Here is a 56,953-nt window from a genome sequence, read left to right on the forward strand (position 1 = left end):
CCGCAGCACCCCGGGCCCGTCGCCGGGCCCCCACGCGAGCCGCAGCACCGCCGGGGGCAGCGCGTGCACGATCGCGTTGGTCAGCAGCTCCGACACCACCAGCAGCGCGTCCTCGGCGATCGCCGGGGCGACCTTCCAGCCTGCGAGGATCGCGGCCACCCGCCGGCGTACGGCCGAGACGGCCGCGGCGGAGGGCGGCAGCACGAAGACCTGCTCACGGGTCTCACGCGCCAGCGTATTGAGCTGTACCGCCATGTCGGTCTCCTGGGGGTGGAGCAGTGCGGGCCAGGCGCCCGGGCCCCGGCATGTGCCGGGCTTCATACGCACGCTAGGGAGGGGCGGCGGGCCGGTCAATGAACCTCGGTCGGCATTGCCGAACGGCACTGCGCGAACGGGGCCACCGTACGGCCCCGGCGCACGCGAAGCGAATCTCCCGCAACGGTAATAGGCTCGCCTCATGGCCGGTCCGGTCCAGTCGATCGAACGGGCGGCGGCGATTCTGCGTCTGCTCGCCGGTGGGCCCCGACGGCTCGGGCTGGGCGAGGTGGCCGCCTCGCTCGGGCTGGCGAAGGGAACCGCCCACGGCATCCTGCGCACCCTGCAGCACGTGGACTTCGTCGAGCAGGACGCGGCGACCGGCAAGTACCAGCTCGGGGCCGCCCTGCTGCACCTGGGCACCAGCTATCTCGACGTCAACGAACTGCGGTCGCGCTCCATCAACTGGGCCGACGCCCTCGCCGCCCGCAGCGGGGAGGCGGTGCGCCTGGGCACCCCGCTGGAGGGCAAGGTCCTCGTCGTCCACCACGTGTTCCGCCCCGACGACAGCCTCCAGACCCTGGACGTGGGCTCGCTGCTGCCGCTGCACGCCTCCTCCATGGGCAAGGTCCTGCTGGCCTTCGGCACGGCGCCGTTCGAGCAGGCACTGGAGTCCGGCCTGGAGACGTACACCCGGCACACCCTGGTCAGCCCCGACCAGCTGGGCCGGGCACTGGCCGAGGTGCGCGAGCACGGATGGGCCGCCGAGGTCCAGGAGATGAGCATGGGCGAGGCAGGCGTCTCCGTGCCGATCCGGGGACACGGCGGCCTCGTGGTCGGCGCCATCGGGCTGTCCGGGCCGGTCGAAAGGATCTGCGACAACCAGGGCCAGCCCCGGCCGAACCTGATCACCCTGATCCGGGAGGCGGCACGGGCCATCTCCAGAGACCTGGGCGCGGCCCGCTGGTAGGTCCTCCCGCCCCCGACGCGACGCACCGGAAGGTGAACCCGATCATGGTTGAGCGGTATGTGATGTCCATCGATCAGGGCACCAATTCCACCCGCTGCATCCTGTTCGACCACCGGGGGCGGCTGGTGTCCGTGGCGCAGCGCGAGCACGAGCAGCACTTCCCGAAACCCGGCTGGGTGGAGCACGACGCCGTCGAGATCTGGCAGAACCTCCGGCGCGTCGTGCCCGAGGCGCTGTCCGGCGCCGGCGTCGACCCGGGCCAGATCGCCGCCATCGGCGTGGCCAACCAGCGGGAGACGACCGTGCTCTGGGACCGGCGCACCGGCGCCCCGCTGGACCGGGCGATCGTCTGGCAGGACACCCGCACCGAGCCGCTCGTCGAGGCCCTGGGACGCGACCCCGGCAAGGAGTTCTTCCTCGACCGCTGCGGCCTGCCGCCCTCCACCTACTTCTCGGCGCTGCGCCTGCGCTGGCTCTTCGACCACGTCAAGGGACTCGAGCAGCGCGCCAGGGACGGCGAGGTGCTGTTCGGCACGATCGAGACCTGGCTGATCTGGAACCTCACCGGGGGCGCCGACGGCGGACTGCACATCACCGACGCCACCAACGCCGGCCGCACCATGCTGATGAACATCCGCACCCTGACCTGGGACGAGGAACTCCTGGCGTTCTTCGGCGTGCCCCGGGCGATGCTGCCGGAGATCAGGTCGTCCGCCGTGCCCTACGCCGAGTCCCGCGCCCTGCTGCCCGGGGTGTGGATCACGGCCGCCCTCGGGGACCAGCAGGCCGCCCTGTTCGGCCAGACCTGCTTCTCCCCGGGCGAGGCCAAGTGCACCTACGGCACGGGCAGCTTTTTGCTCCTGAACACCGGTACCGAGCCCGTGCGGTCCCGGCACGGGCTCCTCACCACCGTCGCCTACCAGATCGGCGACCGGCCGCCGGTCTACGCCCTGGAGGGCTCGATCGCCGTCACCGGCTCACTGGTCCAGTGGTTCCGCGACCGGCTGCGGCTGATCAACAGTGCGCCGGAGATCGAGACGCTGGCGCGGACGGTGGAGGACAACGGGGGCTGCTACATCGTGCCCGCCTTCTCCGGGCTGTTCGCACCCCGCTGGCGCAGCGACGCGCGCGGGGTCATCGTCGGCCTCACCTCCTACATCACCAGCGGCCACCTGGCCCGGGCCGTCCTGGAGGCCACCGGCTGGCAGACCCGCGAGGTCGTCGACGCCATGAACGCCGACTCCTCGGTGCCGCTGCGGGAGCTGAAGGTGGACGGCGGCATGACCGCCAACAACCTGCTGATGCAGTTCGTCGCCGACGTCCTCGACGTCCCGGTGGTGCGGCCCATGGTCGCCGAGACCGTCTCCCTCGGCGCCGCCTACGCCGCCGGACTCGCCGCCGGGTACTGGCCCGACCTGGAGGTCCTGCGCCGCAACTGGCACCGGGCCGGCCAGTGGCTGCCCGACATGGATCCCGCGCTGCGCGACACGGAGTACGAGGACTGGCAGCGGGCCGTGGAACGCTCCCTGGGCTGGGTCAGACCACCCCGCCCGTCCTGAGCGCGGGCCGCGCGGCGGCCCCGGCGGCCCGCGGCCCGGCCCGCCTCAGCGGCTCGCGCGCTGCGCCGTCACGATCGCGTCCATCGTCCGCTCCGCCCCCGCCAGCCGCTGCACCCGCTCCGCGAACCCCGGGAACTGGGAGGCGACCTTCGTCAGGAGGCGCAGTTCGAGCGGCGCCACGTTGACCTCCGCGACATCGCGCTCGATCGCCCGCACCACGCCCCTGACCACCTGCCCCGGCGCCACCGTGCGGACACCGCCTGGCGTGGGCGAGCCGGTGTCGGCGAACATCCCCAGCTCCCGGACGAAGCCGGGCTGCACGATCGAGACACCGACGCCGGTGCCGTGCAGGTCCTGGCGCAGGGCCAGCGAGAAACCGCGCAGCCCGAACTTCGTGGCGTTGTACAGGGACGACGACCTGGTCGCGGCGACGCCCGACAGCGAGCCGACGAAGCAGATGTGGCCGCGGCCGCCGGCCACCATGGCGGGGGCGAGCAGCCGGGCGAGCATCGCGGGCGCGCGCAGGTTCACCGCGAGCGCCCGGTCGATCTGGTCCGGCGTGTAGTCGAGCAGGTCGCCGCTGGACGGCAGCGCCGCGTTGGCGAGCAGGATGTCCGTGCCGGCGGCTTCCCCGGCGAGTCGCGCCACGTCCTCGGCGTCGCCGAGATCGGCCAGGATCATGCGCGCGCCGTACCGCTCCGCCAGCGGTTCCAGCGCCTCGCGCCGCCGGCCGGTGAGAACGAGCCGCGCGCCGCGCGCGGACAGCTCCGCGGCGAGCGAGCCGCCGATCCCGCCCGTGACCCCGGTCAGCAGAACTGTTGCCCCAGCGATGCGCACGGCCATCCTCCAGTGTGTTGTTCGTTCGAACGAACAATAGGCAGCAGGGGAGGCCGTGTCCACTGGTGGAACAATGCGGGGCATGCCGAACGACGCCCCCGCAGCCTCCGCCCCGACGCGCCAGCGCATCATCACCGCCGTCCTGCGGATCATCGGCGAGGACGGGGTCGCGGCCGTGACCAACCGGCGGATCGCCAAGGAGGCGGGCGTCTCGCTCGGCTCGGTCACGTACCACTTCGAGACGCAGCACGACCTGCTGCGGGAGAGCCTGCTGCACTTCGTGCGGGAGGAGGCGCGGCACTTCACCGAACTGGCCGACCAGTGCCAGACGGACGGCCTCGACATCGCGGACGCGGCCTCCCTCGCCGGCCAGGTCGCCTGCGGCGCGGCGCTCGACAGCGCCCATCTCGCGCCCTTCGAGCTGTACCTGCACGCCGGGCGGGACGAACGGCTCAGGGAGTCGGCCGCGGAGGCGTTCCGCGCCTACGACCGGCTCGCCACCCAGATCCTCACCGCGCTGGGCGTCCCGGACGCCGGACGTCTGGCGGCCACCACGGTCGCTCTGGTGATGGGCCTGCAACTGCGCCGCCTCGCCACCGGCGGACCCGCGGACGACCTCGCCGACGCCCTGCTCCTCCTCGTGCGCGGAGCCGTCGGGCCGTCGGCGGGACGCGGCTCCGAAATCTGACGTTGTAGCAGTCTCGTCGTTCCTGCGATGAGTTGAGGGGCTGCGCGGAACTCCAGCACGTCGTGCCGCGGCCATTGACGCCGCGCGTCCGTGTTGGTTGAGTGGCTCATCCACTGAGCCACTGGGAGGACGCGTGGAGGCACTGCCCCGGGAGACCATCGTCGACGTGCTGGAGGGCCGGCTGCGGGAGGACATCCTCACGGGGCGTCATCCGGCGGGCAGTTACCTGCCGCCGGAACGCACCCTCGCCGACGGCTACGGCGTCACCCGCACCACCCTCAAGCACGCCTTCGGACGCCTGACCCAGGCCGGACTGCTGGAGACCCGGCACGGCGTCGGCACCCGGGTGCGGGACTACCTGCGCCTCGGCGGCGCCGACCTGCTGCCGATGCTCGTCCGGCACAGCCCCGACTGGATCCGCGAGGTCTTCGAAGTGCGGCGCGGCGTCGGGGGGTTGATCGCCGAGCGGGCCGCCGCCCGGGCCGACCGCCGGCAGCGGGACGAACTGCGCGAACTGCTCGCCGCGGTGGGGGAGGCGGCGGACACCGACGCCGTACAGCTCGCCGACATCGAGGTCCACCGGGCCCTCGCCCGCGCCACCGGCAACCGCGTCTACGTCCTGCTGACCAACACGCTCTTCAACGCCTACCTGCCGGTCCGGTCCGCGCTCAGCGGTCCGTTCGCCGACCCGGAAGTGGCCCGCGAACGCCTGGCGCCGGTGGTCGAGGCGGTCGTGGCCGGTGACCGGGCCGGCGCCCGGAGCGCGGCCGAGCGGTATCTGACGGCGACCGAACGGATCATGCTGGAGGGCCTCGCATGAGCGACGGCACACAGGGCCGCCCCGGCGCTGCCGCGCGCGGCACCGCCTTCGCCGAGACGATGCTCGGCACGCTGCGGATCGACGGCGAGGACCGCGCCCGCCGGATCCGCCTCGACCTGACGGTCCGCGCGGACCGCCGGCTGCGGCTCCTCGGCACGACCGAGGCCCGCGCCACCGGACGGGTGCGGGTGGCCGGCTGGGCCGACGACCCGTGCGCCGACGGTGAGTTGGAGATCTCGCCGGTGGCCCGCCGCCGCATCCACTACCGCCTCGCGTTCGGCGCCGGCGGCCGCCGGTTCACCCTCGACGGCTGGAAGTCGGTCACCGCGCTGCGGCCCCTGGCCTCGATGACCGTGCTGCCGTACACCCTCCTCGAGGACGGCGAGCGGATCGGCACCGGCACCCTCCGCTTCCCGCTCGGCACCCAACTGCTGCCGTTCCTCGCGAGTTTCCGCTTCCCCCGATCCGAGGACCCGGCCGTCTTCCTCGCGCCCCGCTGGCGCGGCGAGCCCGGCCGTACCGAGGTCTGGTACACCACCCTCACGGATCCGGAGAGCGGCAGCGGCCTGTGGCTGCACCACGAACTGACCGCGCCCGCCGACGGATCCGAGCCGTACGCGCACGGCTGGGCCGCGGTGTTCCCCAAGGACGGCCCCGTGCGGCACGCCCGCTTCGGCCCCGCCGGGTGGACACCCGGAACCTCCGGCTTCCACGCCTGCGGCGTCACGGCCGCTCCCGGGCGCCTGACCGGCACGGCCGAGGACGGAGCCCTGAGCTGGGACCTCACCGAACGCGTCACGGACGAACCGCTGTTCACCTTCCCGCGCTGGTCCTGGCGCCGCTCCCGGCTGCCGGCCGCCCAGATGCTCCCCGCCGCCCGCGCCGCCTACGACGGCACCTTCACCCACGACGGCACGACACTGACGCTCACCGCGGCCCCCGGCGCCTCCGCCCGGATCTACGGTCACGGCAACGCCCGCCGCTGGGCCTGGCTGCACGCCGACCTCGGCGGCGGCGACGTCCTGGAGATCGTCGCCGCCGTCTCCACGCGCCCGGGCCTGCGCAGGCTCCCGCCGCTGGTCTTCCTGCAACTGCGCCGCTCCGGCCGCACCTGGCCCCGCCGCCCCGAACGGGCGGCCGTCGGCTGGGCCGGCGCGGGCCGGTTCCGGGCCGGCCTCGCCCTGCCCACCTGGACGGTCACCGGCCGCAGCGGCCTGCGCCGCATCCGGGTGGAGGTCACCCAGCCCCCGGAAGGCACCCTCGCCCTCGACTACACGGACCCCGACGGCCGGCACGCGACCTGCCGCAACAGCGAACGCGCCGACGCGCACGTGCTGCTGGAACGGTGGTGGTTCGGCGGCTGGCGCACCGAGGCCGAGTGGACCCTCGACGGCACGGCCCACGCGGAGGTGGGCACCCGATGAGCCTCACCGGGCTGGTGTCCGCCCTCGTCGCCGACGACGGCACCGCCGACTGGCCCCGGCGCGTCCCCGGCAGACTCCGCACGGTCCTCTCGGCGATGCCGCTGCCGGCCCGGGCCGGACTGCGGGCGGCGGCGAGCGCCGTCGACGCCTACGCCCTGGCGCGCACCGGACGCACCCTGGACACCCTCGGCGCGCCCGAGAGGCAGTCCGTCCTGGACGAACTGGGCGCACGGCCCGCCCTCCTGCCGCTCCTGGACGTCCTCAAGGTGCCCGTCCTGCTGGCGGCCGGAACCGAGCGGATGCTCCAGGACGGCCCCGCACCGCGCGGCCCCGCACCGCGCGGCCCCGCCCGCGAGGACCCGCCGCTCGACCTGACGCCCGCGGCCGACTGGCCCGCCCGCTCCCGCGCCGACGCCGTGGTCGTCGGCTCCGGCGCGGGCGGGGCGATGGCCGCCCGGACCCTGGCGCGGGCCGGCCTCGACGTCGTCGTCCTCGAAGAGGGCGAGCACCACTCCACCGGGTCCTTCGGCCGGAGCGCGCCCCTCGACCGGTTCACCCGGCTCTACCGGGACGGGGGAGCGACCGTCGCCGTGGGCCGCCCACCGCTGCTGCTCCCGGCGGGCCGGGCCGTCGGCGGTACCACGGTCGTCAACTCCGGTACGTGCTACCGGACTCCGGCCCACGTCCTCGCCCACTGGAGCCGGGACCTGGGGTTCACCCTCGCCGACGGCTTCGACCGGCACCTGGACGAGGCCGAGCGCACCCTGAGGGTGGCGGTCCAGCCCACCGGCGTCCTCGGGAACAACGGCAGGCTCACCCTCGCCGGCGCACGCCGACTGGGCTGGAGCGCCGCGCCGTTGCGCCGTAACGCGCCCGGCTGCCGGGGCTCCTGCCAGTGCGTGGTGGGCTGTCCGACCGGCGCCAAGCAGAGCGTGCAGCTCTCCGTGCTGCCCGACGCCTGCGCCGCCGGGGCCCGGATCGTCACCGGCGCCCGGGCCGAACGCGTCCTCGTCGACCCCGACCGCCCCGGCGGCCCGCGCGCGGCCGGAGTGCGCGTGCGCCGGGCGGACGGCGCGTTCGAGATCCTCGCGCCGCTGGTCGTGGTCGCCGCCGGCGCACTCCAGTCCCCGCCCCTGCTGCGCCGCTCGGGACTGGGCCGGCACCCCCGCCTCGGCCGCAACCTCAGCGTCCACCCGGCCACGAGCGTCGCGGGACGCTTCGCCGAACCGGTCACCGCGTGGGAGGGCGTGCTGCAGAGCGTCGGCGTGGAGGAGCACCACGCCGACGGCATCCTCGTCGAGGCCACCGCCACCCCGCCCGGCATGGGCTCCTTCGTCCTGCCCGGACTGGGCGGCGAACTGCGCCGCGAACTGGAGGGCGCCGACCGGCTCGCCACGCTCGGCGCGATGATCGCCGACCGGCCCTCCGGCCGGGTCCTCGGGCGGGACCGCACCCTGATCCGCTACGACCTGGACCCCCGCGACGCGGGCCGGCTGACGCGGGCCGTGCGGGCCATGGGGGAGCTGCTGTTCGCGGCGGGCGCCGACGAGGTGCTCACCGGCATCCCCGGCACACCCCGCGTCCACCGGCTCGCCGAACTGGACGAGCTGCTCGCCCGGACGACGGCCCGGCAGCTCCACCTGTCGGCCTACCACCCCACCGGCACGGTGGCGGCGGGCTCGGATCCCCGGCTGTTCCCGGTGGACCCGCACGGCCGGCTCCGCGGAGTGCACGGGGTCCTGGTCGCCGACGCCTCGGTGCTGCCGAGCTGCCCGCAGGTGAACCCCCAGCTCAGCATCATGGCGGCAGCCCTTGCGATAGCCGAGGCGCACACGGGCGCCTGACGCGCGACTCGCGGGCGCGCGGTCGTTGCCCGGGGCACCGGTGATCGTCAGCATGGTCGGGTGGTTCTCGTTCCCGGCTGGGTGTGGCAAGGGGGCCCGGTGCGCAGGGCGCTGGGCGCCGGACTGGCCGCGGGCGTCTTCTTCGGGCTGTTCGTCCTCGTCGAGTCCGGGGCCTGGGCGGCCGCCGTGGTCGTGCTCCTGGTGCTCACCCCGCTGCACGGCGTACGCGTGGCCCGGCGGATGAGCGCGGTCTGGCCCGCGGGGGCGGATCTGGACCCGGCGGACCGCGCGGCGGTGGTGCGGGCCACCCGGAGCGGCGGGACCGTACCGGACCCCCGGCTCGCGCCCGACGTCCTCCGTTACGCCGAGGCGCTGCGCTTGACCGCGGAGCGCGACCGGATCCGCCAGTGGGTGATGGTGCTGGTGGCCGTGGTGTCGCTGGTCCTCGCCGGGTACGACACCGTGGCCGGGACGGCGCGGCAGGCCCTGGTGTCGTGGCTGGTGGTCGTCCTGGTGGCGCTGGACCTGGTCTGGTGGCCGAAGCGCAGGGACCGCCTGATGGCCCGGGTGGAGCGCGCCGAGGCGGCGGCCCGCGCGCCGGAGCGACGGGACGCGCCGGGCGGGTGACGGATCCCGCCCGACGCGTCCCGGCCCGGTCAGGCCGCCGCCGAGGGGCGGATGTTCTGGTTGAGGCGGAACACATTGGTCGGGTCGTAGGCGTCCTTCACCCGCACCAGCCGCTCGTGCACCGCACCCGGGTACGAGGCCCGCACCCGGTCCTCGGCGGCGTCCCCGGTGAAGTTCACGTACATCGAGCCGTCGCCGTGCCGGGCGATGTCCTCACGGGTCGCGCGGGCCCAGGCGACATGCGCGTCGAAGTCCGCCGCGCCGGGCGACCGCGCGATCACGTTGCACAGCACGCCCGGCGTGCGCCGGCTGAACGCCGTGGCCTCGGCCGGGACCCGCGCGAAGGCGCCGCCGAGCTGGTGCAGATGCACCTCGCTGAACGGCGTGGGCGTCGTGAGATGGTGCCGCAGCACCGCGTCGAGGGCGTCGTCGGACGGCTCGATGAACGCCGAGGTGAAGTAGTTGTGGGCGCCGGACGTCCACATCGGGTCGAGCAGCGACTGCATCGCCGTGTACGGCAGCGGGCCCATGAGGTCGGCGATGGGCGTCCCCAGGGTGCGCAGCGGGCCGACGGCCGCCTCGCCGGCCGCCGGGTCGCCCGCGTAGCAGCCGGCCAGCGCCACGACGCGGGTGCCGTGCACCTCCGGGGGCAGGAACGGCGCCGGGGGCGCCGTCGTCAGGACGGCCATGGTGGTCAGCTCGTCGGGCATGCCCCGGGTCAGGTCGCGCCAGCCGGTGACCACCTGGCGCGCCTGGTCGAGGGGGTAGAAGATCAGCCCGCCCAGGACCTGGGGCCCGACCGGGTGCAGCCGGTACTCGAGCGAGGTGACGACGCCGAAGTTGCCGCCGCCCCCGCGCAGCGCCCAGAACAGCTCGGAGTTCTGCCCGGCGTCCGCGCGGACCACGCGGCCGTCGGCGGTGACGACCTCGGCCGCCGTCAGGTTGTCGGAGGCCAGCCCGTGACGGCGCACCAGCCAGCCCACCCCGCCGCCCAGCGTGAACCCGGAGACGCCGGTGGAGGAGACCAGCCCGCCGGTCACGGCGAGTCCGAACGCCTGCGTCTCGTGGTCGAGGTCGCCCCAGGTCATGCCCGCCTGGGCGACGACCCGCCGGCGTACCGGATCGACGACGGCCCCCTTCATCGGCGACAGGTCGATCACGATGCCGCCGTCGCAGGTGGAGAACCCGGCGATGCTGTGCGCGCCGCCGCGCACGGCGACGAGCAGATCCTGACTGCGGGCGAACTCGACGGCGCGGATCACGTCGGCGGCGCCGGCGCAGCGCACGACGAGCGCCGGCCGCTTGTCGTGGGCGGCGTTCCAGACCGCCCGCGCCTCGTCGTAGTCGGCGTCGCCGGGGCGGACGACGGTGCCGCGCAGGCCCGCCTGGAGTTCGGCGATGGTGGCGTCCCCCAGGACGCCCTGTGCCGTGTCGATCGACATGGTCGGCTCCTCGGTCACGAGTGCTTGTGCTGACATCCGTGACCGTAGGCGGCGCCGCTTAGCAACCACTCAGCAGCCGCTTTGCCCCTGCGGGGGCGGCGCCGGCACACCTGCCGCCCCGCCACCGCGCCGGTCCCCGAGGCGGGCGAAGTGGGCCGCGGCGCGGGCGGCCGACGCGGCGGCGGCGTCCCGCTCGCCCGCCTCCGCCGCCAGCCGCGCCAGCATCAGCTCGACCCATCCGGCGGCGGGCACCGACCCGGGGACCCGCTCCAGCCGCCGGGCGCGGGTCAGCAGCGTACGGGCCCGTGCCGGGTCGCCCGCGGCCCGGGCCACCAGCCCCAGGTGGAGCAGGGTGTTGACGGCGCCGGGCAGGTCGTCGGTCTCCTCGAACCCGGCCAGCGCGCGGGCCAGGGTGGCCCGTGCGCTCTCGGTGTCACCGGCGGCCAGGTGCAGCAGGCCCAGACAGCCGAGGCCGATGCCCTCCTCCCGGCGGTCGCCGAGCCGGCGCCTGATCGCCAGGGCGGTCTCCAGGTGCTTGCGCGCCGTGTCGTGGTCGCCGCCGCGGTGGATGTTGCCCAGTGTGTTCAGCGCCAGCGACTCCCCGTGCGGGTCGGCGAGCGTCCGGAAGCACTCGGCGCCGCGCTCGGCCGCCTCCGCGGCGGCATCCCTGTCGCCCGCGAGACGGGCGGCCCAGGCGAGGGTGGTGAGCACATGGCCCCGGGCCCGGGCCGGCCCCACCGTGCGGCCGCCCAGCACCGTCTCCTCGAAGAACACCGACACCGGGCCGGCGCCGTCGCTCTCCACCGTGTAACCCGGCGTCAGCACCGGGAGGAACGGGCCGGTCCGGGCCTCGACGCCGTCCAGCAGCCGCAGACTCTCCGCGCAGGACCGGCCGGCCGCCTCGCCCTCGCCCCGGCAGACCGCCCACACGGCGTCGAGGTGGGCGACGGCGGCGAGGACGGCCGGCTCGTCCGCGTCCAGCGCGAGCGAGCGCGCCCGGTCGAGCGCGCCGCGGGCCCGCTCCCAGGCGCCGCGCATCCACAGCAGGATGGCCTGCTGGTGGCAGGCGTACGCCAGGGCCGCCCGGTCCGGCCGCCGCTCCTGGATACCGACGATCTCGGCGGCGATGTCCTCCAGCGGGGCGCCGTCACCCAGCCGGATCGCCAGCACGGCCCGGCCCATCAGGGCCTTCGCCCGCTGAGGGGTGGGCTCCGGGGCGGCGGCCAGCGCGTCGTCCAGCCAGCGCCGGCCCTCCGCGAGCCGTCCGCGCTCGGGCCAGAACGAACGCAGCGCCACCGCCAGGCGCAGCCCGCTCTCCGGCCGGTGGCGCAGGAACGAGCGCAGGGCGGCCCGGAGATTGCCGTAGTCCGCCTCCAGCTCCAGCGAGGTCGCACCGGCCACCCCGGTGGCCGGCTCGCGGTCCCGCGCCTCGGCGAGCCGCAGGTAGAACCGCCGGTGCCGGTCCTCGACGCCTGCCGATTCCCCGCTGTCGCGCAGGAGTCCGGCGGCGTACTGCCGGATCGTCTCCAGCAGCCGGTACCGGGCCTCGTGCGGCCCCGGTTCCACGGACACCAGGGACTTGTCGGCCAGCCGGCCGAGCAGGTCCAGCACCGAGCCGGCCGGCACGCCGTCCGCGCAGACGTCCTCGGCCGCCGCGAGCGAGAACCCGCCCGCGAAGACCGCGAGCCTGCGGAACAGGCACTGCTCCTCGTCGTCGAGCAGCCGGTGGCTCCACTCCAGGGTGGCCAGCAGCGTCTCCTGCCGGGTCACGCCGTGCCGGCTGCCCCGGCTGAGCAGGGCGAGCGCGTCGTCGAGCCGCTCGGCGATCTGGTCCGGGGCGAGCAAGTGCACCCGGGCGGCCGCCAGTTCCAGGGCCAGGGGCATGCCGTCGAGCCGGAAGCAGATCTGCGCGACGGCGGCCGCGTTCCGCGCGGTCAGCCGGAAGCCCGGCGCCGCGTCGGCGGCCCGGTCCACGAACAGCCGTACGGAGGCGAAGCGCGCCAGTTCCTCGACGGGCGGCAGCCGCCGCGGATCCGGCAGTTGGAGCGAGGGCACCCGGAAGGTGCGCTCGCCGTAAGTGCGCAGCGGCTCCCGGCTGGTGGCGAGCACGGCGACCCCCGGGCAGCGGGCGGTGATCTGCGAGACCAGGGCGGCGCACGCGTCGACCAGGTGCTCGCAGTTGTCCAGCACGAGCAGCGTCCGCCGGCCGCCGAGCTGTTCCACCAGTGCTTCCCGGGCTCCGCCGGACGGCGGGAGCTGGAGCCCGAGCACAGCGGCGACGGCCTCGGGGACCAGGTCCGGCTCGGTCAGCGCGGAGAGGTCCACGAACCAGGCCCCGTCGCGGAATCCGTCGCCGCCGCGGTCCGCCACGGCGAGCGCCAGCCGGGTCTTGCCGCAGCCGCCGGCCCCGGTGAGGGTGAGCAGCCCGCTGCGCCCGAGCAGCCGCCGCGCCTCAGCGATCTCCCGTTCCCGGCCGACGAGTTCGGTGGCCGGCGTCGGCAGCCGCGCCCGCCGGCCGTCCCCGGTCCGTTCGTCCTGCTCCACCGAGCCCGCCAGCAGAGCGCGGTACAGGCGGCGGGTCTGCGGGTCGGGATCGGCCCCGGTGTCCCGGCCGAGCGTGTCGCGCAGACGCTCGTACGCCGCCAGGGCCTCCCCGCGCCGCCCGGACTCGGCGAGGGTCCGCATCAGGGCCCGCTGCCCCGGCTCGTCGAGGGGGTCCCGGGCGACCAGGGCCCGCAGCACGTCCACCGCCTCGGCGGTGCGGTGATCGCGCTCCAGCGCCTCGGCCAGCCGCAGCCGGACGGCCGTGAGCCGGGTCTCCAGCGCCCCGGCCGCCTCGGCGGCCCAGGTCTCGTAGCGGTCCTCGGGCAGCAGTCCGGCGTCGGCCAGGGCGAGCGCGGCGCGGCAGTCCGCCGCCGTCCCGCCGGACGCGGCCCGCCGGATCGCCTCGTCGAGCCGGTCCAGGTCGACGCGCACGCCGCCGTCCGGCCCGAGCAGCACCATGTCGTCGCGCAGCACGACGAACTCGTCCCGCGCCCCGGCGGAGGCCAGCGCCCGCCGCACGGCGTGCAGCACCTGGTGCAGGTTGTTCGACGCCGCCGGCACGCCGAGGTCCGGCCACAGGAGGTCGTAGAGCCGCTCCCGGTGCAGCCGGTGGCCCGGGGCCAGGCAGAGCAGCTTCAGCAGGGTCCGGGCCTTGCGCAGCCGCCACGCCCCGGTGGCGACCGGGCGGTCCTCGACCGCGACGGCGAAACCGCCGAGGAGCCGGATACGCACCTCATCGGCCATGACTGTCCTCACGAGCAGGCTACCGCCCGGTGGGCGGCCGCACCCCCGCACGAGCCCACGTTTGCGGGCTCCCTGAGGGGCAAGCCGCATCCCATGAGTGAACCGACCAAGGGCACCAGTCAGCAGACGCAGGACAAGAAGCGCACGGCCGCCTCGGCGGCCCGGCGCACCGCCGCCAAGGCGACCGCGCCGGCCTCCGGCGCGGCGAAGAAGGCCGAGGAGGCCGCCGGTGACGGAGCGTCAGCGGCGAAGGAGGCGACCGGGCGAGCCGCCGACGGCGTGGCCGGCACGGTGAGCGCGGCGGCCAAGGGCGTCGAGGCGGGGCGGCGGGCCGCCGTCGCGGCCTCGGGCCGGGTCGCCTCGGTGGCCACGACCGCGTGGACGGTCCTCGCCCACCGCAAGATCGTGGCCGCGGGCGTGAGCGCCGGCGTGACCGCGGTCGGCGTCGCGTCCTACGCCGTGGGCCGCCGTTCCGGCCGCCGCACCCAGGGGCCGATCACCCGCCTCACCGGCGGCCGGATCTGAGGTCCGGCGGCCCGCGGTGCGGCGGGACCGTCCGGCGCCGGCGGCCACCTGACCGCCGCCTTGGGCCGTGTCCGCGAAGTCGCGCCTGCGTCGCGACGCCCGGCACGCATTCTCGCCGCACCGGCCGAAAGCCCGAGTACACCCGGTACGAGGGCCGGCCGGCACTAGCCGCCTTCGGCCGGGGGAACACCGGAGCACGCACCGGACGCCGCGACGCCCGCCCTACGGGCGGCCGGCGCGACTTCGCCGACACGACCTGGGCGGGCGCTCCCGCAGCGCGCCGTACCCGATGAAGTACGCCGGGAGGCGGCCGAGCCGCGATCCGGTGACCAGCGCCGCGAGGCGCCGGGCGCGCGCCGCGCTGCCGAGCGGCGGCCGCCCCGCCAGCACCGGGGCGACGAACCGGGCGTGGGCCGCCCGCTGCAGCGCCTGCGTGGCCACCGTGGTGGGGCGGCGCCGGCGCTGCACCCTGCGGACGTCGCGCAGTCCCACGGTCCCGCGCCGCAACGGCGCGGCCAGATACCGTGCGGCGGCCACGGCGTCCTCGACGGCGAGGTTGATGCCGATGCCGAAGACCGGGGACATCGCGTGCGCGGCGTCGCCGATGCACAGCAGTCCCGGCCGGTGCCAGCGACGCAGCCGGTCCAGGCGCACGTCGAGCAGCCTGACCTCGTCCCATGAGCCGAGTTCCCCGGTGCGGTCCGCGATCCAGGGGACGGCGGCGGAGAAGTCGGACCGGAACCGGTCCAGGCCGGCCGCCCGGCGCGGGCCGTCGGTGCCCTTGCGGATGAGCGTCGCGCACTGCCAGTAGTCACCACGGTCGATCATCGCGGTGAGGAATCGCTTCCCCGCGCCGCCGACCAGTCCGCTGGGATCGCCCTCGCGGCGCGGCAGCCGGAACCACCAGGCGTCCATCGGGCAGTCGAAGCGGCGCAGGCCCAGTTCCGGCAGGTCGCGCGCCAGAGAGCCGCGGCCGTCGCAGGCGACGGTGAGCACGGCGCGCAGTTCGCCGGTGCGGCCGTCGGACGTGCGGTAGCGCACCCCGGTCACCCGGCCGCCCTCGGTCAGCAGGGCGGTCGCCTCGGTGTTCATCCGCAGCTGGAACGAGGCCTCGCGCCGGGCCTCCGCCGCCAGCAGGTCGAGCAGGTCCCACTGGGGGACCATCGCCACGTAGTTGTACGGGCCGCGCAGCACCGACAGGTCGGCGACCGTGACCGGTGAACGCCCGTCGCCCAGCGGCAGCTGGACGGTCCGCACCCTGCGCTGCGGCAGCCGGGCGAAACGCCCGGCGAGCCCCAGGTCGTCCAGCAGCGCCAGGGTCGAGGGGTGCACGGTGTCGCCGCGGAAGTCACGGAGGAAGTCGCCGTGCTTCTCCAGCACCGTCACCTCGACGCCCGCCCGCGCCAGCAGCAGGGCGAGCACCATTCCGGCGGGACCGCCTCCCACCACGCAGCACGTTGTCCGCTCCATCGTGCCCCCGCCTCTCCGGAGAACAGGAATTCATCGTCTGATGAATACTGTACTCCCCGGCGGTCGGCGAGGGCACGGGAGAAGAGGCGGCGCGTACGCCCTACCGCCTCCGGCGCCGCCCCGGCGAACGGCCGGCGGAGCCGACCTCCTCGGACGGGCCGTCCACCTGGACCCGGTCCCCGACCGAGTCGAGTATGTGTTCGCCGTACAGGTCCTGCAGCCAGTTGGTCTGGTAGATGGTGTCGAGGTAGCGCTCCCCGAGGTCGGGCGCGATGGCCACGGCGGTGAGGCCGTCGGAGCCGTGCTCGGCCAGCCAGTCGGTCGCCCCGCTGACCACCGTCCCGGTGGAGCCGCCGAACAGGAAGCCGCGCCTGGCCATGCGGTGGCAGGTGCGGATGGTGTCGGCCTCCTCCACCCGGATCACCTCGTCCACGTAGGACTCGTCCAGCAGCGGCGGACGCATGCTCATGCCCAGGCCGGGGATCATCCGGCGGCCCGGCTCCCCGCCGAAGGCCACCGAGCCCACGCTGTCCACCGCGACGATCCGCACCGGGCGGTGCCACTGCCGGAAGAAGCGCGCGCAGCCCATCAGGGTCCCGGTGGTGCCCGCACCGACGAACAGCACGTCCAGACGCGGGAAGTGACCGGCGATCTCCGGCCCGGTGGTCCGGTAGTGGGCCCGCCAGTTGCCCGCGTTGGTGTACTGGCTGAGCCACACGTACCGGTCGTCCGACTCGCACAGCGACCGGACGTACTCGAGCCGTGTGCCGAGGAAACCGCCGTTGGCGTCCAGGTCGGCCACCACGTGGACCTGGCTGCCCAGGGCCTCCATCAGCAGCCTGGTCGACAGGTTGCAGCGGGCGTCCGTGACGCACAGGAACCGGTAACCCTTGCTCGCGGCGATCATGCTGAGCGCCACGCCCAGGTTGCCCGACGAGGACTCCACGAGGATGGAGTCCGGCTTGAGGACCCCGTCCCGTTCGGCGCTCTCCACCATCTCGTTCGCGGCTTTCAGCTTGATGGAGCCGGCGAAGTTGAAGCCCTCGCATTTCAGGTAGAGGGAGCACCCGAAGATCGACTCCAGGTCGACGAAGAGGTCGCCTTCGTTGAAGGCGCTGGGGGAGGAAATGACGGGCACGGCGGGCCTCCTGGTCCCGGCTGAGGACGGCCTCAGCCGTACCGGCGCAGGTCGTGGAAGAAGTCGTCGACGAGGCGGAGGTTCCCCGCCCGGGCCACTTCGTCGTAGACGTACTTTCCGACGGCGAGATCGAGCACGCCGAGACCGAACGGCGAGAAGATCACCGGCTGGTCGGGCGGCGGCGCGGCCCGGCCGAGCATCACGTCGTACAGGGTGCCGTTCAGGAAGTCCCGGCTGCCGGTGCGCTGTTCGACCAGGTGGGGCGAGGTGTCGGCCTTCAGGCAGTGCTCGACGTCGTCGACGAAGTTGGCCGCCCCGAGCAGGATCTCGGGGGCGAGGTCGCGCAGCGACACGTGCAGCACCACCGGGTTGTGCTCGAACCAGGCCGGCGACGTGACGTGCGGCCGGCCGGCGACGGTGGCGAAGACCACGAGGTCGCTGGAGCGCACCAGCGCCTCGGCGCTGTCGTGGACCGTGACCCGCGCCGCGGTGCCGGTACCGCGCAGATAGCCGCTGAAGCCCGCAGCGCTGTCCGCGGACACGTCGTGCACGCCGATCGAGTCGAACGCCCAGCCGCTGCCCGCCAGGAAGGTGTGGATGTACCGGGCGATCAGGCCGGTGCCGAAGAAGCCCACGCGGGTGGGGCGGGCCCGGGTGCGGCTGAGCCAGTCGGCCGCCAGCGCGGCGGACGCCGCGGTCCGGGTGGCGCTGATGATGGAGCTCTCCATGCAGGCGAACGGGTAGCCCGTGTCGTGGTCGTTGAGGATGAGCACCGCGGAGGCCCGGGGCAGCCCGGAACCGACGTTATCGGGGAAGCTGGAGATCCACTTCACCCCGTCCACGTGCACCGAGCCGCCGATGGAGGCCGGCAGCGCGATGATCCGGGAGGTGGGCCGGTCCGGGAAGCGCAGGAAGTACGACGGCGGGTTCACCGAGTCCCCGGCGCCGTGCAGCCGGTAGGTCGCCTCGACCAGCTCCACGATCTGTTTCTCGCGTCCGCCGAGCGCCTGCTGCACCTGTTCGCCGGAGATCACCGCGAACGTCGGCACGGTGGCCGGGACGGGCGTGGCCGGCTGGGTCCCGGCCGGCAGAAGATGCGTCATCGCTCGCTCGCCTCCGGGGTCGGGCTGCCGTCGGCCAGGCGCTGCGGCTCGGCCATGCCGACCACCACCCGCCGCTCGCCGGTGAAGGGCTCCCTGCTGTGCGCGGTGCGGATGTTGTCCACCAGCAGCAGGTCACCGTCCTGCCAGGGCTCGCGCCTGGTGTGCTTCTCGTACGTCTCGTTGAGCAACCGCACGACGTCCTCGCCGATCGGGGTGCCGTCGCCGTAGCGGGTGTTGAACGGCAGGCCGTCGGCGCCGTACTCGTCCACCAGGTACTCGCGCACCTCCGGGGCGAGCGTCCACTCGTTGAGGAACGCGATCTGGTTGAACCAGCAGCGCCTGCCGGTCAGCGGGTGCCGCACCACGGCGCTGCGCCGCTGCTCGGTGCGCAGCGAACCGTCCGGCTGCCAGTGGAAGTCGATGGCGTGCGACCGGCAGTAGCGCTCGATCTCGCCGCGGTCCTCGGTGCCGAACGACTCCGCCAGCGAGGCCCCGATCTCGTCGTTGTAGCTGCGGGTCAGCAGCCAGCCCTCGCGCTCGAACCGGTCGGTCAGACCGGCGGGGAGCGCCCCGAGCACCTCCTCGGCGTCCGCCACCGCGGTCGCGCCGCCCTCGCCGGGCGCGGTCAGGCACGCGAACAGCATCAGGCCGGGCACCTCCAGCGTGTAACTCAGCTCGTGGTGCATGCACATCGGCTGGTTGGCCGGCCAGTCCGTCGAGGAGTACAGCCCCGGGCCGAGGGGCTCGCGGGGGGCGAAGGCCTCCCGTTCCGTCATGAGGACGCCGGCCAGCTTCGCGAAGACCGCTCCGGCCCGGTCCGCGTCCCGCAGCCCAAGGCCGCGGACGAGGAGCGCTCCGTGCTCGGTGACCTGCGCGCGCAGCGACTCACGGTGCTCGGCCGCCCAGCTCGCCGCGTCACCGGGGGAGTCGACGCGCAGGAGGGCGGGACTGCCCGGCCGGGGCTCCACGTCGAGCGGGGCGGCCAGAGGTGAGGAGGACATCTCGGATTCCTTTCGTTGCCCGGCTGCGGGCTCGGCGAGGTTCAGGAAGAGGCCAGCGGCGCCACGGCGGTCAGTACCGCCCGCGCCGCCTCGTCCGGCCGCGTGCGCGGGAAGTAGTGGCCCCCGTCGCGGAGTTCGTGCAGCTCCACCCGGTCGGCCAGCAGCAGCCAGTCCCGGTGGCGGTCGGTGTGCCCGGCGGTGTGCGGGTCGTCAGCGGCGACCACCACCGTGACCGGAGCGGCCAGCCGCGTTGCCGGCGGGCTCTGCAGCGCGTCGCGGAAGTAGCGGTGCGCGGACACGCAGTCGTGCCGGTAGGCGGCGCCGATGTGCCCGGCGTGCCGGTCGTTCAGCTCCGCGAGTTCGGTGTAGCCGCTGTCCGAGGTCAGCCGGGCGGCGATCTCGGCGTCGCTCCGGCCGGCCAGCTCCTCGGCGGCGGCCCGCCGTTCGTCCGCGGTGCCGAGCAGTTGCGCGCCGAGGAACACCCGGGTCACCTCCACCCCGCGCTCCTCCAGCCGCCTCGCCGCCTCCAGTGCCGGCGCGGCCCCCGACGAGTGGCCCCAGATCATGACCCGGGTCAGACCGCGCCCGGCGATCTCGTCCGCGACCCGCTCCGCCACCCGCGTGATCGTCGCGAACGGCTCGGGGCGGTCGGACAGGTCGTGGCCGGGCAGGTCGACCGCGAGAACCGGCAGGCCGCTGCCCGCCAGCACACTCGCCATCGGCTGGTAGTTGACGGCGTTGCCGCCCGCGTAGGGGAAGCAGACCAGGGCGCACTCCGCGGCGCCGGCCGGTGTCGACAGCGGCTGGAGCAGTTCGGTGCGCCGCCGGTCCGCGCCGTCGAGCAGGGCCGCCAGGTCGGCGAGGACCGGGTGCCGGGTGATGTCCTTCAGGGACACCGCGCGGTCGAGGGCGATGGTGAGGCGGACCGCCGTCAGGGAGGTGCCGCCGGAGTCGAAGAAGTGGTCCGTCCGGCCGATCCGGTGCTCGGGCACACCGAGCAATTCGGCCCAGGCGGCCGCCAGTTTCCGCTCGGTCGGGGTGAGCGGGCCGCCGTCCCGCTGCTCGGCGCCGTCGCCGGGAACGGGTGCCGGGGTCTGCTCGGCCAGCGCGGTGAGCGCCTTGCGGTCGGTCTTGCCGTTGGCGGTCAGCGGCAGTTCCGGCTGCCAGTGGAAGGCCGAGGGCACCATGTAGCCGGGCAGCACACCGCCCAGCGACTCCCGCAGCGTCTCCACCGGCTGTCGCTCACCCGTGTAGAAGGCGATCAGGTGCTTGCCGCCGCCGCCCTGTTCGGCGACGACCACCGCCGCGTCGCGCACCCCGGCCACGCGCAGCAGCGTGTTCTCGATCTCGCCGATCTCGATCCGGAAGCCGCGGATCTTGACCTGGTTGTCCCGGCGGCCCAGGAACTCCAGCTTGCCGTCCGGGTGCCAGCGCCCCCAGTCGCCGCCCAGGTAGAGCCGTTCACCCGGCGCGTACGGGTCCTCGCGGTACGCCTCCCGGGTCCGCTCCGGGTCGTTGACGTACCCCCGGCCCACGCAGACGCCGGAGAACGCGATCAGGCCCGGGGCGCCCATCGGGACCAGCGCCAGCCGCTCGTCCACGACGAGGACGCGGACGTTGTTCACCGCGCGGCCCAGCAGCACCCGCTCGGGCACCCGGTCCATGACGTCGTGGTTGGTGTCGTCCGAGGTCTCCGTCAGGCCGTAGGCGTTGACCAGGGCGACCCCCGGCCGGCACGCGAACCACCGCTGGACCAGCTCCCGTTTCAGCGCCTCACCGGTCACCGACACACAGCGCAGATCGGGAAGTGCGCGGGGGTGCCGCTCCAGGTACGCGACCACGACCTCCAGGTACGAGGGCACGACCTGCGCCACGTCGACCCGGCCCCCGGCCAGCGTGTCGACGAACCGCTCCACGTCCACGATCACGTCCTGCGGCACCAGCAGCGTCCGCCCGCCCACCAGCAGCGCGGACACCAGTTGCCACAGCGAGATGTCGAAGCACTGCGGAGCGGTCTGCGCCACCACCGAGCCCTCGCCGATCCCCAGGTCGTCGATCTTGGCGAAGAGGTGGTTGAGCATCCCCGCGTGCTCGCACATCGCCCCCTTCGGCTCGCCGGTGGAGCCGGAGGTGAAGTAGATGTAGGCCAGCTGTCCGGCGTCCACCCGCACCCCGGGGTCGTCGTCGGCGTGCGGCTCCGCGTACGCCTCCCCGACGAGCAGCCGCGTGGTGTCCGGGAGCGTGGCCAGCGCCTCGTCGAGGGTGCCGGTGCTGCCGGCCTCGGTCAGCACCAGCCGGCAGCCGGCCCGGGACAGGGTCGCCGCGATCCGGCCGGCGGGGAAGTGCGGCTCGATCGGCAGGTACACACCGCCCGCCTTGAACACCGCCAGGGTCGCGGCCAGCCAGTCGAGGTCGCGTTCGGTGACCACGGCGACCACGTCCTCGCGGCCGACCCCGCGGGCCAGCAGGGACCGGGCCAGCCGGTTGGCGCGCGCGTTGAGCTCGCCGTACGTCCACTCGCGGTCGCCGTGCACCGCCGCGACGGCCCCCGGGTGCTCCCTGGCCCGCCGCTCGAACAGCTCGTGCGCCCGGGCGTCCGGCAGCGGCCGCCGCCGCCCGGCGAACCCCTCGAGCTGCTCGCGCACCTCGTCGTCGCCCAGCAGGCTCTGTCCCGCGTGCCCGGCGTCCACGTCGGCCGCCATCAGCCGCAGCGCCGTCAGGTGGTAGCCGCCGATCCGGTCCGCGCAGGCGGCGTCCAGCACGTCCGTGCGGTACCGCAGCCGCAGTACCGGCCGCCCGTCCCGCTCGCACCACCGCACCTGGAGCACGCCTTCGTCGGCGAAGCCGTCCCCGGCGTCCGGCGGCCCGAGGACGACCTCGTACGGGGGCTCGGTCAGGCCCAGTTCCCGTCGCAGCCCGGCCACCGGGAACTCCCGGTGCTCCCGCACCTCCGCCTCGGCCCGCCGGGCGGCGGACACCAGGTCCCGCCAGGAGCCCTCGGGCACGGTGAGACGGCAGGGCAGCGGCTCTCCGCGCATTCCGGCGGCGTACCCCGTCACCACGTCACGCTCGCCGGAGAGGGCGGCCAGCACCTTGGCGTGCGCCGCCAGCAGCAGCGCGCCGGCCGGCGCCCCGCACCGCTCGGCGAGGCCGCGCACCGCCCCGGCCACGTCGTCCGGCACGGCGGCCTCGTGCTCCGCCGTTCCCGGCACCGGCTCCCGGGCCCACCGCGGCACCGCGGTGGAACCGCCGGCGGTCAGCACACGGCTCCAGAACTCCCGGTCCGCATCCACGCGCGCTCCCATCGAATGGCCTTCCTCAACTCACCGTCATCGAAGTGGCGCCGGCCGGGCACGAGGGCGCCGCCGGGTCGCCGTCGCCGGGCCGGCCGGCGGCCTCGGGCATGTCCACGGCGGGGTTGCCGCCCCACCGTGCGTGCGGCGGGACCTCCTCGCCCTTCATCAGGAAGGAGTCGGCGGCCAGCACCGCGCCGTCGCCCAAGGTCACGCCGTAGTGCACATGGGAGCCGACGCCCAGCGTGCAGCCGTCGCCGAGGGTGGTGCCCTCGGACTTGAACGTGCCGTCCTCCTGCGAGTGGCACTGGATCTTGCTGCCGGCGTTCAGGGTGCAGTCGTCGCCGATGACGGTGAGGGTCCGCTCCGTCAGGTAGCAGCCGTCGTCGAACACCCTGCGGCCGATGCGCACGCCCATCAGGCGCCAGGCGAGGCTCTTGTACGGGGTGCCGTTGAAGATGTTGAGGTGGCGGTCCGGGACCTTCCACAGGCGCTCGTGCCGCCAGAAGAGGGGGTCGTAGATGGAGCACAACCGGGGCCGCAGCCGGCGGAACCGCATGATCAGGCGTTCCACCAGGACGTGGTAGAGCGTGGTGAACAGGAGCGTCCCCGCCAGATAGAGGGCGATCACCACCTGCCCGGCGACGCCGTACAGGTCCACCGAGGCGAGGGCGAACAGGGTGAGCCCGAAGGTGTGCACCCATCGCGCGAACAGCATCACGGCCATCGAGCGCAGGTTGTAGCGGTTCTTCGCGGCGAGCCTGCGGCGCAGGGTCTCGCCGGTCCTGAGGTCGTCGAACCGCGCGTCCCGCTCCACCGTCCGGGGGATCTCGAAGCACGGCGAGCCGAGCAGTCCGACGCCTTCCCTGACCTCGCCGTCGAGGGGCACCATCACCTTCGTCGCCAGCAGGCAGTTCTCGCCCGTGCGGCCTCCGGCGGGATACGCGATGTTGTTGCCCAGGAAGTTGTGCGCCCCGATCGACGCCCGGGAGATCCGGAACGACGTGCTCGAGTACTCCGCGTTCAGGACGGAGAGGCCGTCGGCCACCATCGTGCCGCTGCCGACGCTCACCAGGAACGGGGTCTCGTGCTGCACCTCGGTGCCGAAGTTCGACCCCGTCTGCTCCACGTGCGACAGGTCGTACCCGAGTCCTCGCAGGTAGTGCACGATGTAGGAACTGTCGCCGAACAGCCAGGCGAAGAACCGGACGTTCGTCATCCGGGCCGTCGCCCGGTGCACCGCGTAGTGGAACCCGTAGAGCGGGTACACCCGGTCGGGCCTGACCGCCAGTCTCAGCAGCCGCGGCACGGTGTACAGCACCAGCAGTCCGCCCACCACGAAGCCCACGAACAGCACGAGGGACAGCAGCAGCGCGTCCGGGATCAGCTCGGCCCGCGACACGGCGGCCGACTGCGGGTCCAGCCGTTTGCCGAGCGCCGGGACCTCGGTGAACAGGATGTAGATCCCGCCGACGGTCAGGGGGATGTACAGCAGGAAGAGCTGGACCAGCGTCATGCACGCGAACCAGGCCCGGCGCACGGTCCCGCACGCGGCCGGCTCCACGCGTAGGTAGTCGGTCCCGCCGGGCTCCGCGGGGGAGCCGTGCCACCGCTCGCCCGCCGGGACCGCCTGGCCGCGGTGCAGGGCCGAGGAGTGGCCGATCTGCGCGTCGTCACCCAGCGAGGTGTCGATGTCCAGGACCGTCTTCTCGCCCACGAACGCACCCCGGCCCAGGGTGATACGGCCGGTCTGGATGCGCCCCGCGTGGGCCCGGTAGCCGAGGAGGAAGGCGTCCTTGCGGATCACCGCCCCGGCGCCGATCGTCACCAGGTCGGTGCAGACCGGCACGGAGTGGGAGAGGATCGTGACGCCCTTGCCGATCCGGGCGCCCAGGGCCCGCAGGTACAGCACGTACAGCGGGTTCCCGACGAAGAGGATCATCGGGTTGGCGTGCAGCAGCGCCTTCAGGAGCCAGAAGCGGAGGTAACGGGGGCCCCACAGCGGGAACTCGCCCGGTTTCCAGCGGCCCACGAGCGCCCACTTCGCGGCGATGGGGAACGCGCACAGCGCGATGAACCCGGCGCCTCCGAAGAGCACCGAGCGCAGGTAGACGTCGACCGCTCCCGAGCCGGCCGCGATCCACCGGTACCCGCGGTCCGCGACGAAACCGGCGACCAGGGAGTACACCAGGAAAATCAGCAACTGGAAGAAACCGCAGAGGAAATGACTACGGCTGCTCGCACGCGGTACCCGGTCCGGCGTGGTGGGCGGCGCAGGTGCCGAGGCGGCGGCAGCGCCTTGCGGGACGGTCCCGGGGGCGGTCTCCGTCAGGGCGGCCGCCAGGCTCCGGATCGTGGGGTACCGGTAGATGTCCTTCATGGACGGGGAAGGCAGGTCGGTTCTCTTCCTGACGCGGGCGCAGAACTGGGCCATCACCAGGGAGTTGGCGCCGAGGTCGGTGAAGAAGTGCCCGTCCACCGGTACGTTCGCGACGCCCACGACGTCGGCCAGCGCGACGGCGAGTTCTCTCTCGGTGTCCGCTCCTGCCGGGCCCGCGTCGTCCCGACTGGTGACCGTGCCTTCGCCCGGTCCCGCTATCCGGACCTCGGAGGACTGCTCCACCATTCGATCTCCTGCAGGGCTTCAGGGACGGCCGACGGCGGGGCACGGCCGGCCCGCGGTCCGAGTGGACCGGGACGCGGCCCGACCGGGCCGTCGGAGGTTCATGGCGTGTCATTACTGATCACGAACCGCCAGATTCAGTTTCGGTCGATCACCGTGAGGCTGCCACTTCGCGGCCTTGGCGAGGCTTGCGACGGATGACCTGAATACCGGGATTTCCCTGCCCTCCGGCGCTCAGGGGGCGCGCGGCGGATCACCCGACCGGCGGTCCCCGGTGCGCCCGCGAGCCGGTTCACGCCCCCGCCCGGCCGGCCCGCCCATGCTCGTGTGAGCCCTGTACGCGCCCCCGTCGGGGCGAGCAGACTCCGCCGTGCCGGCAGGCGGGACACCGGAACACCGGGGCGCCGCCACGCCGGCTGCCCAGTCGTCCCAGGAAGGCAGGTCGGCCGTCGTGCTGCTGCGTCTGCCCACGTCCGTGTCCGAAGCGCAGGACTGCCTGGCCGAGGGGGCCGTGCCGGTCGGCGGTGCCACCCTCGTGTGGGCCGCCTGGCAGCGGGACGGCTTCCCCGCGAGCGCCATGTCCCTGCGGGAACTCCCCGAGGCCAATGTGATCGGCCGTGAGGAGCTGGGCGCCGCCGTGGTCCTCGCCGGCCTCGACGACCGGGTGCCGGACGTGCTGCGCCGCGCGGCCGCCACGGTGGGCACCGGAGCCGTGCGCCGGACGGCCACGGTCGGCGGCAACCTCGCGGGCAGCGCCCTGCGGTGTCTGCTGCCGCCCGCGCTCGTGCTGGACGCCCGCGCCAGGGTGCTGGACCCGGCCGGCGTCCGCGAGACCGGCCTCGCCGAGGCGGCGGCCGGACGCGCGGTGCTGCTCGGCGTCCACTGGCGGGAGCCGGTCGCCGCCGCGTACCGCAAGCTCCCCGGCGTGGACGGCGGCGCCCCGCCCCTGGTCGTCGCCTCGGCGCTGCACGACGGCGAGCGGGGCCCGCGCCTGCGTGTCGCCGTGCGCATCGGCTACGACGTGCTCAGCGAGGCCGTCGACCGCGGCAACGGTGCCGGGGACGCCCTCGCCGCGCTGCGCGAGACGCCCCTGGGCGGCCTGCCGCCGGTGGCCTGGAAAGCCGTCCGGGAACAGGTGTCGGGCCTCCTGGACCGGCCGGAGGGGCGGTGAGCGGCCCGCGCGCGGTCAGGCCCACAGCTCCCGGCTGTCGCACACACGGGCGCCCATGTTCCGCTCCATCATGCGCAGCGCCGCATCCGCCAGGTCGGCGTGGATGTGCGCCACCGCGTCCCGGGGGATGACGACGTCGAAGTGCCGGATGTGGGCGTCCAGCGACGAGTAGAGCACGCACTGCTCGGTGACCTGGCCGGACAGCACGAGCCGCTCGATCCCCTGCTGCCGGAGCAGGTACGCCAGCGGGGTGTCGAAGAAGATCGAGTGCCGGGCCTTGACCACGAACAGGGAGCTGGGGTCCGGCCGCAACGGCTCGACCAGTTCGGCGCGCGGCCCGGCCAGCGCGTGCTCCAGCAGCTCGCCGTGGTGGGAGCGCCACTCGCCGAAGTTGTCGTTCACGTAGATCACCGGCACGTCCTTGCGCCGGGCCCGTTCCAGGAGGTCGGTCAGCACGGGGACGACGGACTCCACCGAGGGGAGCAGCAGCTCGGCGTCCTTGTGGTCGTAGGTGTTGATCATGTCGATGACGATCAGCGCGGTCTTGCCCATGTCCGCAGAGTTCCACTCCGAGGGGCCCGCCAACCGGTCGGTGACAGATAACGATCTCGGTGAACACCTTGCGTAATTCCCCTGCCCCTCTAGCCTCCGGCCATGGCTTTTCTATCGCGTCGCCGCCGAGGGGCACGCCTGGCGCCGGAACTCGGCGACCAGGACCTGGGCAGGCTGCTGAAGTCCCTGCTGGCGACCACGAGGACCGGAACGATCGCGACGACGGACCTGTGCGCCGCCCAGCTGTCCCGGCTCCTGAGCCAGGAGCCGGGCGACTGGGACCGCCGCACCCACCGGCTGGGCGTGCTGGGCGGCTTCCTGGCCGGATCGCACCTGGCGCGGTCCTGGGCCGCGCGGGAGCCGCGCGACGCGAACGCACTCGTCCTGCACGCCTGGACCGAGGTCGCCCAGGCCCGCGCGCGGGGAGGTCTGGACGACGCGTCCGGCACCGTGGACCACTGTCTGCGGGCCGCCGAACTCGCACCGGAGGACCCCGCTCCGTGGGTCGCCCTGCTGGCGGTGGCACGGCTGGAACGCTGGGCGCAGCCCCGGGTGTTCGGGGTGTGGAACGAGGTGCTCGCGCGCGACCGCTGGAACCGCGAGGCCTACTTGAGCATGCTGGGCTATCTGAGCCCGGAGGAGGCCGGATCACGCATCCAGGTCCTGGAGTTCGTGGACACCCTGCGGGCCCGTATGCCCGCGAACGCCCCCTGCGCGGCGACCGAACTGACCGCCCAGGTCCAGCAGTACCAAGCCGTGCTGGACCGGGGCGGGTTCGAGGCGCTGGTGGCGCGCAACCACTGGTCCCAGGCCATGGCGGCCCAGGCCCTCGACCGTGTCGCGCACACCTGGCCGCGGCCGGGGTTCCTGAGCCACGCGGCGGCCGCGGCCGATCTCAACGTGCTCGCCTACGCGTTGCTGGCCGCCGATCGGCGGGTGGAGGCCCGTGCCGTCTTCGAGACGCTCGACGGCACCGTCACCGCCTGGCCGTGGCAGGCCGGGGGCGATCCGGTCGAGGAGTACGAGCAGGCGCGGCGCAAGGCGACGGCCGGGATGTGACCGGCTCCCGTACCCGGGTCAGAGCGCTCGGGTGAGCAGGGGGAGGTAGCCGAGGGAGTGGCCGGTCGCCGTCGGGTGGTAGGACTCGCCGAGGTCCAGCCAGTCCACGCCGTGAAGCCACGGTTCGGCCGAGCAGATCCCGTGCCCGTCGAAGACGGTCCGCACGTCGACGAAGGTGAAGCCGTGGGCGGCGGCGCGCGCGGCGAGCACCTGGTTGAGGTGGTCCGAGGCGTCGTTGAGCGCGGACCGCTCGGCGTCCGGCAGCCCGCCCGAGCAACTGCCGTGCAACTGGTACAGGCGCGGATAGCCGAGCACCACGACGCGGGCGGCGGGGGCCTTGCCGCGGATGGCCGAGTACAGACGGTCGAGGCTGGCCGGCAGCGTCTCGTCCGTGGCGGCGCGGGCCTTGGCCACGGCCGACAGGCAGGTGCCGCTGCCGCCCAGCACGCAGGACGCCATCACGGTGGTGAACCCGGCGTCCCGGCCGCCCGCCGTGAGGGTGACCAGGCCGGTGCGCGGGCCGAGCGGACCGAGCTGCTTGTTCAGCACGTCGCCCGTCTTGGCGCCGTCGCAGGCGGTGAAGCTGAACGACGAGGGGGAGTGGGCCGCGGCCCACAGCGCGGGGAAGGACAGGCTGCTGCGCAGGCAGCGCGGCGCGGCGGTGAGGTAGCTGCCGGCTCCGACGCCCGCCGAGTAGGAGTCCCCGAGGGCCACGTAGCCCGTGGCCGCGATGCCGGGTGCCGCCGCCGTGGCCGCGGGACCGGCGAGGGTGCAGACGGCCGCGAGGAGGAGGGCGGCCGCCCAGGGGGCTATTCGGGACTTTCTCATGACTCTCCTCTATCCCGGCCTGGCCGGGGCCGCCCGCGCCGGACTCCCGTGCGGCCCGCCCCGGTTGACGGATGGCGCCGCTCATGGCGTCGGCAGGAGCGGCCCCGGGGCGGCAGGGCGACGGGCCCGACGCGGGGCGCCCGGCGAGGCGCTTCGCTCCCCGCTGATTTCACCCGATGAGCCGTCACCCGCCCGGCGGCGCGCGGATCGCCGCTTACATCGTCGAACCGGAACCGTGCATTGGCATGGACCTGACCTACGCATCGGGGCTAGGCTCTGCCCCGCCACGCATGAGAGCGCTCTCAGACATCGGCTGTTCCACCCCCACCCCTGGAACGACGAAGGGCAACCCCCATGAGACGCACCAGACTTGCGCATGCCGCCCTGGCCGCACTCCTCGTCCTCGGCGGACTGAGCGCGGCCGGCGCCTTCCCCGCCTCCGCGACCGGCTCGCCCGCCGGACCCGCCGTTGCCGTACGATCCGCCGAGCCCGCCTCCGACGGCATCGTCACCGCCATGCGGCGGGACCTCGGCCTGACCCGCGCCCAGGCGGTGGCCAGGCTCGCCGCCGAAAAGACCGCCGCCGGGCTCGACCCCGAGGTGCGCCGCACGGCCGGCGCCGCCTACGCGGGCTCCTGGTTCGACGCCCCGAGCGGGCGCCTGACCGTCGCCCTCACCCCCGACGCCCCGGCCGCCACCCGCCGGGCGATCGAGCGCTCCGGCGCCACCGTCCGCACCGCCGAGCACAGCGCCCGGCGGCTGGACGCGGCCAAGGCGCGCATCGACCGGCTGTCCGCGCCCTCGGGGATCAGCGGCTGGCACGTCGACCCGAAGGCCAACACCGTCGTCGTCGACGTCGTGCGCGGCGAGCGTGCCGACAACGATGTCCGGCGCTTCCTTTCCCTGGCCCGCCGGACCGGCCCCGTCACCGTCGAGACCTCCGCGGCTCCCAGGACCCTCGCCGCGGGCACGGTGGGCGGCGATCCGTACTACACCGGCAACGTCCGCTGCTCCATCGGCTTCTCGGTCTACGGAGGCTTCGTCACCGCCGGGCACTGCGGGCAGCCCGGCGCCGGGGTGAGCGGCTGGGACCACTCCTACGTCGGCACCTTCCAGGGCTCCTCCTTCCCGGACAACGACTACGCCTGGGTCAGCGTGGGCAGCGGCTGGTGGACGGTGCCCGTGGTGCTCGGCTGGGGCACGGTGCCGGACCAGCTCGTACGCGGCTCGAACGTGGCGCCCGTCGGCTCCTCGGTCTGCCGCTCGGGTTCCACCTCGCACTGGCACTGCGGCACGGTGCTGGCGCTCAACGAGACCGTCAACTACAGCCAGGGCGCGGTGCACCAGCTCACCAAGACCAGCGCCTGCGCCGAGCCCGGCGACTCGGGCGGCTCCTTCATCACCGGGGACCAGGCCCAGGGCGTCACCTCCGGCGGCTGGGGCAACTGCTCCAGCGGCGGCGAGACCTGGTTCCAGCCGGTCAACGAGATCCTCAGCCGGTACGGTCTGACCCTGCACACCTACTGACCGCACGCGGCGGCCCGGGGGTTCCGCGTCCGGCGCGGGACCCCCACCGCGGACCCCGGGAACACGGGGCGGCGAGACCGTCCGCGCGACGCCACCGCGGAACGGACCTCATCCCATGCACGACACCTGGACCACCCGCCCCGAGACCGCCGCCGACCACGCCGCCGTACGCGAGATCCACCTCGCCGCCTTCGACACCCCGCTGGAGGCCGACCTCGTCGACGCCCTGCGCGCCGACCCGGCCTGGATCGACGGGCTGTCCTGGGTCAGCACCGGCACGGACGGCACACCCGCCGGCCACGCGCTGCTCACCCGGTGCCACATCGGCGAGGCTCCGGCCCTGTGCCTCGGCCCCGTCGCCGTACACCCCGAACACCAGCGCACCGGCGCCGGATCGGCGGCCGTGCGCGCCGCGCTCCGGGCCGCCGGCGCCCTCGGCGAGCGCCATGTCGTCGTCCTCGGACATCCGGAGTACTACCCGCGCTTCGGCTTCACCCGGGCCTCCGCCCACGGCGTCGGCCTGACCGTCGACGTACCCGACGAGGCCCTGATGACCCTCACCCTGGACGCCGGCGGCCCGCCGCCCGCCGGAACGGTGCGCTACGCCGCGCCGTTCGGCATCTGAGGACGCACGTGCCGCGCGGGGCGCCGCGGCCCCGCGCGGCGGGTCACTGACCGCCCAGTCCCGTCGTGGCGACGGACTTGACGATGTGCCGCTGGAAGAAGACGAAGACCACCACGAGCGGCAGCGCCGCGAGCACGGCGGACGCCATGGTCTGGGCGTACTGGATGCCGTAGGCGTCCTTCACCGAGGTGATGCCGACCGGCAGCGTCATCAGCCCCGGGTCGGACGTCGAGACGAACGGCCACAGGAAGTTGTTCCAGGCCCCGATGAACACGAAGATCGCGACGGCGGCCAGCATCGGCCGCGACAACGGCAGCAGCACGGACCAGAAGACGCGCCAGTGGCCGGCGCCGTCGATGCGGGCGGCCTCCTCCAGCTCCCGCGGCAGCGAGTCGAAGTGCTTCTTCAGGATGAACACCATGACCGGCGCCACCGTCTGCGGCAGGATCACCGCCGCGTAGGTGTCGACCAGGTGCAGGGTGAGCATCTGCCGGAACCACGGCACGATCAGCAGCTGCGGCGGCACCAGTACCGCCGCCACGGTGAGCGCGAACAGCCACCGGCGCCCGGCGAACACCGTGCGGGAGAAGGCGTACCCGGCCATGGCGGAGACCAGCACCGTGATGACCGTGACCGCCGCGGACACCAGGAAGCTGTTGAGCATCCACAGCGGAAGGTCGCCGCGCTCCCACACGGTCGAGAAGCCGTGCAGGGTGAAGCCGTGCCGGGGCAGGAACCACTGCCCGGGGTCGCTCGCGTCCTGCTCGGACTTGAACGCGGTGAGCAGGGCCCACGCCATCGGCAGCAGCCACACCAGGGCCAGCACCGCGAGCACCGCCAGGGCCAGGCCCCGGGCGAGCCGGCTGTCGCCGAGGGTGAGGTTCCGCTCCGGCCGGGCGGCCCGGCGATACCCGCCCGGGCGTCTCGGCGGACGGGCGGCGCGGGCCGGCGCGGCCGGGCGGACGGGCAGTTCGGTGGAGGTCATGTCACTTCTCCCGGCGGCGGAGGGCGGCGTACTGGGCCGCGGAGGCGATGAGGACGAGGGCGAAGAAGACGTAGGCGACCGCCGAGGCGTAGCCCAGCCGGTAGCCGGTGAAGCCGACGTCGTACATGTACTCGATGACCGGGCGGGTCGAGTTGTTCGGGCCGCCCTTGGTCAGCAGGTACACCTGGTCGAAGACCTTCAGCGAGGCCAGGATCTGCAGCACGGTGATGACGCCGGTGATCCGGCCGAGCTGCGGCAGCGTGATCGACCGCAGCCGCCGCCAGGCGCCCGCCCCGTCGATGGCCGCCGCCTCGTACAGGTGGTCGGGGATGGCCTGCAACGCGGCCACGTACAGCAGGAAGTTGAAGCCGACCGTCCACCACAGGGTGGTCAGCACGATCGCCCACATCGTCACGGACTCGTCGCTCAGCCAGGACACCGGCCCGACTCCGACCGCCTCCAGGAGGTGGTTCAGGAGCCCGAGGTCCGGCTGGTACAGCCAGATCCACAGCAGGCTCACCACGCCGACCGGGAGAAGGTACGGCGCGAAGAACGCCAGCCGCCACACCCACTGGCCCGGCAGGCCGGTGTGCACCAGCAGCGCCATCCCGAGTGCCACCGCGACGAGCGGGACCGTCGACAGGACGGTGAACCACAGGGTGTGGCCGAGGGAGCGCCACATCTCGGCGTCCCCGAGGGCCTCGGTGAAGTTGTCGAGGCCCACGAAGGACGGGGCGTGGGCCGACAGCGAGGTGTCGGTCAGGCTCATCCAGAGGCCCTGGGCCAGCGGCCACACCATGAAGAGGGCGAACAGGACGAGGAAGGGCAGCGCGAACAGCAGGCCCGGGGGCAGCAGCCGGCGCGCCGACGGTGCCCCGGTGCGGGGCGAGGCGTGGGGAGAGGACATCGTTGTGCCTCCTGCGCGGTGGATCGCGGCCGGGTCAGGCCGGGCTGGGCTTGGACAGGAAGGTGTTCAGGCGCCGCACCATCGCGCGCGCCGCGCGGTCGGGGGCGAGACCGTCGAGCAGGGCCTGCTGCAGGACCTGCGACATGGCGTTCTGGAAGTCCGAGCCGGCGCCCGCGAACCACACCGAGGGGTCGAGCACCACGTGGTCCTGGGCGTTCGCGTAGTGCGACTGCGGCTGGAGTCCGGCGTAGGCCGCCGTCCGGGTGACCGGGCCGTAGGCGGGGATGTGCCCGGCCGTCGCCCAGATCTGGCCGGCCTTCAGCAGCGCCGCCACCGCCTGGTGGGTGCGACGGCGGCGCCCGGGGTCGGGGTCCGGGTGGTGCGGGAGGACGAAGGAGTGCGAGTCGGCGTAGACGGCCGGGGTGCCGAACACCGTCGGGAACGGGGCCGCCCCCACGTTCTTGTCGGCCGTGCGGAACGTGCCCAGTTCCCACTCGCCGGAGAGGATCATCGCCGTCTGCCGGTTGCTGAAGGCGGCGATCGCCGAGGCGTAGTCCAGCCGCCTGGGGTTCACCCGGCCGTCGACGATCCGGGCCATGAAGGCGATGACCTCGGCCATCCGGTCGACGTCGACCTCGGCGGGCCCGCCCTGGGGCAGCCGGAACACCCCGCCGGTCTGCCGGTACAGGCCGTAGAACAGCCGCCACCCCTGGGCGGTGTCGGTGACGTAGCCGAAGGCGATGCCCTGCTTGCCCGAGGCCTTCGCCAGTTCGCGCCCCGCCGCCAGGAACCGGTCGGGGGAGGAGAACGCCTCGGTGTCCAGCGCCCCGTCCTTGGTGAGCAGACCCGCCTCGCGGGCCGGTTCCGGGTGGTAGAAGACGATGAACGGGTGCGTGTCCAGCGGGATCGCGTAGGTGCGGCCCTCGAACTGGGTGCGGGACCACACGGCCTTGGTGAAGGCGTCCTCGGTGACGCCGTACTCCGCCAGGACGTCCAGGTCCCACGGGTCCAGCAGTCCGGTGGGCGCGTAGCCGGCCAGCCGGGACATGTGGGAGACCGCCACGTCGGGACCGCGCCCGCCGGCCGAGGCCATGGCGAGCTTGGTGTAGTACGGGGTCCCCCACTCCAGGACGGTGCGCTCGACACGGGTGCCCGGCATGTCGGGGCGCGCGGCGCGCACCATGTCGTTGAGCAGTCCGCCGTCGGCCCCGCTGAACAGGTCCCACAGGCGGACGGTCGAGGCGTCGGCCGCCTGGGCGGAACCGCAGCCGCTGAGCGCGCCGGCGCCCAGGACCGCGGCACCGGAGGCGAGCGCGGCCGTCAGCACCCGGCGCCGCGTGGGCGCGGGCGGACCGACGGGTGCGGGTATGCCGGTCATACAGCTCCTCTCCTACGGGCGGCGGTCCGCGGGACGCCCTTCGCGCCCGTGGTTGCCGCCCATGGACATACATCGATGTAAATCACGGGGTCGTGCGTCCCTCCGGTGTCCCAGGGGAGGGACGGGAGGTCACGGGGTGTTCTCGAAGGCCGCGGGACGGGTCTGGGCGGCGCGCAGCAGGGCGGTGTCGACCTTCTCGGAGCGGTCGAAGCGGTAGACGCCGTTGCGCTCCTGGAAGACGTCGGTGAGCTGGGTGTAGCAGTACCCGAACATGTCCGGGTCGTCGAGGAGCACGGCGGTCAGACCGGTGAAGCGCTCGACGAACTCCTCGGCGGTGCGCGGGCGTTCGCCGTAGCCCCAGGAGGCCTCCGCGTCGTCGCCGGCGGCGTTCGCCGCGGCCTCGGGATCCCACCAGACACCGCCGAACTCACTGCAGAAGTACGGCTGGCCGCGGTAGGGCAGCGACCAGGGGCGGCCGTCGGGGCCGGTGTTGACGTACGGCCGGTCCGCCGCCAGACCGGCCATCGTCTTGGCGAAGGCCGCCGGGTCCTGCTCGTAGCAGTGGGAGTCGTAGACGTCCGTCTCGGCCACCCGGTGGGCGTAGCCGGAGGCGTCGATCACGGGCCGGCTGGGGTCCGCCTGCTTGGTGGCGAGGAACATCGCGCGGGTGACGTCGTCGAGCCCGGTGATGCGGTCGTGCAGGTGCTGGTAGGTCTCGTTGAGCGGGCACCAGCCGACGATCGAGGGGTGCGAGTGGTCGCGCTCCAGCGCCTCCAGCCACTGGGCGACGTAACTGGCGTCCGGGCGCTGGTTGTCGTCGCGTACGCCGGTCTCGCAGCCCCAGTCGCCGAACTCGCCCCAGACCAGGTAGCCGAGGCGGTCGGCGTGGTACAGGTAGCGCTCCTCGAACACCTTCTGGTGCAGCCGGGCGCCGTTGAAGCCCGCCGCGAGCCCCAGTTCGATGTCGCGCACCAGGTCGGCGTCGCTCGGCGCGGTCATCAGGCCGTCCGCGTAGTAGCCCTGGTCGAGGACCAGACGCTGGAAGAGCGGTTCGCCGTTGAGCAGCAGGCGCTTGCCGTGGATCGCGACCGAGCGCAGGCCGGCGTAGGAGCGGACGGAGTCGACCGCCTTCCCGCCGGCGTCCAGGACTTCAAGCAGGAGGTCGTACAGGTGCGGGTCGGCGGGCGACCAGACCCGGCGGCGGTCCTCGGGGACGGTCAGCACCAGGCGGGGCGCGAGGCCGAGGTCGGCCCGGGACTCGGCGGTGACGACGGCGCCGTCCCGGTCGCTCAGGGTGGCGCGGACGCGGTGCCCGGGTGCGTTGGCAGTGAGCGGCAGCTCCACGTGGAAGGAGTTCGAGGCCAGGTCGGGGGTGACGCGCGGGCGCCTGAGGGCGGCCGAGCGGGGGACCGGCTCCATCCAGACCGTCTGCCAGATGCCGGTCGTCCGGGTGTAGTGGCAGTGCGAGTTGGCGTACCAGGTGGCCTGCTTGCCGCGTGCCTGGACGCCGTGGCGGCTGTCCCGGGCGCGGACCACGACGGTCAGCTCCCTGCCCGGGGCCGCCAGGTCGCCGAGGTCCGCGGTGAACGGGGTGAAGCCGCCGCGGTGCCGGGCCACCTCGGTGCCGTCCACCCACACCGTGGTGTCGTGGTCCACGGCGCCGAAGTGCAGCAGCACCCGGGCGTCGGTCCAGTCGTCCGGGACCGTCACCGTGCGCCGGTACCAGACCGCCTCGAGGAAGTCGGTCTCGCCGACGCCGGAGAGTTCCGACTCGGGGCAGAACGGAACGACGATCCGGCCGGTGAGCGGACGGTCCCTCAGCCCGCGCTCCAGGCCGGTGTCCGACCGGTCGATCTCGAACTCCCACTCGCCGTTGAGATTCAGCCATGCGTCACGGACGAACTGCGGCCTGGGGTACTCGGGGCGGGGCAGGTCCGCGGGGTGCGGGACGGGCATGGTGCTCCTTGCGTCCGGGGTGCTGTTCGGTGCGAGCACATGGCACCATGAGATTTACATCGATGTAAATACCCGGGACGCAAGAGGTCCCGGGCAGGTGGGTTCTGAGCCGATCCGGCCACCGGACGGGATCGGGCCCGGTCCGTGCCGATCGGTATGATCCACGGCAGGCGGGAGGATGATCGGCGTGGCAGCCAGACCGAGGATCAAGGACGTGGCGGAGTACGCCGGGGTCTCACCCAAGACCGTCTCCAACGTGATCAACAACTTCGAGCACGTCTCGGAGCGGACCAGGACCGCCGTCCAGGAGGCCATCGACGCCCTGGGCTACCGGGTCAACATCGCGGGACGCCAGCTCCGCCAGGGCCGTACCGGAATGATCACGCTGGCCGTCCCGGAGCTGGACGTCGCCTACTTCGCCGAGCTGGCCAAGCACGTGACGGCCGAGGCGGACCGCCGCGGGCGCACCGTGCTGCTCCACCAGACCGGGGGAGTGCGGGAGCGAGAACTGGCCGCGCTGCACGGCTTCGACGCGCAGTTCTCCGACGGCGTCGTGCTCAGCCCGCTGTCCCTGCTGCCGCGCGACCTCGCCACCCGCGACCGGAGACTGCCCGTCGTCCTGCTCGGCGAGCGCTCCGCCGCCGGCACCACCGACCACGTGGGCATCGACAACGTCGCCGCCGCCCGCGAGGCCACCGGGCACCTGCTCTCCCGGGGACGCCGGCGCATCGCGGTGATCGGCGGCTCGGTCCGGGGCCGGCAGGGCACCGACCGGCTGCGCACCGACGGCTACCGCGAGGCGCTGGCCGCCGCCGGACTGCCCTTCGCCGAGGACCTCGTGGTGCCGGTGCGGGCGTTCCACTGGCAGGACGGCGCCCGCGCGGCCGCCGCGCTGCTGGACCGGCCCGCGCCCCCGGACGCCCTGCTCTGCCTCAACGACCACCTGGCGCTGGGCGCGCTGCGCGCCCTGCACGAGGCGGGCCGTTCGGTGCCCGGCGACCTCGACGTCATGGGCTTCGACGACATCGAGGCCTCCCGCTTCAGCGTCCCCTCCCTGACGACCGTCGCCCCGGACAAGGAGGAGATCGCCCGCAGCGCCGTCTCCCTCCTGCTGGACCGCATCGACGACCCGGAGTCCGGCTCCCCGGAGGACCGGGTCGCCGGGCACCGGGTGATCGTGCGCGAGAGCACCGGGGGCTGAGGCCGCGCCGCTGGGACGGGCGGGGACGCCCGGAGGGCACGCGCGCCTCTGCGTCGCCCACGGGGACGTGAACTCGTGAGCCGTGGGCCCCGGCAGGACCCGCGGGCCCTCGGACCGGCGCGTCCCGCGGGCTCGGCGTGTCCGACGGGCCCGGTGCGACCACCGGATCCTCGGACAGGCATGACGCGCAGGCCTGGCGTGTCCCGGGGCCCCGGCATCTGCGGGGCCTTGGACTGGAGTGTCCCGCAAGGCCGGGTGTTCGCCGGGCCCGGCGTGTCGTGTCCGGCGGGCCCGCCGTGCCCCGAACGCCCTTGCTCTACCTGCGGGTCTCGGGCCCGTCCCGAACCGCGGGGTGGCCGGCCCGAACCGCGAGCCCGGCTGAGCTGCGGGCCCTGCGACCGGTTGTCACGCGGGCTCGGCAGGCCCGGCTGATCCGCGTCCCTGGCATGACGTGCCATCGGCGTGTCGCGCGGGCCTGCGTGTTCGACGGGCCTGGCGTGCCGTGCCGGGCCCGGCTGGTCCGCGGCCCCGGCATGACCCGTAGGCCCACGAGCCCGGTCGGAGTTCACGGGCGCGCGGGCCTACGGGGGACCGGTCCGGGCCCGACGTGCCGGGAGGCCGGGGGAGCCGCCGGCGGCGTCGGGTCCGTAGTTCACAGCACCCGGCGCCGGCGTCCCAGCCAGGTCTGGGCGATGACGACCACCGCCAGGAAGGCGCCGCTCACCACCTGCTGGTAGGCCGAGTCCAGGGAGCCGATCTGGTTGATGACGTTCTGGATGACCTTCAGCAGCGCCACGCCGACGAGCGAGCCGCTGATGAACCCGAACCCGCCGGTCAGCAGCGTGCCGCCGATGACCACCGCCGAGATCGCCTCCAGTTCCATGCCCGAACCGAGGATCGTCACCCCCGACAGCAGCCACGCCGCGTTCAGCGCGCCCGCGAGGCCCGCGCACAGGCCGGACACCGTGTAGACGGCGACCTTGGTGCGGGCCACCGGTGCGCCCATCAGCGCCGCCGCGTCCTCGTTGCCGCCGACCGCGTACACGTACTGGCCGAAGCGCGTGCGCCGCAGCACCGACGCGCCCAGCACGAACAGCGCCAGCGTGATCCACACCGGCACGCCGACGCCCAGCAGCGAACCCTGCCCGAGCCGGGTGAAGAACGCGCCCTTGTCCACGAGGTACGTCCGCGAACCCTCGTCGGTCAGTGCCAGCAGGACACCGCGCGCCCCGAGCATGGACGCCAGGGTCACGATGAACGGGGCCAGCCCCGAGCGTGCGATCAGCAGCCCGTTGAGCAGTCCGACGAGCCCGCACACCGCGAGCGGCAGCAGCAGCGCCACCGCGGTGCCGTACTGCGACCCCCACGCCGCGAGCACCCCGCCGAGGGCGAACAGCGAGCCCACCGACAGGTCGATGCCGCCGGTGACGATCACGAAGGTCATGCCGAGCGCGACGACGGCGAGGAACGCCGACGACAGCGCCATGTTCTCCAGGTTGTCACCGGTCAGGAAGGTGTCGAAGCTCAGCGATGCGACGGCCATCGCGAGCACCAGGGTGACCAGCGCGCCGTGCTGCTGGGCGAGCGCGCTCAGCCGTTCGGAACGGCTCGCGCCCGGCGGGTCGTCGCCGGCCCGGTCGATGGGGGTCTCTTTCCGCATGGTGGCTTCCCCGGCGTCCGTCGTCATCGCTTCCCCCGTTCGCGTGCCGCGTAGACGGCACCGACGATCACCACGGCCTGCGCGATCTGCGTCCACGACGGAGGCAGGTCGTGCTTGACGAGCGTGGTGGTGAGCAGTTGGATCAGTACGGCGCCCGCGACCGTGCCGCCGATGCGGACCCGGCCGCCGCTGAGCGGGGTGCCGCCGACGACCACCGCGGTGATGGCGGACAGTTCCATCAGGGTGCCCAGCGAGGTCGGGTCGCTCGCGGCGAGCCGGGCGGTCGCCAGCACGCCCGCGATCGCGGCCAGCGCGCCGGAGCACACGTACACCACGACCAGCACCCGGCGCACTGGCAGTCCCGCGAGACGGGCGGCGGGCCGGCTGTCGCCGACGGCCAGCAACTGCCGGCCGAAGGTGGAGCGCCGGACGACGAACGCCACGAGCAGTGCCAGCGCCGCCGCGATCAGCACCAGATGGGGGACGCCGAGCACGTCCCCGGAGCCGAGGGACGCGAGGCCGGGGTCGTGGACGTCCTTGAGCTGGGGGAGCAGCACCAGGGCGAGGCCCCGGGCGGCGACCATCAGCGCGAGGGTCGCGACGATCGGCTGCACCCCGACGAAGGCGACCAGCGCCCCGCTCGCGAGGCCGGCCGCCATACCGCCGACGACCGCGATCAGCGTGGCGATCCAGGGCCCGTACCCGAGGTACAGCGACAGCAGCGAGGTGGACAGCGCCATCACGGAGCCCACCGACAGGTCGACGCCCTCGGTGCCGATGGCGAGCGCCATGCCGAGGGCCACGATCAGCACGGGCGCGACCTGCACGGCCTGGGTGCGGAAGTTCTCCGCGGAGGCGAAGTGCGGGGTGAAGAGGAAGTTGAACAGCAGCAGGACCACCACGCCGCCGTAGACGCCGTAGTCCTGCAGCAGCCGCAGCGTCCGGTCCCGGTCCACCGTGCCCCGGGCGAGGCTGAGTTCAGTCATCGTGTCCTCCGGCCGGTACGGCGGCGATCGCGCGCATCAGCTCGTCCTCGGTGACGGCGTCGCCGGTCAGCTCGCGCACTACCGCCCCGTCCTTGAGGACGATCACGCGGTCGCTGCCCTCGATCAGTTCCTCGGTGTCGGAGGAGATCAGCAGCACCGCCAGCCCGTCGCCGGCCAGTTCGTCGACGAGTGCCTGCACCTCCGCCTTGGCGCCCACGTCGATGCCCCGGGTCGGCTCGTCCAGCAGCAGCACCTTGGGGTGCAGGGCGAGCCACCGGGCGAGCAGCACCTTCTGCTGGTTGCCGCCGGACAGTTCGCCCACCTTCTGGTGCGGTCCCGCCGCCTTGATGCGCAGCCGCTTCATGAAGGTGTCGACGATCCGGTCGACGCGCGCGTCGTCGACCAGGCCGAACCGGGAGAGTCCCGGCAGTGCGGCGAGCGCGATGTTCTCGCGCACCGACAGACCGGGCACGATGCCCTCAGTCTTGCGGTCCTCGGGGAGCAGGCTGATGCCGGCCCGGATCGCCGCCGCGGTGGAGCCGCCGCGCACCGGCTCGCCGGCCACCACGACCCTCCCGCCGTCGACGGGCAGGGCGCCCGCGATGGCCTTCGCGGTCTCGCTGCGTCCCGAGCCGAGCAGCCCGCCGAGCCCGACCACCTCGCCCGGCCGCAGGGACACCGAGACGCCGTCCAGCTGATGACGGATGGTCAGGTCGTGCGCTTCCAGCACCGGCTGGGCCGCGGTGTCGTGGGAGCCGGTGAACTTGGTGAGCCCTTCAGCGCGCACCTCGCCGATCTCCCGCCCGAGCATGAGGGCGACCAGCCGCAGCCGGTCCAGCTCGGCCAGCCGGCCGGTGTGCACCACCCGGCCGTCCCGCAGCACGGTGACCGCGTCGCAGATCTCGTACAGCTCGTCCATGCGGTGACTGACGTAGATCACCGCGATGCCCCGCTCCCGCAGCGTGCGGATCACCCCGAACAGCGTGCGCACCTCGCGGGGTTCCAGCGAGGAGGTGGGCTCGTCCATGATCACGACCCGGGCGTCGATCGCCACCGCGCGGGCCAGCGCCACCATCTGCTGCGCCCCGACGCCCAGTTCACGCAGCGGACGGCGGACGTCGACCCGGATGCCCATGCCGCGCAGGGTGTCCTCCGCGTCCCGGTGCATCCGGCGGAAATCGATCAGGCCCAGCCGGCCGCGCGGCTCGCGGCCGAGGAAGAGGTTGCGGGCCACGCTCATCAGCGGGACGAGGTTGACCTCCTGGTAGATGGTGGAGATCCCCGCCTGCTGCGCCTGGAGCGGCGTGGCGAAGCGGACCGCGGAGCCGTCGTAGGACATCTCGCCGGCGTCGGGCTGGTACACGCCGGTGAGCACCTTGATCAGGGTCGACTTGCCCGCGCCGTTCTCGCCCACCAGGGCGTGCACCTCCCCGGCGCGCGCGGTGAAGTCCACCTCGGACAACGCCCGTACGCCGGGGAAGGTCTTGCACAGTCCGGTGACCTGGAGCATCTCAGAAGGCCTTGCCCAGGTCGGACTCGGCGTTGGCCTCGGTGTACGAGCTGTCCTGGATGACGATGTCCTGGGCGACCTTCCGGCCCTGGGTGAAAGTGTCCAGCGTCTGGAAGGCCAGCGGCCCGAAGCGAGGGTTGGACTCGATCACGCCGGAGATCCAGCCGTCCACGATGCCCTGCACGGCGTTGCGGGTGCCGTCGATGGTCACGACCTTCACGTCACCGGGCTTCTTGCCCGCGCTCTTGAGGGCGTTGACCGCGCCGAGACCCATCTCGTCGTTCTCGGCGTAGATGCCCTTGATCCCCGGCTTGGACTGGATCAGGTTCTCGGTGACCGACTGGCCCTTCTCCCGGGCGAATTCGGCGGTCTGCCGGAACACGATCCTCAGGCCCGGGGCCTTCTCCTTGACGCGGTCCTCGAAGCCCTTGGTGCGCTCGGTGGTGACGTTGTTGCCGGCCGCGCCGAGCAGGATCGCGATCTCGCCCTTGCCGCCGGTCGCGGCGATCATCTGGTCGGCCGCCCGCTTGCCCTGCTCGACGAAGTCGGAGCCGATGAAACTCACGTAGTCCTTGCAGGCGGTGGCGTTGATCTTGCGGTCGACCGTGACGATCGGGATGTGCTTGGCGGCCGCCGTGCGCAGCACGGGCTCCCAGCCGTCCGAGTTGAGCGGCGCGATGACCAGGAGGTCGGCGCCCTTGGCGATGAGGTCCTGGACGTCGCTGATCTGCTTGGAGAACTGCGACTGGGCGTTGGCGGTGAGCAGTTCGACGCCCCGCTTCCGGGCCTCGGCCTTGATGGAGGCGGTCTCCGCGATCCGGAAGGGGTTGGCCTCCTTCTCGGACTGGGAGAACCCGACGGTGGCGGACTTCAGGTCCAGCTTCCTGCCGCCGTAGGCGTCGATGGCGCAGGTCGGTCCGGAACCGCCGCTCGGCGAGGCGACGACCTGGCCGGCGTCCTTGTCCTGCGAGGCGGCCTTGTCACCGCCGGAGTCGTCCTCGGACTTGGCGCATCCGGTCATGAGGGCCAGGCTCGTGACGAGTCCGGCGGCGATGAGGGTCCGCGTGCAGGTGCGACGCAGTGGTGCTGTGGGCTTCATGGGAGTCCCCAAACGGCGCGGCCCCGGCGCGCCGTCGGCGCTCACGGGGGGTAGGACGGCTTGCGGTCAACTCGGCGTGCACGTCGTTCAGGGGAGGTTTTTACATCGTTGGAAGAGCGCTGTAAACCCTCCCGTCCGAAATCCCGGCCGAGCGCGCGGGGCCCCGCCTCACCGCCGCCCCAGCGTGCTCTCGCGCTCCACCAGCCGGAATTCGGCCACGAGTTCACGTCCTCCGGGCTCCTCGCGCCCCGACAGACTCCGCAGCAGCGAGGCCACCGCCATCCGTGCGATGGCCTGCTTGTCCGGGGCGATCGTGGTGAGCGACACCGCGCCGAAACGGCCCTCGGCGATGTCGTCGAAGCCGACCACGGCGACGTCCCACGGCACTCGCAGACCCCGCTCGTGCAGCACCCGCATGGCACCGATCGCGATGAGGTCGTTCAGCGCGAACACCGCGTCGGGCCGCACGCCCGAGTCGAGCAACTCGGCCATGGCCCGGGCGCCGTCGTCGCGGTCCCAGCCGCCGACCGGCACCACCAGGTCGTCCGGCGCCGGCACCCCGGCCGCCGCCAACTCCTGCCGCCAGCCGACGAGTCGCAGGTGGGCCGGGCGGTTCGCGGAGTCCGTGCGGGCGCCCAGGTAGGCGATCCGGGTGCGGCCCCGGCCCAGCAGATGGCGCACCGCGGCCCGGGCGGCGGCCACGTTGTCGATGGCGATGTGGTCGTGCGGCGCGTCGTACTCGCGCTCGCCGAGCAGCACCAGCGGGACGTCGTCGGACCGCCCCTGCAGGTCCTCGGCCTCCAGTTCCAGCGGGCTGAGGATGAGCCCGTCGATCACCCTCGCCCGGAAGCCCTGGCTGACCAGCACCTCCTGCTCGCGCTTGCCGCGGGTGTGGTCCAGCAGCACGGTGAAGTCGTGCTCGGCCGCCGCGTCGACCACGGCGCCCGCCAGTTCGGCGAAGTACGGGTTGCCCAGCTCCGGCACGGCCAGAGCGATGATGCCCGTGCGGCCCTTGCGGAGATGCCGGGCCGTCAGGTTCGGCCGGTAGCCGAGCTCGTCGATGGCCTGCTGCACCCGGGACCGCATCGCCGGTGTGACGTGCGGATAGTTGTTCACGACGTTGGACACGGTCTTGATCGAGACGCCGGCCCGCTCGGCCACGTCCTTCAGGCTGACCCGCAAAGGGATCTCCTCGGCATCGATGGGAGCTCCGAAGGGCGGAGCCATGTCATGACTCTGGACAGCGGCCGGGAGCCGTGCTCTCATGCCAACTGCCGTGCTTCCAACGTTGTACAGACTGAAGCAGTGAGCCGCCACCCTTCCTCAGGCATAGGGAGTTCCGTGCGCATCAGATCACTCCGACATCGCCTCTCACTCCTCCTCGCGGCCGCCCTCGGCGTGGCCGGACTGACCGCGGCGCCCAGCGCCACCGCGGCGGACGACCCCGTCGAGGTCCACGGACTCAAGGGCGAGTACTACACCCAGTCCGCCCCCGGCGCCTTCGACTTCGACCAGCTCAAGGCCACCGGCTTCGACCCGAAGCTCGACTTCGACTCCCTGGAGTCCCGCCTGAACTCGGCCACCGGCCGGTCGGACGACGTCAGCGTCCGCTGGACCGGCCGGATCGTGCCCGAGAAGACCGGCGCCACCACCTTCTCGATCATCGGCGACAACGGATTCCGCCTCTGGGTCGACGGCAGAATGGTCATCGACCACTGGGTCGACGACTGGGACCGCGAACAGACGGGTGCTCCGGTCGAGTTGACCGCCGGCAAGGCGTACGACATCAAGGTCGAGTACTTCGAGCACTACGGAGGCTCCAACCTCCACCTGCGCTGGACGCCGCCGGGCGGCACCAAGACCGCCGTACCGCAGTCGGCGTTCCTGCTGCCCGAGGGCTACGCCTACGACGGCGCCATCGCCACCACCGTCCTGAAGGACGGCCGCTCCCTGCGGCTCGACTTCGCCCAGGCGCTGGCCAAGCCCACCGCCGCGCTGACCAGCCACCTCGACGCCGTCATCGGCGGCGCCAGCTGGCCGCTCGGCGGCGCCCGGCTGGACCCCGCCGACCCCAGGGCCCTGCTGGTCTCCCTGAAGGAGCCCGTCGTCGGCGACAAGTCCGGCACCGCGCCCGGACTCGCGGACGTCCGCTACGACGGCGAGGGCGGACTCGCAGGCCAGGACGGCAACGTTGTCAGCGCCTTCTGGAGCAGCGGCGCCAACCACTCCACCTACGAGCTGCGCACCAAGTGGGCCGACGACGTCACCCCGGCCAACGCGCACCGCGAGTACCCCAGGCCGCAGTTGACCCGCGACGCCTGGCGGAACCTCAACGGCAGCTGGCAGTTCGCCGCGGCCAAGGCGGGGGAGCAGCCGCCGGTGGGCCGCACCCTCGGTGAGCGGATACTGGTCCCGTACCCCGTCGAGTCCCAGCTCTCGGGCATCGAACGGCACGAGGACCGCATGTGGTACCGGCGCACCTTCACCGTCCCCGCGGGCTGGAAGGTAGGCGGCCACAAGCGGCTCCAGCTCAACTTCGGCGCCGTCGACTGGCAGGCCGAGGTCTACGTCAACGGCACCGAGGTCGCCGAACACAAGGGCGGTTACGACAAGTTCAGCGCCGACATCACCGACGCCCTCAAGCCCGGCCGCACCCAGGAACTGATCGTCGGCGTCTACGACCCGACGGACGCGGCCGGCGGCGAGAACCCGCCGATGGGCAAGCAGCGCCTGGACCCGAGCGGCATCTGGTACACCCCGTCCTCCGGCATCTGGCAGACCGTGTGGTTGGAACCCGTCGCCGCCGACCACGTCGACCAGCTCAAGCTGACCCCGCACGCCGACACCGGCACGCTCACCGTCGAGCCGCAGGGCGTGCGCGACGGCGTACCGGTGACCGCGACCGCATACGACGGCAAGCGCCGGGTGGCCACGGTCACCGGCAGCACCGGCCGGGCGCTCACCCTGAAGATCCCGAAGGCCCACCTGTGGTCGCCGGACGACCCGTTCCTCTACGACCTCAAGGTCAAGGTCGGCGACGACCGGGTGGGCAGCTACTTCGGGATGCGCTCCATCGCGGTGGAGAAGGTGAACGGCGTGCCGCGCACCGTCCTCAACGGCAAGCCGGTCTTCATGATGGCCACCCTCGACCAGGGCTTCTGGCCCGACGGCCTGCACACCGCGCCCAGCGACGAGGCCCTGGCCTACGACCTGAAGATGCACAAGCGGATGGGCTTCAACTCCGTCCGCAAGCACATCAAGGTCGAACCCGACCGCTGGTTCTACTGGGCCGACCGGCTCGGCCTGCTGGTGTGGCAGGACATGCCCGCCATGACGGCCGGGGTGAACCCGTCGACCGCGGCCCGCGCCGAGTACGAGCGCGAGATGAAGCAGATGATCGACGAGCACATCAGCAGCCCGTCGGTGGTCATGTGGGTGGTCTTCAACGAGGGCTGGGGCCAGTACGACATCGGCCGCGTCGCCTCCCAGGCCAAGTCCTGGGACCCCACCCGCCTGGTGAACAACATGTCCGGCCTCAACCTGGGCGCGGACGGCGGGGCCGGCGACATCATGGACGAGCACGGCTATCCGAGCCCGGCCCTGCCACCGCACCCGGACGGGCAGCGCGCCCTGGTCGCGGGTGAGTACGGCGGCCTCGGCCTCGCGGTGCCGGGCCACGCCTGGTCGGTGCAGCAGTCGTACGTGGACGTCGACCCCAGCACGTACACCGACGACTACCTGAAGAAGCTCGACGAGGTGCACGCGCTGGCCTGCAAGGGCGGCAACGGCGCCGTCTACACGCAGATCTCGGACGTCGAGGGCGAGCTCAACGGCCTGATGACGTACGACCGCAAGGTGACCAAGCCCGACGTGCGGCGACTCAAGGCGGCCCAGGACGCGTTGATCGACGACGCGTCCCGGGCGGCCGTGGCGGGCTGCGCCTGACCCGGAGCCGCGGCGGCCGTCGCCTCCCAGCGAGCCGCCGCGGCGCCTTACGGGGGCGCCTTGAGTGACCGTCCCCGGCCCGGGCCGTCCACCGCGTCGACGGTGGACGGCCCGGGCCGGACCCGTCCGGCGACGAACGGGCGATTCCGTGAGTCTGTGTAGGCGTTCAGGGGGCAGACGGGGCAGGGAAGGCACTTCCCAGGAGAGGAATCCCCCATGCTCGGCATAGGCGCGGCAGTACTGTTCTTCATCTCGTTCCTGATCAACGCGGCGGACATCAGCACCAACGACACGTTCTCCTCGGTCAACGTCATGCTGCTGGGTCTGACCCTGCTGGCGCTGCACGTGGCGGGCATCGGCTCCGGCTGGTCCCGCAGACGCTGAAGTCCGCGTGCAGGAACGGCCGGTGACGTCCCGTCACCGGCCGCTCCGCGTTCTCAGGGCCGCCGCCCCCAGGCCATCAGCATGCCCGGGCCCAGTTCGGCGAACCGGGGCGAGGCCAGGTAGGCCAGTGCCTCGTCGACGACGGCGCCGTCCACCCGTCCGGTCGCCTCGAGTTCGGGCCGCATCCGGTTCCACGTGTCCGACCAGAAACGGGCCAGGGGGCTGCCCGCCACCAGCGGCGGGCAGAGGAGTTCCGCGGCGACGTCGCACAGCCCCTCCTCCCGCAGGAATCGCGGATAGGCGGGAACGGACGAGGTGTCGGTGCCGATCGTCGTCCTGAGCGCCTGCCACATGGCGTCCATGACCCGCCGGTAGGCCGACGACGTGTCCAGCGGGTCCGGCACCTCGACGGCGTCGGCGAGCACCAGCAGGCCGCCGGGATTCAGCCAGCCCGCGAGCCGCGAGATGATGTCGCGCCGGCCGGGCAGGTGCATGAGCACGAACCGGGCGTGGATGAGGTCGAAGGTGCCGGGCCGCAGGGCGTCGTCCGTGAGGTCGGCGGTCAGTACCCGGACCCGCGGGTCCTTCAGGGCGTCCAGGCCGCTGGTGTCCCGGTCCAGCGCGACGACCTCCGCCGCCCCGGGTTCCTCCAGCAGCCAGCGGGTCACCGTGCCGGTGCCGGCCCCGACGTCCAGGCAGCGGCTGCCGTGCTCCACGCCGAGCGCCCGGAGCCTGCCGGTGGTGAAGGGGTCGTACGCGAGAGCGGCCGCGTCGATCCGCTCGGATTCCCCGGGATGCTTCGGCTCGAAGAGGTCCTCTCCGTAGTGGCCCTCGCCGGCCGGGCCGCCGGGCGCGGGCGAACCGGCCGTCATCGGGCCTCCCAGAGGCCGGCCGCACCGGTCCCGTGCGCGACGCCGTGGGCCCGGGGCGGAGGGGCCGGCGCTCCGGCGGGGAGGGTGGCGAGCGGCATGCGCCGAGCGTCCGCCACGGTGTCCCGGCTGTCAATCGACACACCTGCGGGAAGGCCGGACGTACCGCCGGACGGCGGCGCCGGTACGCCGGTCGGGCCGCCTGAGCCCGCCCCGTCCCCGTACGCCCTCCGCGGGTCCCGGGCCGGGGAATATCCCGGGCCGGTGTGACCTTAGGCTGGACGAACGTACAAGCAGCAGGGCGAGGGAGCGACCGATGACTGTGGGAACCCAGCGAGCCGTACTGGCAGGCGGTTGTTTCTGGGGCATGCAGGACCTGATCCGCAAGCAGCCCGGCGTCGTGTCCACGCGCGTCGGCTACTCCGGCGGCGACACCCCGAACGCCACCTACCGGAACCACGGCGACCACGCCGAGGCCATCGAGATCGTCTTCGATCCGGCGGCCACGAGCTACCGCGACATCCTGGAGTTCTTCTTCCAGATCCACGACCCGACCACGCGCGACCGCCAGGGCAACGACATCGGGCGCAGCTACCGGTCCGCGATCTACTACGCGGACGAGGAGCAGCACCGCGTCGCGGTGGACACGATCGCCGACGTCGAGGCGAGCGGGCTGTGGCCGGGCAAGGTGGTCACCGAGGTGGAGCCCGTCGGTGACTTCTGGGAGGCCGAGCCGGAGCACCAGGACTACCTGGAGCGCTACCCGAACGGCTACACCTGCCACTTCCCGCGCCCCGACTGGAAGCTGCCGCGCAGGGCCTCCTCCACGGCGAACTGAACGGCGAAGGGCCCGGAGCGGGAAGCTCCGGGCCCTTCGTGCCGCGCGAGGGAGCCGACCGGGGTCCCCGAGGGATCCGGCCCGGATCCGGCGTCCACCGGCCGGTAGCCCCGGCACCGGAGGTGCGGCCGCACCGCCGGGGGTGGCTGCGGGAGGCGCTGGGGGAGTCGAGGGCCGTGACGACGGGCGCCTGGCCGGCGGCCCCCGCTGGTGACGCGGGCGCCGGGGGCCGGCGGCCGCGTGCATCGGCCTCAGAACGCCGGCCGCACCTCTCCCACCTCCCGGCCGCCGCCCAGCAGGGGCGAGCGGCCCACACGGTCGACCACGGGCGCCGTGACACCGGCCAGGCGCAGGGCGCGGGCGAGGACCGGCCCCAGCGCCCGGCCGCCGCCGTCCTCGATCTTCAGGGCCAGGGCGCGTCCGTCGGGCAGGGCGAGCCCCTGGACGGCTTCCGCGCCCACCTTCGCCAGGGTGCCCGGCAACTCCCGCATCAGCCAGGTGTCGTGGCGGCGGGTGCCGGCGACGTACTCGGGGTGGGCGCGCATGGCGTCGGCGACCCGGCGCACGGGCGTACCGGGTTCGGCGAGGACGCAGGAGCGGAAGGCGCGGGCCAGTCCGGTCAGGCTGACCGCCATGAGCGGCGCCCCGCAGCCGTCCGTGCCCACCGCAGCCACCGGCTCCCCGGCCGCCTCCTCCACCGCCGTCCGGATCAGCCGCTGGAGCGGGTGTCCGGGGTCGAGGTAGGACTCCAGCGGCCATCCGCGCAGCGCGGACGCCGCGAGCATCGCCGTGTGCTTGCCGGAGCAGTTCATGGCCACCGGATCGCGACGCGCGCCCGCGGCCAGGTACCTCTCCTGCTCCTCCTGGTCCAGGGGGAGGGCGGGCGGGCACCGCAGGTCCTCGGGGCTCAGCCCGTGCTCGTCGAGCATCGTGCGGACCAGGTCCCGGTGGAACGCCTCGCCCGAGTGGCTGCCGGCCGCCAGGGCCAGCCGTTCGCCGTCGAGCCGCAGACCCGCCCGCAGCATGGCCGCCGCCTGCATCGGCTTGTTGGCGGACCGAGGGAAGACCGGGGACGTCACGTCGCCGAGCGCCAGTTCCACCGAGCCGTCCGCGGCGAGCAGCACCAGGCTGCCCCGGTGCCGCCCCTCGACGAATCCGGAACGGACGACCTCGGCGAGGACCGGAGCGGTGCGGGGGCCGGCTACGGCGGTGGTGGTGGCAGTGGCTGACTCGGACATGGGCGCTGACCTCCCGGACGCGGATCGGGACGGCCCGCCCGCCCGGCCCCCGGGTCCGCCGGAGCCGCCGGCCGGCCGAGCGGGTCGTCCACCTGGGCTACCGCGTCACGGTACCCGCGGGTGATCTCCGCGCCGCGGCCGCATGCGCGGCGCCCTCGAGGTCCGGTCGCGCCGCCCCGGCCGTCTCCGCGCTCTGGCCGTGGTTGCGCCGCGTCGGCTGTCTCTGTGCTCTGGCCGTGGTTGCGCCGCGTCGGCTGTCTCTGTGCTCCGGCCGTGGTTGCGCCGCGTCGGTCGTCCCCGTGCTCTGGCAGTGGCCGCGCCGCGCCTACCGGCCCTGCGCCCCGGGCGCTCCCGTGCGCAGGCCGTCCATGACGAGGTCGAGGAGGCGGGCGGCGCGTGACCGCCAGTCGTCGTCCGGGTCGAGCTGCCACAGGCCCGCGATGGCCAGCACGAAGTCGTCCGCCGTGACGCCTGGGCGGATCGTGCCGGCCTCCTCGTTGGCGCGCAGCAGCAGCTCCGCGGCGGAGGTCACCGGGGTGTGCGTCGGCTTCGCCGGGCTGCCCGGTGTGCTCGTGACCTGGCGGATCGCGCCGGCGAGGCCGGCCTTGGCCATGGCGAACTCGGCGAGCCGGTCCATCCAGGCACGCAGGGCCTCCTCGGGCGGCCGGGTCCGCAGCAGCTGGGCCGCGCTGTCGGCGACCTGCTGTATCTCGTGCCGGTAGATCTCCAGGACCAGCGCCTCGCGGTTGGGGAAGTTCCGGTAGAACGTGCCCTGGCCGACACCGGCCTTCTTGGCGATCGCGCTCAGCGGGGCGTCCGCGCAGCGCGTCAGCTCCACGAGGGCCACCTCCATGATGCGCTCACGGTTGCGCTGCGCGTCCGAGCGCCGGGGTGAGTCGTCTCTGGATGGCACTCGTCCTCCTCGCAGGTCCGTGGCCGAACCTCGCCCTTGCTAACCGGACAGCTGTCCGTTAGGTTTTCCAGGTAGCGGACAGCTGTCCGGTTGTTGCGTCCACGATAGCCGGGGCCGCGAACCCGCGGCAGTCCGCGTCCGTCCTTTCGGTCCAAGCGCCCCGCACCACGCTTCGCCCCCTGCGGCAACGGCCCGCACCACGCACGCTCCGCACCACGCTCCGACCGCCCGGCATCCCGGTCGCCGGGCGCCCCCCATCTTCTGGAAATGCGAAAGAAGCTGCTCATGGCCTCATCGACGTCCAGTGTCATCACCTTGAAGATCAACGGCGAGAAGTACACACTGCCCGTCGACCACCGCACCACCCTGCTCGACGCCCTGCGCGAGCGCCTCGATCTCACCGGCACCAAGAAGGGCTGCGACCAGGGCCAGTGCGGCGCCTGCACGGTCCTGGTGGACGGGCGCCGCACGGTGGCCTGTCTGCAGCTGGCCGTGGCGGCCGAGGGCCGCGAGATCACCACCGTCGAGGGCCTGGCCGACGGCGACCGGCTCCACCCCGTGCAGCAGGCCTTCCTCGACCTGGACGGCTTCCAGTGCGGCTACTGCACGCCGGGCCAGATCTGTTCGGCGATCGGGGTGATCCAGGAACACGCGGCGGGCTGGCCCAGCGCCGTCACCGGCGACATCAGTCCCGAAGCGGGGCCGCCACCCCTGACCGCGGAGGAGATCCGGGAGCGGATGAGCGGCAACCTGTGCCGCTGCGGCGCCTACGTGTCGATCGTCCGGGCGGTGGCCCGCGCGGCCGGCGCCGAAGCGGACACCGCCGTCTCCGCCACCCCCGCGGCGAGCACGAAGGAGGCCTCGGCATGAGGGAGTTCGGCTATCAGCGGGCGTCCGACGTCGCCGGCGCCGTCGCGGTGCTCGGCGCCGACCCGGACGCGCGCTTCCTCGGCGGCGGGACCAACCTCGTCGACCTGATGAAAACCGGTGTGGAACGGCCGGCCCGGCTCGTCGACATCCGCGAACTGCCGCTGGACGAGATCGAGTCGGCCGAGGACGGCGGCCTGCGCATCGGCGCGACCGTCACCAACGGCGACCTGGCCGCGCACCCCGCGGTCCGGCGCCGCTACCCGGTGCTGGCGCAGGCGGTGCTGGCCGGCGCGTCCGGACAGCTGCGCAACATGGCCACGGTCGGCGGGAACCTGCTGCAGCGCACCCGCTGCGGCTACTTCACCGACGTCACCAAGCCGTGCAACAAGCGCGTCCCGGGCAGCGGCTGTCCGGCCGTCCAGGGCGAGCACCACAACCACGCCATCCTCGGGGCGTCCGGCCACTGCGTCGCCGTGCACCCCTCGGACATGGGCGTCGCGCTCACCGCGCTCGACGCCGTCGTCCACTTCGAGACCGCCGACGGTCCGGGGCGGTCGCCGCTCGCCGACTTCTACCTGCCCGTCGGCGACACCCCGCACCGCGAGACCGCCCTGCCGGCCGGCGCCCTGATCACCGGCGTCTCGCTGCCGCCCGCGCCGGTCGCCGCCCACTCCCGCTACCGCAAGGTGCGCGAGCGGGCCTCGTACGCCTTCGCCATCGGCTCGGTCGCCGCCGCGCTCGACATCCGGGACGGAGTGGTCCGGGACGCGCGCCTGGCCCTGGGCGCGGTCGCCTCCCGCCCCTGGCGCGCCCACGCGGCCGAACAAGTCCTGACCGGCGCCCCGGCCGGCGCCGACACCTTCGCCGCCGCCGCGGACGCCGAACTGTCGGCAGCCCGGCCGCTGCCCCGCAACGGATACAAGGTGACCCTGATGCGCAACCTCGTGGTGGCCGTCCTGACCGAACTCGCCGAGGAGGCCGCCCGATGACCACCGTCACCACCGGCACCCCCGCGCGACCCGCCTCCGTCGGCACCGCGCACACCCGCGTCGAGGGCAGGGACAAGGTCACCGGAGCCGCCCGCTACTCGGGGGAGATCCCCTTCGCCGGCCTGGCGCACGGCTGGCTGGTGCTCTCCACGATCGCCCGCGGCCGCATCCGCGCCCTCGACACCGACGCCGTCCTGGACATGCCGGGCGTCGTCGCCGTCCTGGACCACCGCAACGCCCCGCGCCTCAACACCGACTACGTCGGCATGCTGGGCACGCCGCCGGACCCCACCTGCGCCGTCTTCCAGCACGACCGGGTGCCGCACCTGGGCTGGCCGGTCGCGCTGGTCGTCGCCGAGACGCCGGAACAGGCCAGGGAGGCCGCCGAGTCGCTCGTCGTGGACTACGAACAGGAGCCCCACGACATCGACTTCGACGGCGAGCACCCGGACGCCTACCCGGTGGACGGCTTCATGCCGGCGGTGACCGGTAAGGGCGACCTGGACGCCGAACTCGCCGCCTCCGCCCATGTCGTGGACGCCGAGTACACCACGCCCGAAGAGCACCACAGCATGATGGAGCCGCACGCGGCGACCGCCCGCTGGGACGGCGGCCGGCTCGAGGTGGTCGACTCCAACCAGGGCGCCACCTGGGTCGTCGGTGAACTCGCCAACCTCTTCTCGCTCGACCCGGCGTCGGTGCGGGTGCGCTCCGAGCACGTCGGCGGCGGCTTCGGCAGCAAGGGCGTCCGCGCCCACCAGGTCGCCGCCGTGATGGCGGCGACCGCCCTGCGGCGGCCCATGCGCGTGGTGCTGACCCGGCGTCAGATGTTCTCGCTGGCCGGCTATCGCAGCCCCACCACGCAGCACGTCCGGCTGGGCGCCGACGCGACCGGCCGGCTGCGCGCTCTCGAGCACCGCTCGGTGAGCGTCACCTCCACCGTGCACGAGTTCGTGGAACCCAGCGCCGGCGTGGCCCGGGTGATGTACGACGCCGACGCCCACCACACCGCCAACCGTGTGGTACGGCTCGACCTGCCGACCCCGACCTGGATGCGGGCCCCGGGCGAGGCGCCTGGCTCGTTCGCGCTGGAGGCGGCGCTGGACGAACTGGCCGAGCAGTGCGGCGTCGACCCGATCGAACTGCGCCTGCGCAACGAACCGGAGCGGGGGCCGGTCTCCGGGCTGCCCTTCGCCGGCCGCAGTCTGCCCGCCTGCTTCCGGGAGGGCGCCCGCAGGTTCGGCTGGGCGGACCGCGACCCGCGCCCCGGACGGCGCCGCGACGGCCGCTGGCTGCTCGGAACGGGCACGGCCGCGGCGTCCTTCGGCGCCGGCGCCGCACCGTCCACCGCCACCGCGACCGCTCACCCGGACGGCACCTTCACCGTCCGTATCGCGGCCGCAGACATCGGCACCGGAGCCCGCACCGCGCTCACCCTCGTCGCCGCGGACGCCCTGGGCGTCGCCCCCGACCGCGTCCGGGTCCGCATCGGCGACAGCGACTTCGGGCCGGCGATGATCGCCGGCGGCTCCATGGGCACCCGCTCCTGGTCCTGGGCGGTCACCACGGCCGCCGCCGAACTGCGCGAACGGCTCGCCCTGAGCGGCGACATCCCGGCGGAGGGCATCACCGTTCGCTCGGACACCACCGCGGCCGTCGGCGCCCTCGCACCCGCCGAACGGCACTCCTACGGCGCCCAGTTCGCGGAGGTCGCCGTGGACGTCGCCACCGGCGAGGTGCGCGTGCGCCGCATGCTCGGCATCTTCGCGGCCGGCCGGATCGTCAACCCACTCACGGCACGCGGCCAGTTCCTGGGCGGCATGACCTGGGGCATCTCCATGGCCCTGCACGAGGAGGCCGTCCGGGACCGCGCGAGCGGCGGCCACGTCGGGCCCGACCTCGCCGGCTACCACGTGGCCACCCACGCCGACGTGCCGCACATCGAGGCCGACTGGATCGAGGACACCGATCCCGACGACCCGGTCGGGATCAAGGGCATCGGCGAGATCGGCATCGTGGGCGCCGCGGCCGCCATCGCCAACGCGGTCTGGCACGCGACCGGCGTACGCCACCGGAACCTGCCCATCCGGCCCGACCGCGTCCTCACCGCCTCCGGAGGAGCGCCGGATGCTTGACCTGGCCGGGGAACTGAACGACTGGATGGCACAGGGGCGGGAGTTCGCCGTCGCCACCGTGGTGGCCGTCGCCGGCAGCGCGCCCCGCGGGCCCGGCGCGGCCCTGGCCGTCGACCGTGCGGGCGCCGTCATCGGCTCGGTCTCCGGCGGGTGCGTGGAGGGCGCCGTGTACGACCTGTGCCAGGAGGCGCTGGAGACCGGTGAGAGCGTCCTGGAGCGGTTCGGCTACAGCGACGAGGACGCCTTCGCCGTCGGCCTGACCTGCGGCGGCACCCTCGACGTGCTGATCACGCCGGTGGGCGCGGCGGCACCCGCCCGCACGGCGCTGGCGCCGGCCCTGGCGGCCGCGGCCCACGGCGAGCCGGCCGCGCTCGCCCGGGTCGTCCGGGGCCCGGCCGGGCTCCTCGGCCGAGCCGTGCTGGTGCGGCCCGACGGCACGTACGAGGGGGGCCTGGGCGGCCATCCGGACCTGGACCGGACGGCGGTGGCGGAGGCCGGGGCGCTGCTGGAGGCGGGGCGCACCGGCACGGTCGACATCGCCGAGGACGGCTCGCGCTGCCCCGGCGGCATCACCCTGCTGGTCGAGGCGAACGTGCCGCCCCCGCGCATGATCGTCTTCGGTGCGGTGGACTTCGCGTCCGCGCTGGCCCGGGCCGGAAAGTTCCTCGGCTACCACGTGACCGTCTGCGACGCCCGGCCCGTCTTCGCCACCCGGGCCCGCTTCCCGGACGCCGACGAGGTCGTCGTCGACTGGCCCCACCGCTATCTGCGGCGGACGGAGACCGACGCCCGCACGGTGCTGTGCGTCCTCACCCACGACGCGAAGTTCGACGTACCGCTGCTCAAGGCGGCGCTGGCGCTTCCGGTGGCGTTCGTCGGCGCGCTCGGCTCGCGCCGCACCCACGAGGACCGCCTGCGGCGGCTGCGGGAGGAGGGCGTGAGCGCCCGGGAACTGGACCGGCTGCGGTCCCCGATCGGACTCGATCTCGGCGCCCGCACCCCGGAGGAGACGGCCCTGTCGATCGCGGCGGAGATCGTCGCCGCCCGGCGCGGCGGTACGGGGGTCCCCCTGACCGGCACGGACACACCGATCCACCGCGACCGCGCGGAACACGGAGGGGCGACGGCGGCCTGAACCGGCGCCCCGGCCCGCTCAGGCAGCCGGTTCCGGCTCCGCCGGGCGCGTTCCGCGCGCCCCCGCCGCGAAGGCGAGGATCTCGGGCATCGCCTCGCGCAGGGTACGGAAGTGGCGGTGCGCACCGGGCACCGGTGCGGGAGCGTTGACGCCCCACACGGTCATGCCGGCGCGCCGTCCGGATTCGACCCCGGACGGCGCGTCCTCGACGACCAGGCAGTCCCGCGGCTCGGCCCCGAGCCGTCGCGCGGCCAGCAGGTACGGGACGGGCGACGGCTTCCCCTCCTCGACGCATCCGGCGTCCACGAGCACCTGGGGAACCGGCAGCCCGGTCCGGGCGAACCGCCCCCGCACCCGGTGCTCGTAGTTGGAGGTCACCAGCCCCCAGCAGCCGGCGGGCAGGGCCGCCAGCAACTCGCCCGCGCCGTCGACGGCGGAGTACTCGCCGTACCGGACGTCGTGGTCCTCCAGTTCGTGCAGCGCCGCCAGGCACACTCGGGGGTCCTCGTCCGGAGCGACGACGGCGAACGTCTCCATCGGCCGTGTCCTGAGGGCGACTTGGTAGACCTCGGCGGGATCCAGACCGTAGCGCCGGGCCCAGGTGGCCCAGACCCGGCGCTGGTTCGCCACGGCGTCGATCAACGTGCCGTCGACGTCGAAGAGGACGTACTTCCGTGCCCCGGTGCTGCAGAGTTCGCTGGTCACACGGTGATCATGTCATCCGACCGGCGGGACAGAGGGCGCGGTGAGCGCTCCTGGCGCGCGGTGGGCGTCACGGCAGTTTCACGAAGGGGGACAGGAACGCCCGGGCCCCCGGGGTGTCGAGGCGGTAGGTGACGTTCGTGGCGTAGCACGGGCCGTCGCCGGTGATGGTCGTGGAGGTGAGGACCCTCCGGCCGCCGAGCTGGGCGAAGTTGGGGCCGCCGGAGTCTCCGTAGCAGGCCCCGCCGTTGCCCTGGGGCGCCGTCATGGCGAGCCGGACCCATGCCTTGTTGAGCGCGTCGAAGCTCACGGGCGCCTTCATGCGGACTCCGCCGCCCGGGTGCGTCTGGCCTCCCGGACCCCGTGCGGCCTCCTGGGTGCCGTACCCGGCGACGGTCCACTCGGTGGAGTTCAGCTCCTTGGAGGTGAGGCCGTCCAGTTGGTTCGCGGCCGGCAGGGCGGCCGGGGTGAACGACCAGCGGGACGCGACCTTCGCGGCGGGCAGTTCGATCACCGCGATGTCGTGCGGGTCGGAGGAGGGGCCGGGGTAGGCGGGGTGCGTGTGCGCGACGCCCTCGACCCCG

The 56,953-nt window shown here is 73.7% G+C and carries 46 protein-coding genes (2 of these 46 running past the window's edge); 20 read left to right on the forward strand and 26 right to left on the reverse strand.

Going from position 1 to position 56,953, the window contains the following annotated elements:
- Window positions 1-255, reverse strand: the 5' portion of a protein-coding gene (locus ACFYU0_RS06240; protein WP_351666397.1) for an ATP-binding protein. Its footprint begins 171 nt before the window's first position; only the first 255 of its 426 coding nucleotides appear in the window; the start codon lies at window positions 253-255; its stop codon lies beyond the left edge, outside the window.
- Between the two features lie 202 nt (window positions 256-457).
- On the opposite strand from ACFYU0_RS06240, the gene ACFYU0_RS06245 reads away from it, so the two are divergent.
- Entirely contained in the window at window positions 458-1,225 is a 768-nt protein-coding gene (locus tag ACFYU0_RS06245; RefSeq protein ID WP_351666398.1) for an IclR family transcriptional regulator, read from the forward strand.
- Window positions 1,226-1,269: 44 nt separating this feature from the next.
- A complete protein-coding gene (gene glpK, locus ACFYU0_RS06250; protein ID WP_351666399.1) occupies window positions 1,270-2,784 on the forward strand; it encodes a glycerol kinase GlpK in 1,515 nt (504 codons plus the stop codon).
- Between the two features lie 45 nt (window positions 2,785-2,829).
- On the opposite strand, the gene ACFYU0_RS06255 is transcribed toward glpK, so the two are convergent.
- Complete coding sequence (locus ACFYU0_RS06255) at window positions 2,830-3,621, reverse strand: SDR family NAD(P)-dependent oxidoreductase (RefSeq protein WP_351666400.1); 792 nt, start codon at window positions 3,619-3,621, stop codon at window positions 2,830-2,832.
- A gap of 82 nt (window positions 3,622-3,703) precedes the next feature.
- On the opposite strand from ACFYU0_RS06255, the gene ACFYU0_RS06260 reads away from it, so the two are divergent.
- The 5 genes from ACFYU0_RS06260 (at window position 3,704) to ACFYU0_RS06280 (ending at window position 9,024) form a co-directional block, all read left to right on the forward strand.
- Window positions 3,704-4,309: a TetR family transcriptional regulator gene (locus tag ACFYU0_RS06260; protein WP_351666401.1), complete on the forward strand. Its 606-nt coding sequence runs from the start codon at window positions 3,704-3,706 to the stop codon at window positions 4,307-4,309.
- 133 nt (window positions 4,310-4,442) lie between these two features.
- Window positions 4,443-5,129, forward strand: a complete 687-nt coding sequence (locus ACFYU0_RS06265; protein ID WP_389298191.1) for a FadR/GntR family transcriptional regulator — start codon at window positions 4,443-4,445, stop codon at window positions 5,127-5,129.
- On the forward strand, window positions 5,126-6,553 hold the full coding sequence (locus tag ACFYU0_RS06270) for a hypothetical protein (RefSeq protein ID WP_389298193.1): 1,428 nt from the start codon (window positions 5,126-5,128) through the stop codon (window positions 6,551-6,553). Before ACFYU0_RS06265 ends, ACFYU0_RS06270 begins: the two co-directional genes overlap by 4 nt.
- Complete coding sequence (locus ACFYU0_RS06275) at window positions 6,550-8,397, forward strand: GMC family oxidoreductase N-terminal domain-containing protein (protein WP_389298195.1); 1,848 nt, start codon at window positions 6,550-6,552, stop codon at window positions 8,395-8,397. Before ACFYU0_RS06270 ends, ACFYU0_RS06275 begins: the two co-directional genes overlap by 4 nt.
- 60 nt (window positions 8,398-8,457) lie before the next feature.
- Window positions 8,458-9,024 carry a hypothetical protein gene (locus tag ACFYU0_RS06280; RefSeq protein ID WP_389298197.1) on the forward strand — a complete coding sequence of 189 codons (567 nt, stop codon included), beginning with the start codon at window positions 8,458-8,460 and terminating at the stop codon, window positions 9,022-9,024.
- Between the two features lie 29 nt (window positions 9,025-9,053).
- Here the strand turns inward: ACFYU0_RS06280 and ACFYU0_RS06285 are convergent, their stop codons facing one another.
- Complete coding sequence (locus ACFYU0_RS06285; RefSeq protein ID WP_389298198.1) at window positions 9,054-10,466, reverse strand: FAD-binding oxidoreductase; 1,413 nt, start codon at window positions 10,464-10,466, stop codon at window positions 9,054-9,056.
- A 69-nt stretch (window positions 10,467-10,535) separates the two neighbouring features.
- On the reverse strand, window positions 10,536-13,754 hold the full coding sequence (locus ACFYU0_RS06290) for a BTAD domain-containing putative transcriptional regulator (RefSeq protein ID WP_389298199.1): 3,219 nt from the start codon (window positions 13,752-13,754) through the stop codon (window positions 10,536-10,538).
- A 93-nt stretch (window positions 13,755-13,847) separates the two neighbouring features.
- Between ACFYU0_RS06290 and ACFYU0_RS06295 the strand changes: the two genes are divergently transcribed.
- Window positions 13,848-14,279 (forward strand): hypothetical protein, encoded by a 432-nt coding sequence (locus ACFYU0_RS06295; RefSeq protein WP_389298201.1) that lies wholly within the window; start codon window positions 13,848-13,850, stop codon window positions 14,277-14,279.
- A 222-nt stretch (window positions 14,280-14,501) separates the two neighbouring features.
- On the opposite strand, the gene ACFYU0_RS06300 is transcribed toward ACFYU0_RS06295, so the two are convergent.
- The 6 genes from ACFYU0_RS06300 to ACFYU0_RS06325 form a co-directional block, all read right to left on the reverse strand.
- A complete protein-coding gene (locus ACFYU0_RS06300) occupies window positions 14,502-15,749 on the reverse strand; it encodes an FAD-dependent oxidoreductase (protein WP_389298203.1) in 1,248 nt (415 codons plus the stop codon).
- A 100-nt stretch (window positions 15,750-15,849) separates the two neighbouring features.
- The gene (gene sbnA / locus ACFYU0_RS06305) at window positions 15,850-16,887 is read right to left on the reverse strand and encodes a 2,3-diaminopropionate biosynthesis protein SbnA (RefSeq protein ID WP_389298205.1); all 1,038 of its coding nucleotides are present in this window, start codon (window positions 16,885-16,887) and stop codon (window positions 15,850-15,852) included.
- 32 nt (window positions 16,888-16,919) lie between these two features.
- Window positions 16,920-17,990, reverse strand: coding sequence for a 2,3-diaminopropionate biosynthesis protein SbnB (gene sbnB, locus ACFYU0_RS06310; protein WP_389298206.1), 1,071 nt, complete (start codon window positions 17,988-17,990; stop codon window positions 16,920-16,922).
- Window positions 17,987-18,991 (reverse strand): TauD/TfdA family dioxygenase, encoded by a 1,005-nt coding sequence (locus ACFYU0_RS06315; protein ID WP_389298208.1) that lies wholly within the window; start codon window positions 18,989-18,991, stop codon window positions 17,987-17,989. Before ACFYU0_RS06315 ends, sbnB begins: the two co-directional genes overlap by 4 nt.
- Window positions 18,992-19,032: 41 nt before the next feature.
- Complete coding sequence (locus ACFYU0_RS06320; RefSeq protein WP_389298209.1) at window positions 19,033-22,296, reverse strand: amino acid adenylation domain-containing protein; 3,264 nt, start codon at window positions 22,294-22,296, stop codon at window positions 19,033-19,035.
- A gap of 13 nt (window positions 22,297-22,309) precedes the next feature.
- Window positions 22,310-24,910, reverse strand: coding sequence for a Pls/PosA family non-ribosomal peptide synthetase (locus tag ACFYU0_RS06325; protein ID WP_389298211.1), 2,601 nt, complete (start codon window positions 24,908-24,910; stop codon window positions 22,310-22,312).
- Window positions 24,911-25,358: 448 nt separating this feature from the next.
- Here ACFYU0_RS06325 and ACFYU0_RS06330 point away from each other — a divergent pair, with 448 nt between their 5' ends.
- Window positions 25,359-26,078 carry an FAD binding domain-containing protein gene (locus ACFYU0_RS06330; RefSeq protein ID WP_389298213.1) on the forward strand — a complete coding sequence of 240 codons (720 nt, stop codon included), beginning with the start codon at window positions 25,359-25,361 and terminating at the stop codon, window positions 26,076-26,078.
- 15 nt (window positions 26,079-26,093) lie between these two features.
- Here ACFYU0_RS06330 and ACFYU0_RS06335 read toward each other — a convergent pair whose 3' ends face one another.
- Window positions 26,094-26,630, reverse strand: a complete 537-nt coding sequence (locus ACFYU0_RS06335) for a cysteine hydrolase family protein (protein ID WP_389298215.1) — start codon at window positions 26,628-26,630, stop codon at window positions 26,094-26,096.
- 102 nt (window positions 26,631-26,732) lie between these two features.
- Between ACFYU0_RS06335 and ACFYU0_RS06340 the strand changes: the two genes are divergently transcribed.
- Window positions 26,733-27,689, forward strand: a complete 957-nt coding sequence (locus ACFYU0_RS06340) for a hypothetical protein (RefSeq protein ID WP_389298216.1) — start codon at window positions 26,733-26,735, stop codon at window positions 27,687-27,689.
- Window positions 27,690-27,707: 18 nt separating this feature from the next.
- On the opposite strand, the gene ACFYU0_RS06345 is transcribed toward ACFYU0_RS06340, so the two are convergent.
- Window positions 27,708-28,517, reverse strand: coding sequence for an SGNH/GDSL hydrolase family protein (locus ACFYU0_RS06345; protein ID WP_351666418.1), 810 nt, complete (start codon window positions 28,515-28,517; stop codon window positions 27,708-27,710).
- A 354-nt stretch (window positions 28,518-28,871) separates the two neighbouring features.
- Between ACFYU0_RS06345 and ACFYU0_RS06350 the strand changes: the two genes are divergently transcribed.
- The gene (locus ACFYU0_RS06350; protein WP_389298219.1) at window positions 28,872-30,044 is read left to right on the forward strand and encodes a S1 family peptidase; all 1,173 of its coding nucleotides are present in this window, start codon (window positions 28,872-28,874) and stop codon (window positions 30,042-30,044) included.
- Between the two features lie 115 nt (window positions 30,045-30,159).
- Window positions 30,160-30,669, forward strand: coding sequence for a GNAT family N-acetyltransferase (locus tag ACFYU0_RS06355; RefSeq protein WP_389298221.1), 510 nt, complete (start codon window positions 30,160-30,162; stop codon window positions 30,667-30,669).
- A 43-nt stretch (window positions 30,670-30,712) separates the two neighbouring features.
- Here ACFYU0_RS06355 and ACFYU0_RS06360 read toward each other — a convergent pair whose 3' ends face one another.
- The 4 genes from ACFYU0_RS06360 to ACFYU0_RS06375 form a co-directional block, all read right to left on the reverse strand.
- Window positions 30,713-31,654: a carbohydrate ABC transporter permease gene (locus ACFYU0_RS06360; RefSeq protein WP_389298223.1), complete on the reverse strand. Its 942-nt coding sequence runs from the start codon at window positions 31,652-31,654 to the stop codon at window positions 30,713-30,715.
- 1 nt (window position 31,655) lies between these two features.
- Window positions 31,656-32,561: a carbohydrate ABC transporter permease gene (locus ACFYU0_RS06365; protein ID WP_389298224.1), complete on the reverse strand. Its 906-nt coding sequence runs from the start codon at window positions 32,559-32,561 to the stop codon at window positions 31,656-31,658.
- 34 nt (window positions 32,562-32,595) lie between these two features.
- Entirely contained in the window at window positions 32,596-33,939 is a 1,344-nt protein-coding gene (locus ACFYU0_RS06370) for an ABC transporter substrate-binding protein (RefSeq protein WP_389298226.1), read from the reverse strand.
- A gap of 129 nt (window positions 33,940-34,068) precedes the next feature.
- The gene (locus tag ACFYU0_RS06375; protein WP_351666424.1) at window positions 34,069-35,895 is read right to left on the reverse strand and encodes a sugar-binding domain-containing protein; all 1,827 of its coding nucleotides are present in this window, start codon (window positions 35,893-35,895) and stop codon (window positions 34,069-34,071) included.
- Between the two features lie 178 nt (window positions 35,896-36,073).
- Between ACFYU0_RS06375 and ACFYU0_RS06380 the strand changes: the two genes are divergently transcribed.
- Window positions 36,074-37,096, forward strand: coding sequence for a LacI family DNA-binding transcriptional regulator (locus ACFYU0_RS06380; RefSeq protein ID WP_351666425.1), 1,023 nt, complete (start codon window positions 36,074-36,076; stop codon window positions 37,094-37,096).
- Between the two features lie 652 nt (window positions 37,097-37,748).
- On the opposite strand, the gene ACFYU0_RS06385 is transcribed toward ACFYU0_RS06380, so the two are convergent.
- From ACFYU0_RS06385 to ACFYU0_RS06405, 5 genes are all read right to left on the reverse strand, one after another.
- The gene (locus tag ACFYU0_RS06385) at window positions 37,749-38,756 is read right to left on the reverse strand and encodes an ABC transporter permease (protein ID WP_389298228.1); all 1,008 of its coding nucleotides are present in this window, start codon (window positions 38,754-38,756) and stop codon (window positions 37,749-37,751) included.
- Window positions 38,757-38,779: 23 nt separating this feature from the next.
- Entirely contained in the window at window positions 38,780-39,742 is a 963-nt protein-coding gene (locus tag ACFYU0_RS06390) for an ABC transporter permease (RefSeq protein ID WP_351666427.1), read from the reverse strand.
- Window positions 39,735-41,252 carry a sugar ABC transporter ATP-binding protein gene (locus tag ACFYU0_RS06395; RefSeq protein ID WP_389298230.1) on the reverse strand — a complete coding sequence of 506 codons (1,518 nt, stop codon included), beginning with the start codon at window positions 41,250-41,252 and terminating at the stop codon, window positions 39,735-39,737. Before ACFYU0_RS06395 ends, ACFYU0_RS06390 begins: the two co-directional genes overlap by 8 nt.
- A 1-nt stretch (window position 41,253) precedes the next feature.
- A complete protein-coding gene (locus tag ACFYU0_RS06400) occupies window positions 41,254-42,351 on the reverse strand; it encodes an ABC transporter substrate-binding protein (RefSeq protein ID WP_389298231.1) in 1,098 nt (365 codons plus the stop codon).
- 168 nt (window positions 42,352-42,519) lie between these two features.
- Window positions 42,520-43,533: a LacI family DNA-binding transcriptional regulator gene (locus tag ACFYU0_RS06405; protein ID WP_351666509.1), complete on the reverse strand. Its 1,014-nt coding sequence runs from the start codon at window positions 43,531-43,533 to the stop codon at window positions 42,520-42,522.
- A 159-nt stretch (window positions 43,534-43,692) separates the two neighbouring features.
- Between ACFYU0_RS06405 and ACFYU0_RS06410 the strand changes: the two genes are divergently transcribed.
- Window positions 43,693-46,296 (forward strand): PA14 domain-containing protein, encoded by a 2,604-nt coding sequence (locus tag ACFYU0_RS06410; protein ID WP_389298232.1) that lies wholly within the window; start codon window positions 43,693-43,695, stop codon window positions 46,294-46,296.
- Window positions 46,297-46,512: 216 nt separating this feature from the next.
- Entirely contained in the window at window positions 46,513-46,680 is a 168-nt protein-coding gene (locus ACFYU0_RS06415) for a hypothetical protein (RefSeq protein ID WP_351666431.1), read from the forward strand.
- Between the two features lie 53 nt (window positions 46,681-46,733).
- On the opposite strand, the gene ACFYU0_RS06420 is transcribed toward ACFYU0_RS06415, so the two are convergent.
- Window positions 46,734-47,552, reverse strand: a complete 819-nt coding sequence (locus ACFYU0_RS06420) for a class I SAM-dependent methyltransferase (protein ID WP_351666432.1) — start codon at window positions 47,550-47,552, stop codon at window positions 46,734-46,736.
- Between the two features lie 313 nt (window positions 47,553-47,865).
- Here ACFYU0_RS06420 and msrA point away from each other — a divergent pair, with 313 nt between their 5' ends.
- Window positions 47,866-48,387, forward strand: coding sequence for a peptide-methionine (S)-S-oxide reductase MsrA (msrA, locus tag ACFYU0_RS06425; RefSeq protein ID WP_351666433.1), 522 nt, complete (start codon window positions 47,866-47,868; stop codon window positions 48,385-48,387).
- A 251-nt stretch (window positions 48,388-48,638) separates the two neighbouring features.
- On the opposite strand, the gene ACFYU0_RS06430 is transcribed toward msrA, so the two are convergent.
- A complete protein-coding gene (locus tag ACFYU0_RS06430) occupies window positions 48,639-49,625 on the reverse strand; it encodes an asparaginase (RefSeq protein ID WP_389298235.1) in 987 nt (328 codons plus the stop codon).
- 325 nt (window positions 49,626-49,950) lie between these two features.
- Entirely contained in the window at window positions 49,951-50,478 is a 528-nt protein-coding gene (locus ACFYU0_RS06435) for a TetR/AcrR family transcriptional regulator (RefSeq protein WP_389298901.1), read from the reverse strand.
- A gap of 345 nt (window positions 50,479-50,823) precedes the next feature.
- On the opposite strand from ACFYU0_RS06435, the gene ACFYU0_RS06440 reads away from it, so the two are divergent.
- The 4 genes from ACFYU0_RS06440 to ACFYU0_RS06455 are packed head-to-tail and all read left to right on the forward strand — an operon-like array spanning window position 50,824 to window position 55,667.
- Window positions 50,824-51,408, forward strand: a complete 585-nt coding sequence (locus tag ACFYU0_RS06440) for a 2Fe-2S iron-sulfur cluster-binding protein (protein WP_351666511.1) — start codon at window positions 50,824-50,826, stop codon at window positions 51,406-51,408.
- Window positions 51,405-52,397, forward strand: coding sequence for an FAD binding domain-containing protein (locus ACFYU0_RS06445; protein ID WP_389298237.1), 993 nt, complete (start codon window positions 51,405-51,407; stop codon window positions 52,395-52,397). The genes ACFYU0_RS06440 and ACFYU0_RS06445 overlap by 4 nt, the downstream gene beginning before the upstream one ends.
- Window positions 52,394-54,532 carry a xanthine dehydrogenase family protein molybdopterin-binding subunit gene (locus ACFYU0_RS06450; protein WP_389298239.1) on the forward strand — a complete coding sequence of 713 codons (2,139 nt, stop codon included), beginning with the start codon at window positions 52,394-52,396 and terminating at the stop codon, window positions 54,530-54,532. The genes ACFYU0_RS06445 and ACFYU0_RS06450 overlap by 4 nt, the downstream gene beginning before the upstream one ends.
- Entirely contained in the window at window positions 54,525-55,667 is a 1,143-nt protein-coding gene (locus tag ACFYU0_RS06455; RefSeq protein WP_351666442.1) for an XdhC/CoxI family protein, read from the forward strand. The genes ACFYU0_RS06450 and ACFYU0_RS06455 overlap by 8 nt, the downstream gene beginning before the upstream one ends.
- An 18-nt stretch (window positions 55,668-55,685) precedes the next feature.
- On the opposite strand, the gene ACFYU0_RS06460 is transcribed toward ACFYU0_RS06455, so the two are convergent.
- Both ACFYU0_RS06460 and ACFYU0_RS06465 read right to left on the reverse strand, forming a co-directional pair.
- Window positions 55,686-56,372, reverse strand: a complete 687-nt coding sequence (locus ACFYU0_RS06460; RefSeq protein ID WP_389298242.1) for an HAD family hydrolase — start codon at window positions 56,370-56,372, stop codon at window positions 55,686-55,688.
- 67 nt (window positions 56,373-56,439) lie between these two features.
- Window positions 56,440-56,953 carry the 3' portion of a trypsin-like serine protease gene (locus ACFYU0_RS06465; RefSeq protein WP_351666446.1) on the reverse strand. It continues 359 nt past the right edge of the window, so the window shows 514 of its 873 coding nt (coding positions 360-873); its start codon lies off the right edge, out of view; it ends in the stop codon at window positions 56,440-56,442.

Source organism: Streptomyces sp. NPDC003720 (assembly GCF_042875075.1).
Lineage (GTDB): Bacteria > Actinomycetota > Actinomycetes > Streptomycetales > Streptomycetaceae > Streptomyces.

What these genes read in the sequence shown, in the direction of transcription:
- ACFYU0_RS06315 (WP_389298208.1), bottom strand. Translation starts at nt 18,991, where the DNA reads ATGTCCTCCTCACCTCTGGCCGCCCCGCTCGACGTGGAGCCCCGGCCG.
- ACFYU0_RS06440 (WP_351666511.1), top strand. Translation starts at nt 50,824, where the DNA reads ATGGCCTCATCGACGTCCAGTGTCATCACCTTGAAGATCAACGGCGAG.
- ACFYU0_RS06380 (WP_351666425.1), top strand. Translation starts at nt 36,074, where the DNA reads ATGATCGGCGTGGCAGCCAGACCGAGGATCAAGGACGTGGCGGAGTAC.
- glpK (WP_351666399.1), top strand. Translation starts at nt 1,270, where the DNA reads ATGGTTGAGCGGTATGTGATGTCCATCGATCAGGGCACCAATTCCACC.
- ACFYU0_RS06365 (WP_389298224.1), bottom strand. Translation starts at nt 32,561, where the DNA reads ATGTCCTCTCCCCACGCCTCGCCCCGCACCGGGGCACCGTCGGCGCGC.
- ACFYU0_RS06370 (WP_389298226.1), bottom strand. Translation starts at nt 33,939, where the DNA reads ATGACCGGCATACCCGCACCCGTCGGTCCGCCCGCGCCCACGCGGCGC.
- ACFYU0_RS06390 (WP_351666427.1), bottom strand. Translation starts at nt 39,742, where the DNA reads ATGACTGAACTCAGCCTCGCCCGGGGCACGGTGGACCGGGACCGGACG.
- ACFYU0_RS06375 (WP_351666424.1), bottom strand. Translation starts at nt 35,895, where the DNA reads ATGCCCGTCCCGCACCCCGCGGACCTGCCCCGCCCCGAGTACCCCAGG.
- ACFYU0_RS06320 (WP_389298209.1), bottom strand. Translation starts at nt 22,296, where the DNA reads ATGGGAGCGCGCGTGGATGCGGACCGGGAGTTCTGGAGCCGTGTGCTG.
- ACFYU0_RS06345 (WP_351666418.1), bottom strand. Translation starts at nt 28,517, where the DNA reads ATGAGAAAGTCCCGAATAGCCCCCTGGGCGGCCGCCCTCCTCCTCGCG.
- sbnB (WP_389298206.1), bottom strand. Translation starts at nt 17,990, where the DNA reads ATGACGCATCTTCTGCCGGCCGGGACCCAGCCGGCCACGCCCGTCCCG.
- ACFYU0_RS06395 (WP_389298230.1), bottom strand. Translation starts at nt 41,252, where the DNA reads ATGCTCCAGGTCACCGGACTGTGCAAGACCTTCCCCGGCGTACGGGCG.
- ACFYU0_RS06450 (WP_389298239.1), top strand. Translation starts at nt 52,394, where the DNA reads ATGACCACCGTCACCACCGGCACCCCCGCGCGACCCGCCTCCGTCGGC.
- ACFYU0_RS06335 (WP_389298215.1), bottom strand. Translation starts at nt 26,630, where the DNA reads ATGGGCAAGACCGCGCTGATCGTCATCGACATGATCAACACCTACGAC.
- ACFYU0_RS06300 (WP_389298203.1), bottom strand. Translation starts at nt 15,749, where the DNA reads ATGGAGCGGACAACGTGCTGCGTGGTGGGAGGCGGTCCCGCCGGAATG.
- ACFYU0_RS06360 (WP_389298223.1), bottom strand. Translation starts at nt 31,654, where the DNA reads ATGACCTCCACCGAACTGCCCGTCCGCCCGGCCGCGCCGGCCCGCGCC.
- ACFYU0_RS06325 (WP_389298211.1), bottom strand. Translation starts at nt 24,910, where the DNA reads ATGGTGGAGCAGTCCTCCGAGGTCCGGATAGCGGGACCGGGCGAAGGC.
- ACFYU0_RS06420 (WP_351666432.1), bottom strand. Translation starts at nt 47,552, where the DNA reads ATGACGGCCGGTTCGCCCGCGCCCGGCGGCCCGGCCGGCGAGGGCCAC.
- ACFYU0_RS06290 (WP_389298199.1), bottom strand. Translation starts at nt 13,754, where the DNA reads ATGGCCGATGAGGTGCGTATCCGGCTCCTCGGCGGTTTCGCCGTCGCG.
- ACFYU0_RS06295 (WP_389298201.1), top strand. Translation starts at nt 13,848, where the DNA reads ATGAGTGAACCGACCAAGGGCACCAGTCAGCAGACGCAGGACAAGAAG.
- ACFYU0_RS06430 (WP_389298235.1), bottom strand. Translation starts at nt 49,625, where the DNA reads ATGTCCGAGTCAGCCACTGCCACCACCACCGCCGTAGCCGGCCCCCGC.
- ACFYU0_RS06275 (WP_389298195.1), top strand. Translation starts at nt 6,550, where the DNA reads ATGAGCCTCACCGGGCTGGTGTCCGCCCTCGTCGCCGACGACGGCACC.
- msrA (WP_351666433.1), top strand. Translation starts at nt 47,866, where the DNA reads ATGACTGTGGGAACCCAGCGAGCCGTACTGGCAGGCGGTTGTTTCTGG.
- ACFYU0_RS06260 (WP_351666401.1), top strand. Translation starts at nt 3,704, where the DNA reads ATGCCGAACGACGCCCCCGCAGCCTCCGCCCCGACGCGCCAGCGCATC.
- ACFYU0_RS06350 (WP_389298219.1), top strand. Translation starts at nt 28,872, where the DNA reads ATGAGACGCACCAGACTTGCGCATGCCGCCCTGGCCGCACTCCTCGTC.
- ACFYU0_RS06455 (WP_351666442.1), top strand. Translation starts at nt 54,525, where the DNA reads ATGCTTGACCTGGCCGGGGAACTGAACGACTGGATGGCACAGGGGCGG.
- ACFYU0_RS06340 (WP_389298216.1), top strand. Translation starts at nt 26,733, where the DNA reads ATGGCTTTTCTATCGCGTCGCCGCCGAGGGGCACGCCTGGCGCCGGAA.
- ACFYU0_RS06245 (WP_351666398.1), top strand. Translation starts at nt 458, where the DNA reads ATGGCCGGTCCGGTCCAGTCGATCGAACGGGCGGCGGCGATTCTGCGT.
- ACFYU0_RS06385 (WP_389298228.1), bottom strand. Translation starts at nt 38,756, where the DNA reads ATGCGGAAAGAGACCCCCATCGACCGGGCCGGCGACGACCCGCCGGGC.
- ACFYU0_RS06435 (WP_389298901.1), bottom strand. Translation starts at nt 50,478, where the DNA reads ATGGAGGTGGCCCTCGTGGAGCTGACGCGCTGCGCGGACGCCCCGCTG.
- ACFYU0_RS06285 (WP_389298198.1), bottom strand. Translation starts at nt 10,466, where the DNA reads ATGTCGATCGACACGGCACAGGGCGTCCTGGGGGACGCCACCATCGCC.
- ACFYU0_RS06400 (WP_389298231.1), bottom strand. Translation starts at nt 42,351, where the DNA reads ATGAAGCCCACAGCACCACTGCGTCGCACCTGCACGCGGACCCTCATC.
- ACFYU0_RS06355 (WP_389298221.1), top strand. Translation starts at nt 30,160, where the DNA reads ATGCACGACACCTGGACCACCCGCCCCGAGACCGCCGCCGACCACGCC.
- ACFYU0_RS06445 (WP_389298237.1), top strand. Translation starts at nt 51,405, where the DNA reads ATGAGGGAGTTCGGCTATCAGCGGGCGTCCGACGTCGCCGGCGCCGTC.
- ACFYU0_RS06415 (WP_351666431.1), top strand. Translation starts at nt 46,513, where the DNA reads ATGCTCGGCATAGGCGCGGCAGTACTGTTCTTCATCTCGTTCCTGATC.
- ACFYU0_RS06270 (WP_389298193.1), top strand. Translation starts at nt 5,126, where the DNA reads ATGAGCGACGGCACACAGGGCCGCCCCGGCGCTGCCGCGCGCGGCACC.